This is a genomic window from Methanoculleus horonobensis, from assembly GCF_001602375.1.
GTDB classification, from domain to species: Archaea; Halobacteriota; Methanomicrobia; order Methanomicrobiales; family Methanoculleaceae; genus Methanoculleus; species Methanoculleus horonobensis.
Map to the genome: position 1 here is coordinate 55,378 of NZ_BCNY01000007.1, position 55,150 is coordinate 110,527.

The following is a 55,150-nucleotide window of genomic DNA, read 5'->3' on the forward strand; positions in this document are numbered from 1 at the left end:
CTCCTCACAAGGGTTACGACGGTCGCATCAACGCTGCAATCGCCTACTGTTACTATGCCCTCTCCCTCGCGAAGAACCAGAAGTCGAGGGTTCGCCCCGACGACCTGGAACTGCACGCCCGCGAGGAGATCCTGAACATCTCGCGTGTCCGCGCCCCGCTCAACCGTCTCGGGCTCTTCAATCGGAAAGACAGCCGGCTGAACACGATCTTCTGGTTCATGCTGGACCTGGCGTTCGGCTGGTTCCCGAGCGAGCCGGAGTTCTACCGCATGGGCATCACGAAAACGAAGGACGACGGCGAGATCGAGCGCCGCAACCTCCTCCTTACCCATGCAACGGAGCGCTTCTCGGATGACAGGTTCTTCCTTGCGGAGGCGTTCAACACCCATGTGGAGTTGCGCAACGGGAGCGGTGCCGCCGCCGTCGTCAAACAGATGATGCAGCAGTATCCCGACGATCTCGAACCGCTCTATTACGGGATGAAACTCGCGATCCTCGGAGCTCAGTCAAGGTCCTACGCGAGTTTCCGGAAACTGGCGATCTTAAAGGAGTTCCCCCGGTACCTGCTTCTGGCGCTCGATACCGTCTTCGAAGTCATGTGCAACCACAAATCGGAGAGTTACTTCTGCTTCGAGGAGGCAAAGAAGGCTTCTCCCGGGCGGGACTACTACATCATGACGCTGGAATACATCCTCCGTGACTTCATCGAAGGGGACGAAGAGCGGGCGAAACGCGCAAGGTCCACGCTCTTCACGTCCGTGGATCAGTACTGTATGCAGGTCCTGAAGATAAGGGGGTGATGGAGGATGGTTGTTATGCTGCAAAGTCTCTCTCCCCGGCGGGGGATCCTGTGTTCCGCATTCTGGTCGCGTATGGCTTCAAGCAGGCGCCGCTATGCTGGAGTTTCTCTGGATTATCGGTTAAATGACCCCTTTTCTAAAATAACGGGGAGAGACAGAACGATGCATATATCTATCTCAAAGGGCAAAATCTCCTGTGAGCGGCGCTTTCAGGCCCGAATAACCAGATATGCCGTGGAGGATCGGTTACGATGACGGGAAATAAGACAACCCGGGACGGCGCCCGTGAACCGCCGGACCTTGGAGCGAATACCTGCCTCTCGATCCTCCGTGAAATGCCGGACGGCCTCGTTCTGGTGGACGGTGAGGGCAGATGCCGGTACCTGAACCCGGCGTTCACCCGGATAACCGGGTATACCCTGGAAGATGTCCCGACACTCGCTCGATGGTTCGAGCGTGCCCACCCGAACCCGGCGTACCGTCAGAAGGTGCAGGGGCCGGGAGAGGAACTGTTTTCGGGCGGCCGGGAGATCCTGGTTGCCGGCGTGGTCTGCCGGGACGGTAGAGTGCGCGATATCGAACTCCGGCGGGCGGCGGTCGATGGCGGTTATGTCCTGATCGCCGTCCGGGACGTCACCGAGCGGGCCCTGAACGAGGAGAACCTCAGGCAGGCGACGTCTGAGTTGACCGCGGTGATCGAGGCGTTTCCCGATCTCTTCATCCGGTTGAATGCCGACGGAACGATCCTCGACGTCAGGGCGGGGAGGCTCGCGGAGGCCCCGTTCCTCTCCCGGGCGCACCTCGGGCGGCGGGTGCAGGATCTCCTCCCCGCCGGGGTGAGCGAGGCGCTTTCAGGTGCGCTGCAGGAGGCCGCCAGGTCGAATACCCCCGCACCGCCCCTGGAGTTCAGCCGCGCGGAAGCCGGAGAGATCCGGCACTTCGAAGCCCGCGTCATGCCGCTCCAGGAGATGCACCTGATGGTCATCATCAGGGAGATCACGAAGCGCAGGATGGCGGAAGAGGAGTTGCACCGCCACCGCGAGCACCTGGAGGAACTCGTTACCGAGCGGACCGCCGAACTCGAGCGTGCGAACAAGCAGCTCGAGCAGTTGCTGTACTACATCGAGATGACCGAGCGCAAAGCCGCGGAGGATTGGCTGGACTCTCCGGTCGAACTGGACGCTCCCGGGTCGGCCGAACCCAGGGAGGCGAGGATCACCACCGATGCCGCCGGAATGGTCGTCATCGTGGACATGGTGGCCGAACGCCTCACCGGCTACGCGGGGGACGAACTGGCCGGGAAGTCGGTCTGGTCGCTCTTTCCAGGCGCCGGGCTCCGGGAACTTCTCTCCGGGGAGGTGCTGGGAGAGGGCCGATCGGCGGAGTACGGAGAGGTCGCGGAACTCGTGAGAAAAGACGGGTCGAACGAGACCGTCCACGTCTCCGGCGACCCGATCGCCGATGGCTCCGGCACCGTGATCGGGATGGTCTGCACCTTTTACAGGGCGTGACCCTCAGAGCCGGAAACCGTAGGACTCCGGGTGCACCGCTCCCGGGTCCTGCGGCGCCACGGCGACCCCGACCTGGTCGGAGTAGAGCCCGAGCCCTTCGAGGGCGGAGAGGAGCACTTTTTCGGGCGTGTTGTTGATCTCGCTTACGTGGGCGAGCATCGCCATGTGGATGCGGTCGGCGAGCCTCTGCAGGCACCGGGCGGCGTCGGGGTTGGAGAGGTGCCCGCGTTTCGACCGTATCCGGCTCTTTAAGTAGGCGGGATACGGGCCGTTTTCGAGCATGTTCGGGCAGTGGTTGCTCTCGAGCAGGACGGCGTCGCATGATGCAAGCGTATCGAACATCGAGGTGGTGACGGTCCCGGTATCGGTGCAGCACCCGACACGGAGATCGCCTTCGGCGACAGAGAACCCGCAGGGTTCCCGGGCATCGTGGGAGGCGGCGAACGGCTCGATCGAGAAGTCGCCGACGGAGAAGGTCTCGCCGCACCGGCACCGCCGAACCTCCGCAGACGTCTTCCCGCATTTCGCATCGAATGCCTCGAGCGTTCCGCCGGTCGCGTAGACCGGCACCCCGAGCCTCCGTGCCAGGACGTCGACGCCCCGGATATGGTCGATGTGCTCGTGCGTGACGAGTATCGCCTCGACGAGCGTTGCGTCCCCGCCGGCGGCTTCGAGGCGCCGGAGGGTCTCGCGAGCGGAGAGCCCCGCGTCGATGAGCAGCGCACCCCGCTCCCCCCGGAGGTAGGTGCAGTTTCCTTTGCTCCCGCTGGCGAGGACTGTCAGTTGCATTGTAGAAATTGTGGGTTGTGCGGCTATTTAAGATCAGGGACGGCTGCGTGCAGAATGAAGACCGGGATCGGGGTTCCAATCCCCGGTGAGAGCGGGTGAGCACGACGGAGGAGTCCCGGCAGGGGGTCGTCGGCCGGATCGTCCCGGGTGAGGATGAGACCTCTCGTCGAGACCTACCCGCGCCCTGAACCCCGGTGGTTCACCCCGCGGACGACGTGAACCGACTCCGGCGCAAACGAGACCGAGACCCGGCTCCCCTCCCGGATCTCGAGGACGTCCACCGCCTTCCAGGAGAGGACGGATGAGAGCGGGACCCCGCAGTCGACCGTCACCCTGCTGAACGGCCCGCGCGGCACGATGGAGGTCACGGTGCCGGGGAGGCTGTTCCTGCCGGGTGTATCCATCGACGGCGCGGCGATCCGGAGATCCTCTGAGCGGATGCAGAGGGTGACCCGCTCTCCCGTCGATGCCGGCGAACGTGCCCGGACGCGGACACCCCCGGCATCGACGACGGCGGTGCCGTCTTCCCCCTCGACGACGCCGCCCTCGACGATGTTCTCGATCCCGACGAACCGGGCGACCTCCCGGCTTGCCGGGAGGGTGAAGACCTCCCGCGGCGTCCCCACCTGCGAGAAGACCCCGTCCATCAGCACCCCGATCCGGTGGGCGAGCCGCTGGCCCTGGTACATGTCGTGGGTCGAGAAGACGATCGTCGTCCCGAGGTCGCGGTTGATCCGCACCACCAGGTCCTCGATCATCGCCACCGAGACCGGGTCGAGGTTCGCGGTCGGCTCGTCGAGGAGGAGGATCTCGGGCTCGATCACCATCGCCCGGGCGAGCGCCACCCGCTGCATCTCCCCGCCCGAGAGCGTCCTGGCCCGCCGCTCCCCGTAACCGGAAAGACCGACCATATCGAGGGCTTCTCCGATCCGGGCATCGATCTCGCTCTTGCCCGTGCCCCGGAACCGGAGGCCGACGGCGATGTTCTCCGCGACCGTCGTGTTGAAGACGGCGGGTTTCTGAAAGACCATCCCCATCATTCTGCGGATGGAGAGGCTCTTTTCGCGCTCCGCGTGGATATCGGTGCCGCCGATTCGGATGGCCCCTCCTGTCGGGGCGTCGAGGAGGTCGATGAGGCGCAGCAGGGTCGACTTCCCGGCCCCGGAGGGGCCGATGACGGCGAAGATCTCGCCCCGGTTCACCTCGCCGGTGATGCCGTCGAGCACCCTGGTATCGCCGAAGTTTTTGGAGACGTTCTCGAGTTCGATCATGGTATCACCGGTGCTGCACCGTGGTTATGGCGAGATTCACGCCGAGGGCGATTGCAAGGAGGACGATCCCGAGCGCGATGGACTGAGAGATGTTCCCCATCGAGGTCTCGAGCGATATCGCGGTCGTCAGGACCCGGGTCGAACTCGCGAACGACGAAGCCGCGATGTTGCCGCCGACCAGGATCGCCGCCCCGACCTCGGATATCGCCCGCCCGAACCCGACCGCGACGGTCGCGAGGATCGCGAACCGGGCTTCTTTCAAGATGTTTGTCAGGAACTGGAGCCGGGTTGCCCCGAGCGAACGGAGGGTATCCCTGATCACCGGATCGATCCCCGAGAGCGCGGAGATCGTGAGGCCGGTCATGATCGGCAGGATGAGCACCGTCTGTGCGACGATCATCGCGGTCGGGGTGAAGAGCAGCCGCATGAACCCGAACGGCCCCACGCGGGAGATGAGCAGGAATATCAGCAGCCCGACGATGACCGTCGGGAGGGAGTAGAGCGTCTGGATCAGGTTGATGAGACTCCTTCTTCCCGGGAACGTCCCGAAGTTGATCGCGGCCCCGAGCGGGACGGCAAACAGCGTGGCGATGATCGTTGCGGTGAGCGATATGGCGATGCTTCGTGCGGCGATGGCCATCACATCGGGATCAAGCGTGATGATGAGCCTGACCGCCTCCAGGAATCCCTCGATGATCTCGTACATGCTCTGCACCTGACTATACTCTGCCGGAAGCAAAAAAAAGGTGGGATTTCGAGCCCGTTCAGGCGATCGGGTCCTTCACTTCAGCCTGGGGGACGCCGATCTTCTCCCAGTCGTCCTGGGCCGCGTAGAAGAGCGGCTGGCCGTACTGGTCGAGACCGAAGGAGGCGATCTCGCCCTGCACCTCGTCGGAGATCATGAAGTTGACCCAGTCCTTCGCGACGGTGGTGTTGATCTCGGGGTACTTCGCGGGGTTGATCTGCATCGCGCAGTAGACGTTGAGCAGGATATCGCCCTCGTCGACGAGCGTCACGAGGTCGAGGTCGCCCTTGTAGGCGAGATACGTCCCGATGTCGGAGAGGGTGTATGCCTGCTTCTCGTTCGTCATCTCAAGGGTCGCACCCATGCCCGTTCCGGCCTCCTGGTACCAGTCGCCGGAGCCCTGTACGTCGGTCGAGTAGTTGAATCCGGCTGCCTTCCAGATTGCCTTCTCCTTGGAGTGCGTGCCCGATGCATCGCCGCGCGAGACGAAGGTCACGCTCGCGTTGCCGGCCATGCCGGTCTCGCGGATGGCGGTGAACGCTTGCTCAGGAGTCATGCCGTTGATGCCTGCCGGATCGGCTTCGGGCCCGACGAGGACGAAGTAGTTGTAGGCGAAGACGCGCCGGTTGATGCCGTAGCCGTCGGCGAGGAAAGCGTCTTCACGCGCACGGTCGTGCACCATCAGGACGTCCACGTCACCCCGCTGGCCGTACTCGATCGCCTTGCCGGTCCCGGCGGAGACGATCAGCACCTCGGCGTTGTACTTCTCCTCGAAGATCGGTGTGAGGTGGTCGAGGAGCTTGGTGTCGTAGAGACTCGTCGTCGTGGCGATACGGAGTTGCTGCTTCTCTACGGGCGTCGGGTCGGTTGTCGTCCCGGTGCAGCCGCAGATCAGCATGAGGGCGACCATGACGGCCGCAACGGCAAAAATGGTTCGTCTATGCATAGTTATCAGACAGATGTATCGCAATACATGCATTTAAATAAATGTGTTTTGGGTTAATGTAAATCGGGTGTGGTTAATAAATTTTACATTTTGGGGTGATAAATGGGATATTGTTGATATCTCCCTCAGCCCGTCATGATGTCGCGGTAGGCATCCCCGTCCGCCTCGACGTAGAGGATCGCCCTCCCGCCGATGAACGCGGGCTTCGGGAACTTTCTGAGTGCGATGGTGCCTTCCCCGACCACCGCGCCGTCCCGGGTCATCACCCGGTCGACGCCGGAGGCGAGGATTGCGGCGACCGTCTGGGTTCCGCGGAGGTCGCGGGTCGTCCCCTTCTGGACGAACCGGCCGTCGTTCCCCGACGCCGCAAGCCCGACCCCGGCAAGCGCGCCGATCACGCCGTCTTCTGTGCCGCCGAGCCCTTTGAGGAGGATTCCGGCCTCATGGGCAAGCGAGCGCGCCTGATCCTGCGTCACGACGCTCGTCTTCGCGGAGAAGCCGAAGCGGGTGAGATCGCCGTTGATGTTCCGGTCGGCGGCGACGCAGATCCCGGGGTCGCTCCCCTCGATGAAGTCGGCGAGCATCAGTTCCTTTGCCGCCGCGAAGACGTCGGCCGCGATCCCGTTCCCGGCATCCTGGATGTGGATGACCGCGGAGCTGTTATGGGAGGTATAGGGAACAGCCGGATGGACAAAGAGCTGGTGGCGGGTTACCCCGGTCACCGTGTACGACCGGGCGAGTTCTGCTGCAATTGTGCGGGCGAGCCGCCCGGTTCCCCGGGACTCGCGTGTGTCGGTGTCGTCAATGCCAAGGTAGAGGGTCATGGAATCGCTCTGTACAAATCCGCACCGCGAGAAAATGAAGACTTCTCCGGGGTTAATGGAAAGTAGTTGACCCCGGAGGCCGTCAGGCCCTGATGATGGTACCGACCCGCTCCCCGTTGACGGCTTTCGTGATGTTGCCCGGGACGTGGGCGTTCACGATCTTGATCTCTTTCACGTGGAAGGCGTCCCGGAGGAGTTCGACGGCTTTGGGTTCGAGCACCATATCCTCCATCTCCATCTCGATGAGTTCGTCGGCCGTGATCTCAGGGATGAACTCGGCGTCGGGGTTCACGAACGGGTTCTCGGTAAAGAGGCCGTCCACATTCTTCCCGAGGATGCAGTTCTTCGCGCCGACCACCTCAGCCATCAAAAACGCCCCGGTGTCCGTCCGGTGCGGCGGGATGCTCCCGATCTTCGGCGGATGCTCATACAGCCCGTAGGGCGGGGTGCCCTGCACGACCGGCAGCATCCCGAGGGATATGAGCGAGGGGAGGTTTAAGAGATCGTCGGTGTGGATCCGGGTGCCGTTGTACTTCGAGAAGAGGAGCGAGATCATGATCGCGTTCTGCTCGCTGATCTTGCCCGCCAGCTCCGCAAGCACGCCCGTCGGCATCCCGAGGTCGATGCCGACGTCGAGGATGTGCCGCACCCGGACGCCGCCGCCGGTGGCGACCAGAACCTTGTTGTTGCGGGAGAGTTCCCCGATCTCCTCGACCAGGGGATAGATGACGTCCCGCCCGTAGTCGATGACCCCGTGGCCGCCGATCTTGATCACGTTCAGGTCGGGCATGATCCTGACCTGCCGCCCGGTTCGGGTCTCGCGGAGCAGGCCGCGCCGAACCAGACTCTCGCCGCGGAACTTTGATTCCATCTCAAACCGTTCTGCCATGATAACAACCTTACCTCATATATGATAGAAAAAGTTAAGTGTCTTTGGTGTATATCTGCTGATATACCAACTGGTATGGGATGGGAATACGATGAAGATCTATGTAAGAGAACGTCAGAAAGTCGGCACCGGCGTGAAGCAACCCCGCTTCCGCGTCGTCGCCGTCGTCGAAGAGCAGAGCGAATCGAAGCACCTGAAGGTGGAAGGGACGCATTTCCGGAAGGTAGAACTCGAACAGATTGCAAAGGACATCGGGGCGGAGATCGTCTACCTCGAAGAGATGCCCGACGAAGAGCGGGGCGAGATGAAGGCGGCGGAAGCGGCGTAACCAGACCGACCTCCTTTTTTGCGCCGGACGCGAGTACTGTTACGATCGGATGTCCACACACGAACACGACGACATAATCGATGCGGCCGTCCGGATCCTCCTCGAGGAGGACCGGTGTATCACCGTCGGCTTTTCCCCGGACGGCATCTCGCTGCGGTTCCCGACGACGCGGAAACTTGCCGAGCATCTCGGGATCCCGCACTACTACGTCCTTCCCCGGTTCGGGGAGATGGAGCGGGACGGGCTGATTCGCCGGGCCGAGCGGGTCGGCATCTCCACCACGGCCGCGGGAACCGAGCGTCTCCTCGCGGTCATGGCGGAGCGGCACGGCGAGCGCGCGGAAGAGGTCCTGGGTGCCGGGGTTCTGCGGGCGCTCGAGATCCGCGCCGCTCAGGCCTCTTCCTCTTCGCCCGAAGGATAGACATGGGCGGCTGAAGGCCGGAAGGCGAGGTGGACTGCGTCGCCGGGTGCGACGCCCGCCTCCTCGAATCCCTGGCGGGTCAGCGTCACCTTGAACCGAACTCCGGCGTCGACCGAGACCCGGACCAGCCCTCCGTTCGGCCGCACAGAATCCACGCGGCCGAAGACGACGTTTCTTCCGTTCTTTGACAGAGGTGTCTTTGAGAGCTGGATCTCCTCCGGCCGGATAGCAACGGAGACGGGGCCGGGTATACCGTTCTCCGCAGATATCCGGAGATCCCCCACCGCGACCGTTCCATCGGCCGAGCCTGTTCCGCGGAGAAGGTTCTCCACCCCGACAAATCCCGCGACGAAGTCGGAGTTCGGCCGCCGGAAGATCTCCTCCGGCGTCCCCACCTGGATCACGTCGCCGCCGCGCATGATCGCCACCCGGTCGGCGAGGTCGAAGACCTCCTCGAAGTTGTGGGTGATATGGACGATCGTCGTCCCGGTGGCCTCGTGGATCCGGGCGAGTTCCGCCCGCAGGCTCTCGCGCGTCTTCACGTCGAGCGCGGAGAGCGGCTCGTCGAGCAGCAGGGCTTCCGGCTCCATCACCAGCGCCCGGGCAATCGCCGCACGCTGCTGCTCGCCGCCCGAGAGCGTGCCCGGGTAGCGGTGGAGCAGGTGGCTGATGTTTAAGAGATCCGCGCTCTCCTGGATCTTCCCGCGGATGAACGCGGGATCGGCGCGGTGGGATCTCAGCCCGAAACCGATATTCGCTTCGACGGTCAGGTGCGGGAAGAGCATGTAGTCCTGGTAGACCATGCCGATATTCCTCTCCCGTGCGGGCACGTCTGTTATGTCCCGGCCGTTCAAGAAGATCCTGCCCGCATCGGGGGTGTAGATCCCGGCGATCGTCTCAAGAAGGATCGTCTTTCCTGCCCCCGTGGGGCCGAGGACGATGAAGTACTCCCCGTCTTCGACCGAGAGCGAGACGTTCGAGAGCGAAAACTCCCCGAGGCTCTTTGATACGGAATCAATGGTAAGCATGGACAAACCTCCTAGTAGACGTGTGTGGCTCCGCCGTAGCGCTCGAAGGCGTAGAGCGAGACGACCGAGATCATGATGAGGATCGTCGCCGCAGCGATAGCATACTCGAGTTTTCCGGTGGACATGTTCAGGAAGAGCGAGAGTGGGAGCGTCTCGGTCTTCATCCGGGTTGCGCCGGCAAGCATCAGCCCGGCACCGAACTCACCGATCCCCTTCGACCAGGTGATCACCGATCCGGCAAGGAGTCCGTTTGCGGACATCGGGAGCGTGACCCGCCAGAAGGCCTGCGCGTCGGTGCACCCGAGCGTCTTTGCCACGTGCTCGTAGCGGGGGTTGACGCCCTGGAATGTCGAACGGGTCACCCGGAGCATGTAAGGCAGGTTCACGAAGAACTGGGCCATGATGATCCCGAGCGGCGTAAAGACGAACGCAAGTCCTGCCGCGGCAAGCGACTTTCCTACCGGGGATACCCCGAAGAAGAGCAGGAGCCCCACGCCCGCTACGAGCGGCGGGAGCGCCATCGGGATATCCATCAGCATGTTCATCACCGTCTTGCCCGGGAACGTGTAGCGGGCGAGGGCATAGGCCACCGGCACGGCGACCAGGATGCAGAGGAGTGTCGAGATGACGGAGGTGATGATCGAGAGCCTGATGGCGAACTGGATCTCCTCGGAAAGGAGGCATTCAATCAGAACGGCCGGCGGGGAGTGGGTGACCACCCCGACGAGGACCATTATGATGAAGGCGGCGATGAGGAGAGCGACCGCAACGGTCGCCATCCGAAAATAGGAGGGGTTCCTCAGGTTCATGAAGACTCCTCATGCTCCCGGAGATCCTTTGGGGAGAAACTCTTGAGTTTCACCTCCTCGATGTGTTTTGCGTCGACCCAGCCGCTCCTGACGTCGTCGCGGTGATCGAACTGGCGAACGTAGGGCTTGATGTCGAGGAGCGGGGTGCCGTCCAACACGTCGATCCCTTGGACACGGACGGTGTTGCCCTCGACGGAGACGACCTCGACGAGGGAGATCCCGATCGGGTTCGGGCGGCTGAAATGGCGTATGGCAAAGATCCCGCGCTCTTTGCTGCCGTCGACGAACGGGCGCTGGCGCAGGCTAAAGCCGTTCGCCCGGTGGAAGTGGTAGAGGAGGATGATGTGGGAGAATCCCTCGACCCCTTCGAGTCCTTCGGCATACTCGGGAAAGACCTCGATCGTCCCCTCCGCTTTGGAGAAGATGCTCTGGATGGGCGTTGTATCCTGGTCGGTGAACGGTGAGCGAATGGTTCCGATGATCTGGTAGGTGACTTCCATGCGACTTCTCCCCCTTCCTGGTTTATCAGGGTTTGACATCCGCGTAGGTGTCGCTCGGGTAGGTGACGAAACCGTGCCGGGTGAAGATCTCCTTCCCTTCGTCGGAGATGACGAACGCGGTGAACTGCTCCGCCTCATCGGGGTGCTCGGAGGCTGTCAGTACGCCGATGGGAACGACCTTCACCAGGTTATTCGTGTTCGGGATGTAGATGATGTCCATCTTCTCCGGTACGTAGAGATCCTCCCAGATGATACCGACATCGGCCTGCCCCATGGAGAGGTAGACCAGCAGTTCGTTCACCGTGCCGCTGCGGGTCACGAGGTTCTTCTCCACGTCGGCAAGGAGGTCGTTCTTTTCGAGGAGTTTGTCGGTCAGCTGGCCGATGGCGGTGCCGGGATTCTCGCCGAGCGCCACCCGGACGCCGGGCTTTGCCATGTCCTCAAGGCAGGTGATGCCGGCAGGGTTGCCCTTCGGGACGGCGATGATTGGGACGTGGTAAACGGTCAGGTGCTCCTCCTCGACCAGCCCCTTCTCGCGGGCCGCGTCGAAGTAGGCGGTCGCGCCCGGCATGTAGACGTCGCCCATCTCCGTCAGTTCCATCTGGGTGAGCAGGGTGTTCGATCCGCCGAAGACGAAGTTGATCGGGACGCCGGTCTCGTTCGTGAAGGTCGCCGCGATCTCGTCCATCGGTTCGCGCATGCCCGCGCCGCAGTAGACGAGCAACTCGGGCTTTGTCGTGTCGGACGTTCCCGCCGTATCGGCGGTGGTTCCGGTACATCCGCATGCAAAGGCAGCAGTTGCCGCGACAAGCAGTGTAACAATGAGAAGCAGGTGTGCTTTCATAGAGATTATTACTCAAGAGGGCAAAATAAATGTTTATACATGAGGTCAAATCAACTCGTGTAATTTAACAGGTTTGCTTTTGGTGAAATGATAATATAGCCTCATAACCACGAACCGGTACGAACCGGATCGTCATCCGAAACCGAGAAATGGGGAAGAGACATACCGGGAGTTGCACAATGGCGGAGAGCACCGGGACAGAAGAGAGGGGCATCCGGATCACCCTTGAGGAGATCGCCGGAGCCGTCGGCGACTTCGGCACCATCTTTCCCATCCTGCTCGGCGTCGCCATCGTCTGCCCGGACGTGAACGTCAGCCACTTCTTCCTCTTCCTCGCCGCCTGGTACATCATCGCCGGGTTCTACTATCGCCTTCCCATGCCGATCGAACCGATGAAGGCGATCGGCGCCATCGCCATCGCCGAAGGGCTCTGTGCCGGCGAGATCGTGGCGTCAGGCCTTGTTGTCGGGGCGCTCTTCCTCGTCCTCGGCCTCGTCGGCGGCATGACCTGGATCGGGGAGCGGATCCCAAGAAGCGTCGTCCGGGGGGTGCAGGCAGGTCTCGCGCTCATCCTCCTCAGGACGTCGCTCGGCTACATCATTCCCGACGCTCTCTTTGCGGCCGTATCCATCGGGATCATCCTCATCTTCTTCGTCGCATCGCAACGCACCCGGATCCCGGACGTCTCCGCCCTGCTGGTGCTCGGCATCGGGCTCGCCGCCGGTATCGCAACGCAGGGAATGCCGCCGTTCCGCCTGATGTCCCTCCCCGCCCTCGTCATCCCGATGCCGGTAGACTTCATCACCGGAACCTGGGACCTCGCCCTCCCGCAGATACCGCTCACGCTCACGAACGCCATCCTCGCGACATCGCTCCTCACCTACGACCTCTTCCCGAAGAAGGGCGTGAACCCTGATAGGCTCTCGCGGACGATCGGGGCCATGAACCTGGTCTCGACGCCGCTCGGGGGGTTCCCCATGTGCCACGGCGCCGGGGGGCTCGCCGCGATGTACCGGTTCGGCGCACGGACCGGCGGGGCAAACATCATCGCCGGTATCTTCATCCTCGTCTTCGCCGTCGCTTTCGCCCCGCCGGAGGTGCTGACCCTCATCCCCTTCGGCGTCTTCGGGGCGCTCCTGGTCTTCGTGGCGCTCGAGCTCGGGAAGCACAGCGTGAAGACGGAGTCCTACCTGGTCACGGGGGTCATCGCCGTCCTCACCCTCGCGGTCGGCCTCACGGTCGCGTTCATCGCCGGGATGATCCTCGCCTATGCGCTCAAGCGGTGGGAGAAGGGGAGAGCGTCCCGGTCCTGACCCGACCAGGTTTATCACATCCGGCGTAAGAGCGGGGGGAGATGGACACCGTCACTGCACTCGGTCTTCTCGCCGGTTCGCTCACGACGCTCTCGTTCGCGCCGCAGGCCGTCCGGGCGTGGCTGCCACGCGCTCGACCACCGACCTCTCGCTCTCGATGCTCATCGTCCTTCTCGCGGGCGTTCTGCTCTGGCTCGCCTATGGGGTGGTGAGAGGGGATGTCGCCATCGTGGCGGCGAACGCCGCGACAGCCGGCCTTGTCGGCCTCACCCTCTCGCTCAAGAAAAAGAACGGATGACGTGGATCGCCGTCGCCTTCACGGAGAGGGCGACGGAGATTCCCGAAACGATGCCGAATTCCTGCACCGAGCGCCGGGTCAGAACCGCGGTGAGCGTGACCCCCGCGTCAACCCGCACCTCGGCGACGGGGCCGTTCTCCGCGACCGAGACGACCGTCCCGGCCAGCGTGTTCCGGGCGCTGGTGCGCCGCCCGTCCCCGACGGCGAGGACGACGTCGTCGGCCCGGATGCAGAGGCTGACCTCCTCGCCCGCTGCCGCCTCCGTCACCGCCTCGAAGGCCAGCCCTCCGGCAATCACCGTCGCGAGCCCGTCCTCGTTTGCCGTCACCGTTCCGTCCAGGATGTTCTCGATCCCGACGAACGACGCGACCTCGCGGCTCTTCGGGGCGTTCAGCACGACATCGGCCTTCCCCTCGTCGACGAGAGCTCCGTCGATGATCACCGCCATCCGGGTGGCGAGGAGATGCGCTTCGCGGCGGGAGTGGCTCACCTGCACGACGGTGAGCCCGTCCTCCCGGTGGAGCCGCCGGAGATCGTCGATGAACTTCTCCTGCGTGACGGGGTCGAGGGCCGAGAGCGGTTCGTCGAGGAGGAGGATGTCGGGTTTCACCGCGACGGCCCGGGCGAGCGCCACCCGCTGCTGCTCGCCGCCGGAGAGGGTCCCCGGGTAGCGGTCGGCCAGATGAGCGATCCCGAACCGTTCGAGGAGGGGGGCGACCTCGGCCCGGGCCTCCTTCTTCCCCATCCCCTGCACCCGGAGCCCATAGGAGATGTTGTCGATGACCCGCATGTTCGGGAAGAGTGAGTAGTCCTGGTAGACGAGAGCGACATTCCGCTTCTCCGGGGGGAGTGCGGTGATCTCTTCGCCCCGGAGGAGGACGCGGCCGCTGTCCGGCCGGTGGAGTCCGGCGATCGCTTCGAGGAGCACCGTCTTCCCCGCACCCGACGGCCCGACGATGAAGTAGTAGTCGCCCTTACTGATCGTCAGGCTGACGTCGTTTAAGCGGAACGAGCCGAGTGCGAGCGAGACACGGTCAAACTCTATCATCGTACCTCCCTAAGTACCGGGTCATTCTTCGCAGGAGGTAGAAGACCCCGAAACTGACCAGGATGACCGTGAATGCGATACTCCTGCTCGTGTGGATGCCGTCTGTCGTGAAGGAGTAGTAGATCAGCGTCGATATGATGAACGGGTAGTAGGCGATCATGATGACGCCGGCAAACTCCCCGATCGCCCTCCCCCAGGCGAGGATAGCCCCGCTGTACATGTGCCGGAGGCTTAAGGGGAGCGTGACCGTCCGGAACGCCGTAAAGGTTCCCGCCCCGAGCGTGCGGGCGACGTTCTCCAGGTGAACCGGCACCTTCTCGAACCCCTCCCGCATGCTGTTGACGTAGAACGGCGAGGCGACGAAGAGCATCGCGACGATCGTCCCCGGGAGCGCGTCCTCGAACGCAATCCCGATCTCCGAGAGCGGCGCGCCGAGCCAGCCCCGGCGCATGAAGAGGAGGTAGACGAGCAGGCCCGCCACGGTGTGCGGCAGGATGAGCGGGATATCGACGATGCTCTCGACGGCGCCCTTGAGCCGCGAGGGGCGGGATCGTGCGAGAACGTAGGCGAGCGGGGTTCCGAAGAGGATGAGGAGGAGGACGGCGCTCGCCCCCGCGCCGAACGTGAGGAGGATCGATCCGATCACCTCCGACGACGCCGCGACCTTCAAGAGGTGCGCCGGGTCGGCGAGTTCCGCCGAGGCGATGCTCGCGATGGCAAGCACCGTGATGCCGACGAGCAGCCCGCCCATGATGCAGAACCCGAGGGTGCACCAGTCGATATGCCGCCTCCAGCGCCCACTCCACCAGGAGGGAGGTGCTTCACCATCCCCCAGAAGGGGGTCGCCCGAGAGTGTTTCGGTCTTCATATCCGCACGTTCCTGAATAAGCGTTGTACGCGTCCGCTGATAACTGGTAGCATAAAGAAAAAGAGGGGTTCAGGCCTTCATCTCGACGAGCGATTGGAGAGCGTCGGGGATGCTGCCGTAGCCGCCCGCGGGCACGATCGGGGGCTGACCATCGGCAGTGAGGATCTCCTGGCCGGTGGCGCCGATCAGCATCTCGACAAACTCGATGCCGAGGTCAGGGTGCTCGGCGATCTTCGGGACGGTCACGCCGTAGACGATCGGCGAGCCCGCGTAGCTCGTAGTGCCGTCACCCTTCTTTGCCTCGGTCTGGACGGTCGCGTAGTTCTCCGCGAAGTCTATCGAGGAGAGGTCGATCTCCTCGGGGAGTTCGATGAACTCGAGGTCGTTCTGGACGGCGACGCTGCGGTACTCCCATGCGTAGTCAAGCCCTCCGGACTGAACCATCTGGACGAGTTCGACGCTCTTCGGGCGGATCGTCAGGGTGGTGCTGTCGGGCTTCGGGTCGGCGGCGTGGATCGTGTAGACGCCACCCTCTTCGGTGACGGTGATCGCGCTGTGCTCGCTGACGAGCGTCTCGAAGATCTGGTCGTTCTTGTAGTAGGCCTCGGCGAGCTGGATCACCATCGGGGTGCGGTAGCCGCAGGGATCGGAGTTCGGGTCGGAGAAGCCCCACCGGACGCCGTCACGGTCGAGGATCTCGTACCAGTTCTCGGCGGTGATCTCGTCTGCGTACTTGCTCTCGTTAGAGTAGGTCAGGACCATCCGGTTCTTCGCGAACGTGAGGTACCAGTCGGCGTGCTCCGGGATCATCATCTCCGGGATGAGATAGTAGTCAGCAGAGGCGACGACGTCGGCGGGCTTGCCGTTCTCGGTCACCTTCTTGATGCAGTCGACGCTGCCGGCTGGCTCGAGGAGCACGGTGACGCCGGCATGTTCTGCTTCGAATTCTGCTTTCACCTTCTCAAACGGTCCGGTCAGGCTCCCGGCATGGAAGACCTTCACCTGGACGTCTTCGGCGGCGGTCGCCGTCGGCGTGGGGGTCGTCGTCGGGTCTTCGGTCGTCCCCGTGCAGCCGGAGAACAGAACCGCGGCAGCGACGATGAGACAGATAAACGCACATAGGCGGGTTAGTTTCATGAAATACGTTTGGCGGTGGCCCAATGTTAAAAGTATTCATCTCGGCAAATGTTAATCAAATTGATTTACCTGGCATTCCCGGACGGATCAGATTCCGGAGGAAAGGGCTTTGATGGGGATTCAGGCCCCTTTCCGCGGGATGAGATGAACCGCCTTCGCCTGGAGAGAGACCCAGACCTCCATCCCCTCGTGAAGATCGAGGGTCTCCGCCCTCCTCGCGGTCACGAGCGCGACGAGATCGCACCCGCAGTGCACCGTCACGTTCACGAACGGTGCCGTGGGCTCGATGGCGGTGACCGTGGTCGGGAACCTGTTCTCCGCCTCCTCGTGCATGGGCTCCCTCCGGTGCAGGGAGATGTCTTCGCCCCGGACGATCATCTCGACCTCGTCGGCGGGCGGCGGGGTCGCCGAGAGGATCTCTTTACCTCTTGCCTCCACCACGGTGAACTCTCCTCTCCGCGCGACGACCCGGCCGGGGAGGATGTTCTGGACGCCCACGAACCGAGCGATCCGCCGATCTTTTGGCTCGCGGAAGATCTCGCGGGACGGCCCGGTCTGGGCGATCGTGCCCTCGATCATCACCCCGACCCGGTGGGCAAGGCGCTGGCCCTGCGCCAGATCGTGGGTGCTTATGAGGACGGTCATGTTGGCCTCGCGGTTCAGGCGGGTCACGATCGCCTCGATGGTGGCGGTCGATGTCGGGTCCAGGTTCGCCGTCGGCTCGTCGAGGAAGAGGATCTCGGGATCGGTCACGAGCACCCGTGAGAGGGCCACCCGCTGCTGCTCGCCGCCGGAGAGATCGAGCGCCCGGCTCTTGATATAGCGGGAGAGCCCGACGGCTTCGAGGGCCTCCTTCACCTTCCGGTCGATCTCGTCGGCGGGAGCACGCCGGTACCGGAGCCCCATTGCGACGTTGTCGTAGACGGATGAGTTGAAGACGATCGGCCGCTGAAAGAGCATCCCCATCCGGCGGCGGAGGTCGAGCCAGCTGCCGCGCTCCGCGACCGTGTCGATCCCGAAGACCGAGAGCTGCCCATCGTTTGCGGGCTCGATCAGGTCGAGGAGCCGCAGAAGCGTGCTCTTCCCCGACCCGCTCGGGCCGATGAGCGCGAGGATCTCGCCTTCGCTGACCGAGAGGTCGACGTCGTGCAGGACTTCAAGGGTGCCGTAGGATTTTCTGATATTGTGAGCCTCGATGACTGTCATGGTATCACCGCTGCTGGACGAGCGAGAGGGCGATGTTCACCCCGAGTGCCACCCCGAGGAGAATGATCCCGAGCGCGATCGAGAGGGAGTAGTTCGCCATCGAGGTGTTGAGCGCGATCGCGGTGGTGAGGACGCGGGTCGCGCCCCGGATGTTGCCGCCGACGATCATCACCGTCCCGACCTCGGCGATCGCCCGCCCGAACCCGAGGAGGACGCCGGCCATCACCGCGAACCGGGCCTCCGCGATGATCGTCATGACCGTCTGGAGCCTGCTCGCGCCGAGCGCGGTGATCGTGTAGCGCTTGTCCCGGTCGATCCCCGAGAGCGCCGAGACCGTCAGCCCCATCAGGAGCGGGATGATGAGGACGGTCTGGGCGACGATCATGCCGCCGGGTGTGTAGAGAAAGCGAAGGAACCCGAAGGGGCCGATGTTTGAGAGGAAGAGGAAGATGACCAGGCCCACGATGACTGTCGGGAGCGCATACAGCGTCTGCAGGGTGGAGACGACCGCGTGCTTGCCCCGGAACTCGTAGAAGTAGATCAGCGCCCCGAGCGGCAGGGCGATCAGAGCGGCAAAGAAGGTGGCGGTGAGGGAGACGTAGAGCGAGCGGATGGTGATCTCCACCACCTGCGGGTCGAGGGTGATGATGAGCTCGATAGCCTCGATGAATCCCTCGATGATCGGGTTTCCGTTCACCATGCTGCCTCAACCTCCGGAATCCCTGTCACCCTGCCGATCACCTTGTTACCACTCCATGTTTCAGGCAGTCACCGGCTCCGCGCAGGTGCAGTTGAACGGCGGCTCGTTGCACTCGGGTGCGTAGAGGGGCGTAAAGAGCGGTTTGCCGAACTCCTCGGCCCCGAACTCGCCGATCATCTGCTTCGTCTCGTTCGTGGTGAGCCAGTCGATGAAGTCCGCGGCTCCCTCTGCGTTCACTCCGGGGTGCTCTTCGGGGTTGACGGCGATCGCGCTGTAGCGGTTCATGAGCTCCGCACCCTCAGCGACGACCGGGACGAGGTCCAGCCTGTCTGCGAACGAGAGGTAGGTTCCCTCATCGGAGAGGGTGTATGCCTGCTGCTCGTTTGCAAGGATCAGGGTGTCGCCCATGCCCTTGCCGGCCTCGACGTACCAGGCCCCGGCGTCAAGGACATCGGCCTCGTAGTCGTAGCCCGCCTCCCCCCAGAGCACCTTCTCCTGAGCGTGCGTCCCGGAGTTGTCGCCGCGGGAGACGAAGGCGACACCCTGCGTGTCGTTCGTGCCGGCGAGATAGATCGTCCGGAAGGCCTCCACCGGGGTCATGTTCGCGATCCCCGCCGGGTCGGACTCCGGCCCGACGATGATGTAGTAGTTGTAGGCGATGCACCGGGGATTGATCCCGAAGCCATCGTCGATGAACTGCTGCTCGAGGTCCGGGGCGTGGACGAGGACGAGATCGACGTCGCCGCGCCTCCCGGAGTCGATCGACTGCCCGGTGCCCTGGGCGATGAACTGGAGATCCATCCCGGTCTCCCCCTCGTAGATCCGTTCGAGCTCCGCGAGCAGCCCGGTGTTCTCCAGGCTCGTCGTGGTGGCTATCCTGAGTATGTTCCCCCCGCCGGCGGGAGCGGTGGGCGTCGCGTTATCGTCGGGCGCTGTCCCGGTGCATCCCGCGCATGCGGCAAATGTGAGCAGGATCGCAACGATGCCTGCCGTTAGAAGAGTAGTATCTGTCTTCATAGCAGCGCGTTAGAGAGCCCTCCTCGGATATATAATTACCCTCCTCGGAAAGTTAATGTGCTCCGTTCCGGGGGAGGTTGCCAGCGGGGTCGAAACCTTAACGCTCCCGCCCGCCGATTCTTTTCCTCATGTGGCAGGCGCTGGATATCGAGACCTGGATTGCCGGACGGCGGTCGGAGATCGGCCGGGTGAAGGATCCGGTCTTTGAGATCATCGGGAGGGTGCGGGCGGAGGGCGACGCCGCCCTGCTCGACCTGACGAAGAGGTTCGATAAGATCGATCTCGAGGAGATCGCCGTCTCCGATGAGGAACTGGAGGCGGCTTACGACGAGGTGGACGCAGAGCTGGTCACGAACCTCGTGGAGGCGGAAGAGCGGATCAGCCGGTTCCACGAACTGCAGCGCGGACGCGACCTCTGGCTGCAGGAGATGGAGCCCGGGATCACCCTCGGCGTCAAGACGACTCCGCTCTCCCGTATCGGCGCCTACGTCCCCGGCGGGCGGGCGGCCTACCCCTCGACGGCGCTGATGTGCACGATCCCGGCGAAGGTCGCGGGGGTCGCGGAGATCTGCTGCTGCACCCCGCCGCCGATCAACCCGATCACCCTCGTCGCGCTCGATATCGCCGGGGTCGACGAGGTCTACCGGGTCGGGGGAGCCCAGGCGATCGCGGCGATGGCGCTCGGGACGGAGTCGATCCCGCGGGTGGAGAAGATCGTCGGCCCGGGGAACGTCTACGTCACCGCAGCGAAGATGCTGCTCCGTGACGAGGCCGAGATCGACTTCCCGGCGGGCCCGAGCGAGATCGCGATCCTCGCGGACGGCACGGCGAACCCGACCTTCGTCGCGGCCGATATCCTCGCCCAGGCTGAGCACGACCCGAACGCCGCCTGCGTCCTGGTGACCACCGACGCGGCCGTCGCGGATGCGGTCGGTGCCGAGGTGAAGCGGATGGCCGGGGAGGCGAAGCGCCGCGATATCGTCGCAAAAGCCCTCGAGCACTCCGGCTACATCGTCGCCGCAGACATCGACGAAGCGGTCGCGACCGTCGACGGCATCGCCCCCGAGCACCTCTCTGTCCAGGTGGCCGATCCGCTCGCCGTCCTCAACCGCATCCGGAGCGCCGGGTCGATCTTCGTCGGCCCCTACGCGGCAGTGGCCTGCGGCGACTACGCCTCGGGGACGAACCACGTCCTCCCGACGGCGGGCTACGCCCGGCTCTACTCCGGCCTCGACGTGAACCACTTCTGCCGCCGCTCGACCGTCCAGATGATCACGCGGGAGGGGCTTGACGCGATCGGCGACATTGTGGAGACGATCGCCGACGCGGAGGGGCTCCACGCCCACGCGGAGTCGGTGCGGGTCCGGAGAAGGGGATAAGCGAATAATTCATCTTATCGAGACTGTGCTATAGGAGAGCTGCTGGGAGGTCTGATTGCTTCTCGAACTCCAACATTCGGACCAGTCACAACCCCATGCACGGCTTTCCACTGGATATCGTCATTAGGGGGTGGGGCTGACGGGGAGTGCGACGTTCCGGAGAACGACTGTCCGCAGGATGCGATGGCCCGCAGGGCCGGAGCTTGAGAAACCCGAAGGGTTTCGGACAGGAGTTCGAGAAGCCGTCAGGCTTCGAGGAACGGAGCTCGACCACCGTCAGGTGGGAAGGGAGCATCCCCCCCTCAAAACTCTTCGAGTTTCTCATGCTCGCTGCGCTCGCACTCCCCGTTGTCCCCACAGCGAAACCCTTCGGGTTTCTCGAACTCCTGCCGTTCCGGCAGTCGTTCCCCCCTCCGTGGCGATATTCCCACAGTCCAGTGTACCGGAATTTTTCACAGCCACGACCGTCCTGTCAGCCATACAACAACTTATCATCGTCGTAACCTGCTTTATCCAACCCCACCGGCCCCTATACCTCGTCCAGAAACAGGAGTCCTCACTCCGGTCATCTCAAAAACAGAAAAGGTAAGATGAATTATCGAGATGTCGGCGCCGACGGCTCCGGAGCGGCCTCCCCACGGGCCATCCGGATGCTCTCGATCGCGTCCTCTGCGACGCTTCTCTCGTCCTGATCCCCGCTCCGGGCAAGAGCCTCGAGGGCGTCGATCGCCCGTGGGTTGCCGATGTACTTGAGCGCACCCGCTGCGTAGAGCCGGACGTTCCGGTCGGCATCCTTCGTCGCCGTGACGAGGGGCTCGACCGCGGCATCGCCCATCCGCATGAGGGCGCCCGCCGCCGCGCCCCGGACATCGTCGTCGCTGTCCCGGAGCGCCCCGATGAGGGGCTCGACCGCCGAGGAATCCCCGCTGTCCCCGAGGACGCCGGCCGCGAGGATCCGGGTGTCCGGGTTCTGATCGGCAAGCATCCGGCGAAGCGGCTCCGTCGCTCTCTCGCCGAACTTCGCTATCGCTCCCGAGGCCTGGCACCGGATGTCGTCGTTCTCGTCCCCGAGCGCCCGGGCGAGCGGTTCCACCGCGGCAGGATCGTCGATCTCGCCGAGGATGGCGGTCGCATAGACCCGCCGGATATCCCTCGCGGTATCAAGCTCCCAGGTTCGGCCGCCTGGCCCGGTCACGGTCGGCGGGCTCACGCCCTCCTCCTCCTCCCCGTACTTCCCCGACGCCTCCGGGTTCTCGAGGAGTTCGACCAGCGGCCCGACCGCCGGGCTCCCGAGCAGTGTGAGCGAGTCCGCCGCCGCCTCCCGCACCGCCGTCAGCGGATCGCCGAGCGCCCGGACGAGCGGCCCGACCGCCTCGGCACCGCCGAAGTCCCCGAGCGCCAGGGCGGCCCGCTGGCGGGTCAGGCCGTCGCTGCTGCGGAGCGCCTCGATCAGGCCGTCGACATCCTTCTCCGCTCTCAGCAGATCGATGTTGAACCGCTTCCCCATGTCTTGCTCCAACGCTTTCACCTCCGTCTCGTCACCGGATCGTCGGCGGGACGGGTGTGCCCATCCCACGCTTCTGCCGGAACCGCTCCATCCCGTCCTCGGCCGCCCTCCGGACGGCGGGGTCGGTGTCGGAGAGCGACCGGCCGAGCGCCCCTTCCGCCCGCGGATCGGCGATCTCGCCGAGGATGACGGCGGCGTAGGCCCTGCGCATTCCCGTGCCGGGCACGGCGCCTTCCGTCACGACGCCTGCCCTCCTCGCGCCGGGGAAGAGGGCCTCGTGCGCCTCTGCATCTCCCGGGCCGCCGAATAGGTCGTGCTGCGCGATTGCAGGGTGACGGAGGCTTTTCATCGTCCCGACGTCTCCGGGACCGCCGAGAAGATCGTGCTGGGTGATCTCCTCCTCCCCTTCGACCGCCCTTCGGGCTCCCCTTCTCCTGATATCCTCCGGGCCGCCGAAGGCGTCGTGCTGGGCGAGCCCCTCCTCCATGTCGCGGGCTCTTCCGCCTCCTGCCTCCCGGATATCCGCGGGTCCGCCGAAGGCATCGTGCTGCCTGATGCCTCCCCGGTGCCGGAGCGTCCTCTTCGTGGGCGGTATACCTTCGGGCCCGCCGAGGAGATCGACCTGTGTCAGCCCTTCCCCGGGTGCTTCCCGCGGAAGCCCGTACCCGGTCGCAGCATCACGACGTTCGAGGACGTCGATCAGCGGTTCGACCGCCGGCGTCCCGACCATGACGAGCGCGTTCGCCGCCCCTTCCCGGACGCCCTGTGCCGGGTCGGTGAGCGCCCGGATGAGGTGTTCCACCCCCCGCCACTCCCCGAGTGCCCCGAGGCTGAGGGCGGCCGTCCGGCGGGAGGCCGGATCGCCGCTCTGCAGCGCCTCGATCAGGCCGTCGATGTCCTGTCTCGATGCCAGGTGCCCGACATCGTACTGCTTCTCCCCTGCGGGAATATCCCTTCTCTGCATCACAATCACCTCAGGATGGGGCGATATAATCGTCCAGAAGTATAATAATATTGTGTATAAAAATCGCCATACGTTGTATTGAGAATCCGGCCTCTTCCAGGGTGGGGTGCGCGAAGACAGGCCGGTGAGAGCAGGTATTTTATCCGCGCAGAGCGAGGGGAGTATCATGCCGGAGGAGAAGAGAAAGGCGGAACTGAAGATCTCCGGGATGCACTGTGCGTCCTGTGCGCTCAACGTGGAACGCGCTCTCCAGGGCCGGGACGACGTCTACGACGCCCGGGTCAACCTCGCAAACGAGACCGCCGTCGTCGAGTACGACCCGGCGAAGACAACCCTCGCCGACCTTGAGAGGGCGGTCACTGACGCCGGCTACGAGGTCGTGAGGAACGAGGCCACCATCCGGATCGGCGGGATGGTCTGCGCCTCGTGCGCTCAGGTGATCGAGGCCTCGCTCGGCGACATCGACGGGGTCTACGATGCCCGGGTCAACCTCGCAAACGAGAACGCGCGGGTCGTCTACAACCCCGCGCTCGTTACGACATCGGATATCCGGGCCGCCGTCGAGGATGCCGGCTACCAGTATCTCGGGCTCGAAGAAGAGATCCCCGAGGATGTCGAGGCCCGGATGCGGGAAGAAGACCTCCGGGACAAGTTCCGGCGGTTTGTCGTCGGGTTCGCGGTGAGCATCCCGCTCTTCTTCTACATGCTCTTCGGGATGCCGGGGGCGGCCGCCCTTCCGGTCTCCATGAACCTCGTCATGCTCGTCGTCACCCTGCCGGTCTTCCTCTACGTCAGCGCCCCCATCTTCCGGGCAGCGGCCGCTGCGCTCCGGAACCGTGCGCTGACGATGGACGTCATGTACGCGATGGGGATCGGCGTCGCCTACGGCGCAAGCCTCCTCGGGACGTTTCAGATCGTCCTCACCCCGGACTTCAACTTCTACGAGACCGCGGTGATGCTCGCGGCGTTCCTGACCCTCGGGCGCTACCTCGAAGCCCGGGCGAAGGGGCGGACGTCCGAGGCCATCAAGAAACTGATAGGACTCCGCCCGAAGACCGCGACGGTGATCCGGGACGGCCGGGAGGTCGAGGTTCCGGTCGAGACCGTCGTCGTCGGCGACGTCATCCTGGTCAGGCCGGGCGAGAAGGTGCCGGTGGATGGGACGGTCGTCGGCGGCGAGAGTTCGGTGGACGAGTCGATGATCACCGGCGAACCCATCCCGGTCGATAAAGCAGAGGGCGACGAGGCCGTCGGCGGCACCCTGAACGTGAACGGCGTGCTTCAGGTCAGGGCCGAGAAGATCGGGAAGGATATGGTGCTCGCGCAGATCATCAGGCTCGTCCGGGACGCCCAGGGATCGAAGCCCCCGGTGGAGCGGATCGCCGATGTCGCGGTCTCCTACTTCATCCCGGTCGTCCTCGCGATCGCGGCCGGTGCCTTCCTGGTCTGGTACGTGGGGCTCAACTCCTCGCTCCTCTTTGCGCTCACGGTGCTGATCTCCATCCTGGTCGTCGCCTGCCCCTGTGCGCTCGGGCTCGCCACCCCGACCGCCGTGACCGTCGGGATCGGCCGGGGCGCCGAACTCGGGCTGCTGATAAGAAACGGCGAGGCGCTCGAGGTCTCGGAGAAGCTGACCGCGGTCGTCTTCGACAAGACCGGGACGCTCACGCGGGGGAAACCCGACGTCACCGATATCGTCGCGTTCGGGGTTCCGGAAGACCGGCTGCTGGCGGTCGCCGCGGCGGTCGAGAAGAACTCGCAGCACCCGCTCGCGGAGGCGGTCGTCCGGCGGGCGGAGAGTGCCGGGGTCAGCGTCCCGGCATCGGAGCGGTTCACGACCTTCGGCGGCCGGGGGGTCAGCGCCGTCGTGGAGGGGAAGGAGGTCCTTATCGGGAACCAGCCGTTCCTCATGGAGCGCGGCATCGCCGTCCCGCCGAAGGCCGGGATGCGGGTGGCCGCGTTTCAGGACGTGGGGAAGACCGCGGTCTTCGTCGCCATAGGCGGCGACCTCGCAGGCATCATCGCCATCGCCGATACCCTCAAGCCGACGACGCGGGTTGCCGTCGCGGAACTGAAACGGATGGGCCTCTCGGTGGTGATGATCACCGGCGACAACGAGCGGACGGCGAACGCCATCGCCCGCGAGGTCGGGATCACGGACGTCCATGCCGGGGTGCTGCCGCAGGAGAAGGCCGAGGAGGTCCGGGCCCTCCAGGTGCGGGGCGAGGTCGTGGCCTTCGTCGGCGACGGGATCAACGACGCCCCGGCGCTCGCCCAGGCGGACGTCGGGATCGCCATCGGGAGCGGAACCGACGTCGCCATCGAGAGCGGGGATATCGTCCTCATCCGCGACGATCTCGTCGACGCCGTCGCAGCCGTCGAACTCTCCCGGAAGGTGATGAGCCGGATCAAGCAGAACCTCTTCTGGGCGTTCGCCTACAACTCCGCCCTCATCCCCCTCGCGGCAGGCGTGCTCTACCCCTTCTTCGGCATCACCTTCCGGCCGGAGCTTGCGGCGCTCGCGATGGCCCTCTCGTCGGTGACGGTCGTATCGCTCTCCCTGCTGCTCAAGACTTATATACCTCCGGTGAAGAGAGGAATCCTGTCGGAGGTCGATACCTATGGCAGTTGATCCGGTATGCAAGATGGACGTCGACGAGGCGAGTGCGAAGTTCACGTCCGAGTATAAGGGGAAGACCTACTACTTCTGCGCCCCGGGCTGCAAGAAGCTCTTCGAGCGCGACCCCGAAGCGTACCTGAAGGGGTCGTAACATTTTTACCCCAAAAGGATCCCTGGATGGATCACAAAGCCCTTATACTCAAAGAATAATAGGATATTCTTGAATCCGGTCAAGGATTATTGTTATTTTTGATATAGCAGCATATGGTTTACGCCGCCGCGTGCCCACGGCATCTTTCAGAACCGGTAGACCGGCTGCCGCGTCCGTGCTCCCAGTCGTTCCTCTCCCGGATTAAGAGCGCTCGCGTCGTCGCAGACGCTCCGGAGGGTGGCGCTCGCGTTGTCGGCGAAGTGAACCGCCCAGGCCTCGGGTGTCCGGGGCTGAACCTCGCCGTGGGGGCCGTGGTGCGACATCACGATATGGAGGATGTGGCTAAATCGCGCGAGATCGACCCCGGCGGAGTACTTCATCAGCGCCGCCGCCCCGATCGCCGTATGCCCGACGAGCGTGTAGTCGGGGAGCGCGACGAACGAGAACCCCCGACGGCAGAAGCAGGATGCTTTGCCGACGTCGTGGAGGAGTGCTCCGGCGAGGAGGACGTCGGTATCCATCTGGGCCCGACAGACGCTGCCCGCGAGGTTCGCCGCAATTTCCGCGGTCTCGAGGGTGTGCTCCGCAAGGCCTCCCATATAGTCGTGGTGCCGGCGTTTGGCCGCGGGCACCTCGAAGAACCCGGGCGTATCGTTCATCACCCTCGAGACAAGGGAGAAGACGCCGGGATCTTCGATCTGGGCGGCCATACGCCCGAGTCCCCGGCGGACCGCGTCGTTGTCGGTGGGGGCATGGACAAACCAGGACGGATCGAGGAGGTCTCCCCGGATCGGGTCAGCCAGGTTCGCGATCCCGTCGTTCACGTTTACCTCGCAGGTGCCGTTGAACTCCTTCGCGTATCCCTGGATCCGGTAGACCTCGCCGGGCCGGATAGCACGGCAGAACGTCTCGATCTGCTCCACGCTGAGCTCGGGCGTCCCCCAGACCTTGCAGGTTCCCCGTCCGGTCTTATCGGAGATGGCAAGCTGGATGTACTTGCCGCCCCGCTTCTCCCGGAGTTCTGCAGCGTCCACCACGAAGGGCGCATCGACCTGCACGCCCCCATTGATCTCCTCCACGAATAGTGTCTTCTCAAACACCCTGATCAGTGCTCCTGCAAGAATCTGTTCGCCCGGAGAGCCTTAAAACCCGGCGGTTCGCTCTGGTGGGGAGAACCGTTCGGTCTCACGCAGAAAAAGAGAAATCCTTTCGGTAGTCTGGCACTCTCCTCACACCTATCGGTGTTCAAACGCCTGCCTGTAGGGCAGTCGCATTCCTGCGCCCCCGGATCCCCTCACCCGAACCGGAGGCGGATCATCCCGAGCAGCATCGCCTTCGCGTCCGAGGTCATCACCTTCGACTCGTCCCGGTTCTCCCAGGTGATCGGCACCTCCTCCACCCGGTAGCCGCTCCGGCGCAGCCGCCAGAGGAGTTCGACGTCGAACTCGAACCCGGTCGACCGGATTGAGGAGAGAACCTCTCTGAGTGCATCTTTCCGGAAGACTTTCGCGCCGCACTGGGTGTCGCGGTAACCGAGCCCGAAGAACGCCTTGACCATGAGGTTGAAGAGGCGGCTCTCGACCCGGCGCCGGAACCCCTGCCGCACGGGGAGAACCGAGCCCTCGACCCAGCGCGAGCCGATGGCGCCGTCGGCGGTTGCGAGACGGTCGAAGAGCCGCTCCATCTCGGATAGCGCGGTCGAGCCGTCCGCGTCCATGTAGCCGACGAAGGGTGTCTCCGCCGCCGCCATCCCGGCGACGACGCCTCCCCCTTTCCCGAGCCGGGCCGGAAACGCCAGGCACCGGATGGAGAGCGACGGGTGAGCCTCCGCGAACGTACCGACGATCTCTGCAGTGGCGTCGGTTCCGTCGCAGACGAAGACGAGTTTGCCTCGGAAACCCGAGACGTCCTCGAGGAGCGACCGGATCCGCCGCTCTTCGTTGTATGCGGGGATCACCAGGGTGCAGTCTGCCGGTCTCACGCCGCCGGCGCGTGTATCGTCTAGCATTCCAGTTTCGTGATGATGGTGTCGGCGAACTGTGCGGCGGCCTCGGGGCCGTTCGCGGTCACGACCTGCATATCGGCGACGACGGGGATCTCAAGGAGGTTTGCTCCCGCCTTCTTCATCTCCGCGACGGCCGCCGGGCTCCTGTATACCGTCGCATGACGCCCGGCGAGGATGCCCGCCCGTGCCAGCACGACCGGCGCGAGGCAGATGGCGGCGACGACCTTGCCCTGTTCGAAGAACGAGCGGACGAGATCCCGGAGCCGTTCGCTTCCCCAGAGATGCTCCTCGGAACCGCTGCCGCCCACGATCACGATCCCGACATAATCGTCGGGATCCGCGTCCTCAAACGTCATGGCCGCCTCCACGGTGCATCCCAGCATCCCCGTGCACGTGCCGGCGACAGTAGAGGCGAGATCGACGCCGATTCCCGCCTCTTCGAAGGTGTGTCTCGGGATCTCCAGTTCCTCGTCCCTGAACCGTTCAGGTGCAATCGCAAGCAAGAGTTTCATACGGGTCTTCTATCAAGGATTTGTTCATAAGCGTATTGATGGTTGTGGAGCGGGGTCGTGCCCCCGGAGAGAATGCCCGGGAACATCCGGGCCGTGTTTTGAAATAAGATTATTATAATAATTGCGCCATTGAAGTGCAGACCCCGCGCCGGCGTGAGACCTGAAGGCTCTGCCGGAGGTTCGGCCTTCGTTCGTATCGGGCCGTCCCCGGCACGGAGTAGAGGCCCGTTCCCGGGGTGGAGACAAGGAGAGGTAGACGATGCGACGCGGCACCTGTTTCTGGATCGTCCTGCTCTCGGCACTCGCGCTTGTCGTGGGTGCGGGGGCACAGACGGGAGATCCTGCGGTTATCTGGAACCGGACGTATGGAGGACCTGACACATACGACGCGGCCTACGCGGCCGTTCCCGACCCCGGCGGAACCGGGCTATTCCTTGCCGGGGAGACGGCGTCGTTCGGTGCGAAGACGGACGCCTGGGTGATCCGGCTCGCGCCGGACGGGGGCGAGGAGTGGAACAGAACATACGGCGGGGAGGAGGCCGACGCTGCGCATTCCATCATCAGAACCAATAGCAGCAACCTCCTCTTCGCCGGGAACCTCACCCTGGTCACGAACGGGACAGAGGCGGACACCGATGCCTGGCTCGTGGAGATAGACCCCTCCGGCGGCGAGGTCTGGAACCGGACGTACGGCGGCCCTGACGTCAACGCCACGGCCGCCGCGGTTATCGAGGCGGAGGACGGAGGCTACGTCTTCGTCGGCTCCATCACGCCGCGGGAAGGGAATGAATCATCGGCCTGGGCGGTCAGGGTAAACGAGGTGGGTGATGAGACCTGGAACCGGACGTTCGGCGGAGCCGGGGAGAATGCCGCGAACGCCGTCACCCGGATCCCCGGTGGGGACTTCGTCGTTGCCGGCAGCACCGGGTCCTCGGGAGCGGGCATGGCCGACGTCTGGGTGGTCCGGCTGGACGGATCCGGTAGCGAGGTCTGGAACAGGACGTTCGGCAGCCCCGACGACGATGCCGGTCGGGCGGTGATCAACACCTCTGAGGGCAACCTGCTCGTCGCCGGCACGTTCACGGAGCGGCCGGACAACACGACGGTCGATACCGACGCCCTCCTCATCAAGCTCACGCCCGACGGGGATATCGTCTGGAACTGGATCTACGGCGACTTCGGCGTGAACGAGACGGCGGCGGCCGTCATCGAGACTCCGGACGGCGGCTACCTCTTCGCCGGGGAGACGGCTTACCCCGGGGTGGACGATACCGACGCCTGGCTGGTCGCGACCGACGCCGACGGGGCGGTGGCGTGGAGCCGGACGTTCGGCGGTATAAACTCCGACGATGCGGCCGCATCGCTCATCGAGTCCGCACCGGGTGAGTTCGTCTTCGCAGGGATGTTCAACGCCACGGTGAGCGGAGGGACGGCGAATATGGATGCCTGGGCGGTGAAACTGGGGCCGGAGCCCACGCCGACGCCGACACCGACCGCTACCCCGACTGCTACCCCGACACCCGTGCCCACGGCGACACCTTCCAAGCCCTCGAAAGCACCGATAATCTCCCAGAAACCCCCGGTACCAACCGAAACGATGACTGCCGCCCCGTCACCGGCTATGACGGTTCCGACGGGAACCACCTCACCGTCTCCGACAGCGGCTCCTACGGCGCCCTCCTCGCCCGGACCCACCTGGACGACGACGCCCACGGCCGCGCCGACGGTGACGGGCGCACCGTCACCGACCATGACGGCCGGGCCGTCTCCGACCATGACGCCGGTCGGCAACGACGACGATGACGATGATGACAATGACGACGGCAATAACCAGACCGGCGGCGCGGCAAACGAATCGCTCTCGGGGACGGTCTGGTTCGACCTGAACGGTGACGGCGCCCGCGATCCCGGCGAGCCGGGTATCCCCGAGATCAGCGTGCGGCTGATCGGCCAGCGAACCATGATGGACTATACCACCACCGGCCCGGACGGGTCATACCGGTTTGGGGCCATCCCCTCCATCGGTTACGCCGGTGTTGAGTTCATTCTCCCGGACGGGTATTCCTGCACCGTCCCGGGCCTGGACAACCATGCCGCACCTCTCGGCACGGACGTGATATTCGCCGAAGGCGGGGTCGACAGGCAGACCCTGGATGCGGGGCTCGTCGGAGATCTCCTGCCCGGAACCCCGGCAGCGTCCTACGGGTGGGTGCTCGGGACGGTCTGGAGCGACGATAGCCGGGACGGTATCAACGACGAGGCCTACGGCCTGACGGACGTCGAGGTCCGCCTCCTGGACGCGGGCGGGAACGTGGCGGGATCGACCCGAACCAGGTATCACGACAGTCACTTCTCCATGTATCTCTTCGGCCCGCTCCCGCCCGGGGAATACTCCGTCGCGTTCACTGCGCCGGAAGGTTACGTCTTCACGAGTCCCGGCCGGGACAGCTACGCCGACCCCTCGACCGGGGCGACCGGCCCGTTTACGGTCGGCGGGGGGGAAGCGGTCGTCAGGGGTGCGGGGCTGTTCCTCTCCCCCGCCCCGATCCCCTCGCCCGGTGAGCCGGAGATTAAGCCCTCAGTTGAGAACGGGACGGACGATGAGCAGGAGCAGCGGGACGATGTGGCTGATGGCGAGGACTCTGAGCCGGGCGGGCCGGCCGTGACCGACGGCCCGGAGGCTCCGGTGAACGAGACCGCCGACGACGGCGATGCCGCCGGCGAGCGGGAACCCGTGTGGAAGATCGGTGACGATTGGGACGAGGTTAGAGACAACGACGACCGGAAAGAGATTAAAGACGATGACCGGGAGAAAGCGGATGAGGTGGGAGAGAGCGACCGGCGTGACGACGGCAGGGACGAGGATGATTGATCGGGAGGAGTAAAGCGGCGTTCGGCAGAGGCGGTGCGCGCTCATTCTATGGTTTTCTGACCGGCACGGCTTCCTGCTCACCATCGGTTCGGGTCATGGAGGTCCGGGCATTCTCTGTTTTCATGGCGATAACAGCGCGGATTGGTCGGCCGAACCCGGGGACGCCCGACGCATCTCTTCCGGATTAATAAAAATATTAATATAATATAATGCCTATCAGAGACCGAACCCCGGGGCCGGTAACGGATCGGAAAAAATCCCGACCCTGCAGGCTACCAGAAAGCGGTGCCGGGAGGCATTGCGACTGCATCACCGGGGTTACACGCCCGGAGCGTCCGGGCAGACGAGGTGAACCGAGTGAGATACATCAGCGTTCTTGCAGCAGTCATCGTATCAGCGTTCGTATTCGGTTCGATCGCAGGCGCCGTCGTCACGGCGGAGCCCGGATCGGGTGCAGTGTATGAGAGAACCGTCGGCACGATCGGGGGCACGATCTTTTTAGATGCCGACGCGAACGGCGTCCAGAACCCCGGCGAGTGGGGGCTGAGCGGCGTCGTCGTCCACCTCCTCGACGCCGCGGGGGAGCGGGTTGCAACGGCGGAGACGTTCGCCCACGCCTGTGAGGGGCTTTATATCTTCAGCGGCGTCACCCCGGGGAACTACACCGTCGAGGTCGTCCCGCCGGAGGGCTATGGTTTCACCGTCCCCGGCATGGGGGCTCCCGGGGAGACGGCGAGCACCGTCGATGCTGCGAACGGCACGACGACCGCCATCGACCTGACAGAAGAGATGGTTCAGATGATGGATCTCGTCGTCAGGGATGCCGGCCTGGTGCCGGCCGCTGCCTGACGGCGATCAAACATTTTTTTACTGGTGTTCCGCGACGTGTTTCCGGAGCATCGTTCCGGGTTTGTAGCGGTCGGCGATCTCGAGCGCCGTCTTCCGGAGAGCCGCGTGCTCCACGATGCACGACTCCGGCGGAGCCGCGTTCCGAAGGATCTGGGAGGTGTTCTCGGTTATCTGGATGAGCTCCGTTGCTATCAGGGCGTTGAGCCAGACGAGGTCGCGGAGCATCTCTTTCATTTCTTCGTCCTGGTGCATGGATACAAATGGGCGGTGCTTCCACATCAATCGTGCCGAACCGGCCGCGGCAGAACAGAAGGGTTGATTGACCCCGCCGGGAAATACTTCAGGAGATTATGGGTATGCAGTTTCTGGAGTTCGCTCAAGTCTGCGAGCACCTTGAAGGGACCCCCGGGCGCCTCGATATGATCGAGCAGGTCGCCGCCGTTCTTCCCCGGCTCGACGACGAGGAGCTCCCCGTCTTCGTCCGGTTCGTCATGGGCAGGGTCTTTCCCGACTGGAGCACCAAAAAACTCGGCGTGGGCCCGAACCTTCTCTACGACGCCGTGGCCTACGTCGTCGGGACGAAGCGGGAGACCGTCCGCGAGGCGATCAACACGACCGGGGACGTGGGTCTCGCCGTCGAGGGGCTCCTTGCACGGAAGGAGCAGACATCGTTCTTCATCCAGGAACTCGACCTCCTCGACGTCTACCGGGAACTCGAGCGGATGGCGGCCGCCGAAGGACAGCGGTCGCAGCGGGAGAAACTCCGCGTGGCGCAGGGCCTCTTCGGGAACGCCCGGCCGCTCGAGGGGCGATACCTCGCGCGGCTGATGCTCGAGGAGCTCCGGATCGGGATGGGGGAAGGGAACGTCCGCGACGCCGTCGCGAAGGCGTTCGAGCTTGACGTCCGCCTGGTCGAGCATGCCCACCAGGCGCTGAACGATCTCGGGGAGGTCGCCCTCCTTGCCCGGCGCGACCCCGACGCGCTCTCCGGTGTGACGATCGAGCCGTTCCGGCCGGTGAAGATGATGCTCGCGCAGGCGGGAACCATCGCCGCCCAGATTGAGGATCACGGCGAGGTGGCGGTCGAGTACAAGTACGACGGGAGCCGGTTCCAGTTCCACAAGGTGGGCGATGTCTGCCGGATCTACTCGCGGAGACTGGAGGACGTCACGGAGAGCCTCCCCGACATCGCGAACCTCCTCCTGGAGGCGACCGACCACGACGTCATTCTGGACGGGGAAGCGGTCGCCGTCCGCGACGGGAAGCCCATGCCGTTCCAGTACGTGATCCGGCGGTTCCGGCGCAAGCACGAGGTGGACTCGATGATGGAGAAGATCGAGCTCGTGCCGATGGTCTTCGATATCCTCTACCTGGACGGCGAGACGCTGATGGATCGCCCCCTCGCGGAGCGGCGGAAAGCCCTCGACGAAGTGCTCGGCGCACACGTCGCTCCGCAGTTCCCGGCCACCGACGCGGCCGCGGCGGAGGCGATCTACGCCGAAGCCCTCGACCTCGGGCACGAGGGCGTGATGGTGAAGGTTCTCGACTCGCCCTACACTCCCGGCGTCCGGGGCCGCCTCTGGGTGAAGGTCAAACCCGGCGTCGAGACGCTCGACCTCGTGGTCGTGGGGGCGGAGTGGGGCGAGGGCCGGAGGGCCGGGACGTTCGGCTCGTTCCTGCTCGCGGTGCAGGATCAGGGGCGGCTCCTCCCGGTCGGGAAGGTTGCGACCGGGATCACGGACGAGGTGCTGGCCGACCTTTACGCCCTCTTCAAGGATAAGGTGATTGCCCGCTCCGGAAAAGAGGTCACGCTCGAGCCGGAGGTGGTCTTCGAGGTGGGCTACTCCGAGATCCAGACGAGCCCGAACTACGAGAGCGGTTACGCGCTCCGGTTCCCGCGGTTCGTCAGGGTGCGCGAGGACAAGAGCGTCGACGAGGCCGAGACCCTTGAAGCGCTCGTCGAGCGCTACGCCCGGCAGAAGAATGGACTGGGGTCTCTTTAAAAATCGCTTTTGCTGCACCCTCTCCTGTTTATTCCAGATGGTCGCAGTCCTGAGGCACTCCGGGGCACGGCTTTCCACCGGCTTCGCACCTTCGGTGCTCTAGCTCCGGTTCTCGAAGACCTCCGGCCTTCTCGAACTCCTGTCCTAAGGACAGTCGTTCTCCGAACCATCGCTTATCGCCATGACTGCCCCCGCCCCTGGGGAGGGGTGCGACGGGTCGTAGAGTGCGACTGCCGGAACGGCAGGAGCATGAGCACCGAAGGTGCGGAGGAGGAGCGCGAAGTGCGGGCGGGGTGGGGTCGATGATATCTGCGATCCTGGCGAGTTGGAGACAGGGGAGGGGGAGACCCCCTTCCCACCTGACGGTGGTCGAGCTCTGCTCCTTCGGAGCATCGCACTCCCCGTCTGTCCCTCCCCCCATGGCGATATCCCCACGGTCCACTGCAAGGGACATGCTGAGAAAAGACCGATCCCGGGGGCAAGCGGAGTTCTGCACCCCCACCTCCAGGAAGGGGTGACTAGATTAAGGCTTCAGAAGGCCCTAAAACTCAAACAACGTCTTCTGCGTCGTGAGTTCCGGGATGAGCCTGCTGTGGGGCTGCCAGTGGGTGAACCCGATCCGCCGGGAGGCAACGTCGATTGCCTGGCGAAGATCGGCGCACGGGGTCTTCTCGCCCTGCATGGCGTTCCGCGTCGCCTCCCGCACGACCCAGGTGCCGAGCGGCGCCCAGTACTCGCCGGTGACGTTTCGAAGGACGAGCACCCGTGCCGAGCGGCGCACGCTCTCCAGATACTCCGCGACCGCGAGGCGCGCCGAGTAGTACGCCCCCGCGATCGGGGAGTAGCCGGACTTGGTGAGCCCTTCGCCGTCCACGGCGATCGTCTCGTTCCCGCCGCCCCAGAGCGACTGTTTTCCCCAGACCTCGATCATCTCGAACTTCCAGTCCCCGGGGACGAGGAGGCAGACGATCTGGTTGCCGTAGAGTCCGCCGGAGAAGACCTCTATCCCGGAGAGCGGAGGGTAGCGGACGATCTTCTTCTTCAGTTGCTTTGAGACGGTGTCGTCGACCGCCGTGATCGCCCACCGGGTGGGGACGACCCGCCGCTTCTTCTCGCTCCCGAGAAGCCCGGCGGTGAGGAGCTGGGTGATCCGGTAGACGTCGGTGCCCGAGGCGTTGAGGATCTCGCAGGCGTCGGTCGCGGAGAGATCGGTGTCCGACGTCGCCCGGTCGACCGCCCGGTCAACCCGGGCGTTCCCGAGGACGTCCATCTTTTTGATGGCGCCGGTGAGCCCGACCGGGGCGATCGTCCCGTCGAACCGGAGGTCGAAGGCGACGGGTTTCGTGAACCGGACTTCCACGTCGAGCGGCAGGCTCGAGAGCGCGATCTCCTGGATGTTCCCGGAGAGATTCTTCGCCTCGCCGGCACCGCGGATCGTCCGGGCCCGGAGCCCCACGATGTCCTCGATCCCGAGCCCCTGCGCCACCCAGTCCGGCGGATGGTCGGCGTCGTCGATCATCAGCGGGCCGCCCGCGACCTTCGGGTAGCCGTAACTCCCCACAAAGACCGACGGCGCTGCTCCCTGGTAATGGTCGCTCTGCCGGACCGGGAGTTGCGCATAGAACCTGCTCATGATAGGGCAGCGTTCGAGCCCGCAGAACCCCCTTCCCTTACACTCGGCGCATCGCATGCTCATCCTCCACGAAGGTCGAGGACGACCCGCACTCTCCCTGCGAGGACGCGGAGCGTCTCCTCGACCCACTCCTCCCATGAAGCGGTCTCGAGATCCCGGACGGCCGCAAGTTCCCGCCCGACGTCGTCGTCGCGGCCGTCCAGAACCTCGACCACTACCGACCCGGGCGCGTACCCGGGTGTCACGATGGCGTCGGCGTCCCCGTCGACCACGCCGAAGACCGGGATGCCGGAGTGCGAGCAGATGTGCCCGCAGACGGCCGTGGTATCGTCGCCGACGGCAAGGACGCCGGAGATATCCTCCCCGATCTCGCGGTAGAGGGTATGGCCGCAGTGGTCTATGACCGCGACCCGGCCCCCGCGGCGGGCGCGCTTGCCCTGCCGGGGCGAAACCTTCCGCACCGGCCCGCTCTTGCACCAGGCTTTCCGGATATCGGGAAGACCCGCGCGGAGGAGTTTCTCAAACCCGTGCGGTTTCGGATCGAGCCCCGAGACTGCCCGGAGCGTCCCGTTCTCGCTCGCGAGGACGACCGTCTCCGCCGTCGCGATTCCGATGACAAACCCGTTCACGAAGACCGCCTCCCCGGGCAGGCACCCACGAACCTCCCGCACGCCTTCCCGCCGGGCGGCGTCGCTCTCTATAGAGACGAGGGCGTAACCCGTCAGCCGTGCGATCTCCTCAGCGAGCGTGCTGTCCCCGCGGTTCCAGCAGTAGACGGTGCCGCTCGAGGTCTCGACGTGGACGAGCCCCGGGAGCCTGCCGGCGACAAGTTCGCCGAATATCCGCCCGGACTCCGGGGTCTTTCCCCGGTTGACCAGGCATGCACGCTCCGAGATGCCCCCGAGCACCACGCTCGGCCGCTCGTCCGTGCAGACGACCGGGAGCCCCGACTCCTCGGCGGCCGTCCGGGCCATCACCCCCGCGACCAGCACCCGCCGGGGCGAGAGCAGATCGATCAGCCGCCCGACGTCGCCGGCATCGAAGGCCTCGGGGCCGTGCACCACCATGACGATGTCCGCCGTCGGGGAGGTCATACCCTGATCTTAGGTCTTCGAGGACTATCAGGTTACCTCTGCGGGCTTGCGGATGATGGGTGAGAAGGCCCCGTCCATAAGGGTGGGATGGTGTTCAACTATCCCGACGAGTTCTGGATTGGGAGGTAGGGGATCAGGGAACTCGCGAGTTTCGCGATATCCATCGACTGCATGACGACCTTGCCCGGCCCGGTCAGCGTCGTCAGGAAGAGTCCTTCGCCGCCGAAGAAGACGGTCTTCACGCCGCCGGCAACCTGGATGCTGTAATCGACGGTGCTCTCGAACCCGACGACGAGGCCCGTCTCGACCTTGACCACCTCGCCCGGCGCAAGCGTCATCTCCATGATGTCGCCGCAGCAGTGAAGGAACGCCTTCCCGCTGCCGGAGAGCCTCTGGAGGATGAACCCCTCGCCGCCGAACACGCCCGACCGGAGTTTCTTCGTGAACGCGATGTCGAGGTCGATGCCCTGTTCGGAGCAGAGGAACGCGTCTTTCTGGGCGATGAACTCGTTCCCGTTCAGGTCGAGGGTGAAGATCTTTCCCGGGACGTTCCCGGCGAACGAGACGAACCCCTCTCCCCCCTGTGGGGTGAACTCGGTCATGAAGAGCCCTTCGCCGGTCATCATCCGCTTGAGCCCTTTGAAGAGCCCGCCCTTCATGTTGGTGGTCATCTGCATATTCCCGCTCATGTTGACCATGGCGCCGGCCTCGGCGCAGGCTTTCTCGCCGGGGGCGAGGCGGAGTTTCACCATCTGGAGGTTGTCTCCGGTGATCTCGTATTGCATACCGGAATATCTTCCGTTTTGGGTAATTGGTCTTTTCTCTTTGGTCACGGGACGCCTGCGGCAGTTTTTTGGGAACTACGGAGCGGACGGCTTAATAGCGATCGATGCCGTAACGATCGTTATGCGGAACGGATTGTCTATCATCCGCTTCATCGACGTTCCGGCCGGTGAGGTGGCAACATGAGGATGATCGCTACCATCCTGCTCATCTTTGCCGTTTTAGCTGCTGCCGCCGCCACGCCGCCCGACGCCGACGCACCGGGAAGCGTGCTCGAGACGCTCGAATCGATCCGGGAGGTTGTCGGGGAGCTCGCGCAGACCGGTGCCGACCTGCTCTCGTTCGCCCGCGACGTCCTCGGGTGGCTCGAAACGGGGATCGGGTATCTCGAACGCCTGATGAACCTGGCGGAGTCGGGGATGGGTTTCGTGAACGAGACCGTCGAACGGGTTGCATCTTCCCCCTGAGTTCCGGGCGGGGAATTCGTCTGCACCCTGCCGCCGGTGCAGGTTTTTCTTCTTTCTTGTGCTGTAGTCCGACGCAGAATCGCAAAGTATATCATCTGGAAAAATAATTTCTCCGCGTGACATCCGATCGCGGGACTCATGCCGCGGTGTACCCCGACGATGCGCCTATCGGGGATGCGTATCTCACGCACGAGGCCGTCCAGGCCATCCTCGAGCGGCAGAAGAATCTTTGCGCCGGGTGCAGCGTCTCGCTCGACGCCGGATCGACGCACTTCGATCTCTGGCGGCCGGCGATCTGCGGCGGGCCCCGTACGCTCGGGAACCTGGCAGCCCTCTGCCCCTCCTGCCACCGGAACCATATGCGCCGGATCCGGGAGGAGTTCGCCGACCATAAGAATAAGTAACTCTCAGAACCCATCACCGATTATCATGCCCTGCAGAAAGAGTGTACCGCAGACGGAATCATGGCGTTCGACGGCCATGCGGACGGCAAGCGATCTTGCAGAGCGGGTAGCGCTCCCCTCGTCGCCCCATCACGAATGGCGCTCCTGCACGATGCGGGTGGCGAGCGACGTCTTCACCCCCGGGACGGCAGCCAACTTCGCGGTCACGCTCGCGGTGACGACCCTGGTGATCCCCCGAATCCCGAGCCGGGCGCTCGCGATCGCCGCCGGGTTCGCCGTCAGTTCGGCCCTGCGCTGATACCCTTACCGTTTTTTCTTCCGTCTTGCCGGGACGAGGCATCCCCACGCGCTCCCGATGAGGTCTTCCCTCCCGGCGGCGCGGAGCCCTTCGCAGACGAGCCCGTAGTTCTCCGGGTCGCGGTAGTGCATGAGCGCCCGCTGAACCCTCTTCTCCCGGCCTTTCGGGACGTAGACCTCCTCGAGGGTGAAGGGGTCGAGCCCGGTGTGGTAGATGGTCGTCGAGATGCTCATCGGAGTCGGCGTGAAGTCCTGAACCTGCTCGGTGTAGAGGCCGGTGTCCCGGAGATACTCGGCGAGTTCGACCATATCGGCGATCCGGCAGCCGGGATGGCCGGACATCAGGTAGGGAACGAGATACTGCCGCTTCTTCTTTCCTTCCTGGAGGGCCTCGAACCGTTCGCGGAAGGCGTCAAAGGCCTCTCGTGAGGGCTTTCCCATAGAGGCGAGGACCCGTTTCGAGACGTGTTCGGGTGCGACCTTGAGGTGCCCGGAGACGTGGTGGGTAGAGACCTCCGAGAGGTACTCCCGGTCATCCGGACTGATTAAGTCGTAGCGGATGCCCGATGCGATGAAGACCCGTTTGACCCCCGGTATCTCCCGGATGCGCCGGAGCAGGCTGACCTGCTCCTCGTGGCTCCGGTCGAGTGCGGGGCAGTCGATGCAGCGGCGGTCGGGGCAGGTGCCGGCGGTCTCCCACCGGCTGCAGTGGATGCCGTACATGTTCGCAGTCGGCCCCCCGACGTCCTGGACGACCCCGGTGAACTCCGGCATCTTTGCCATCCGCTCCACCTCGCGGACGATCGAGTCCGCGCTCCGGCTCTGGATGATCCGGCCCTGGTGGTGGGTGAGGGCGCAGAACGAGCAGGCGCCGAAACACCCCCGGTGGGTGACGACCGAGAACCTGACGGGTTCGAGGGCGGGTATGGGTTCGGTGTAGGAGGGGTGGGCTCTCCGCGTGTAGGGGAGTTCGTAGACCCGGTCGAGTTCGTCGCCCGAGAGCGGCATCGCCGGCGGGTTCTGGACGACGACGGTCTTTGGGTGCGGCTGGGCCACGGGCCTGCCCCGGAGAGGATCCTGCTCGGCGTAGTGCATCGCGAACGCCTTTGCGTAAGCATACCGGTCATCTTTCACCTCTGGGTAGCCGGGGAGGACGACGTAGCCGGACTGATCCATCCCCCGCCAGACCTTCTTCTCGACGCGGTAGGCGGTGCCGGGGACCTCGGTGAGGGCTCTTGCGGTCTCTCCGGCCGCGAGGCGGTCGGCGATCGCGACCACCTGGCGCTCGCCCATCCCGAAGACCAGGAGGTCGGCGGGGGCGTCGGCGAGGATGGACTGCCGGACGGCGTCTGACCAGTAGTCGTAGTGGGCGAACCGCCGGAGGCTCGCCTCGATCCCGCCGATGACGATCGGTGTCTCCGGGAAGAGGGCGTGGATGCGGTCGGTATAGACCAGGGTCGCCCGGTCGGGCCGGAGAAGCCTCCCCCCCGGCGAGTAGACGTCCGAGTGCCGGCGCTTGAGGTTCGGCGTGAAGGCGTTCACCAGTGAGTCGACGTTTCCCGCCGAGACCGAGAAGAAGAGCCGGGGCTCGCCGAGACGTCGGAGGTCGTCGCCGCTCTTCCAGTCGGGCTGGGCGATGACGCCGACCGTGTAGCCGGCGTCGACGAGAACCCGGCCAAGGAGCGCTGTCCCAAAGGAGGGATGGTCGACGTAGGCGTCGCCGGTGACGAGGATGATGTCGAACCGGTCGATGCCGAGCCGTTCCGCCTCCGCGACCGTCATCGGGAGGTATTCCGGCTGCCCGGTCATGGGAGCGTCCGGTCGAAGACCGGGAGGTTGACGCCGGTCTTCTCGTCGGGGAGCCGTTTTGCGGTGATGCCGACGAACTCCGTGACGATCGCTTCGATCACCAGGTAGACCTCCGCCTTCTCCCGGAGGCACCCGGCAAGCGACCGTATCCCCTTCCCTGCCGCCGTATGGAGGTGGATGGACGGCCCGTCCTCCCCGGGGTAGATGGTCGCGAACCCGAGGAGTTCCCAGCCCCCGAATATCTCTTCGCCCCGCGGTGCCGGTGGGATGACCGGCTCTTTCGGCCCCGTCACGATCGTTGCCGACCGGACGGCGCCGAGGAACTGGATCGTGCCGCACCTGATGTTCATCGCCGTGACGAACCGCTGGATCTCCCGAAGAAAGTCCTCCCCGTCGTCGATCCGGACGGTGAAGACCCTGCCGACCTGTCCTTCCGAGTACTGCATGGACTCAACTCTCCTGATATGATGGTGTCGCCTGATATTATTAGTGCCTGACCCGCTGCGTATACGGGCAGTTATATACCCGGCCTGCGATGATCCAGTGTCCTGCGGGCGATAGAGAGGTGTGGCAGCGGTGGTCTGGTTCCGGGAGGTCGAGTACATGCGGGGGTTTGCCGCCCTCGCCGTGATCGCCGTCCATGTCTCGATGAACTACACCCGGATCCCCGCCGTGAACCCGCTCGCCCTCCTCGACGTCTTCATCTATATCGCCGCCCATTTTGCCGTGCCCGTCTTCATCTTCGTCTCCGGGTGGGTGCTCGCGGCGCGGTATGCGGGCGACTACTCGCCCGGTGAGTTCTACCGCCGCCGGGCGAAGACGATCCTTCCCCCCTACCTCTTCTTCACCGCGTTCTACCTCCTGGTCGCGGTCGAGGCGACGATTGGGTTCGCGGGGGTGCCTTCTCCGGAGAGGGTGGCAGAAGCCCTCCTCCTCGGGAACGCGGCCTACCACCTCTGGTTCTTCGTGCTGATCATCCAGCTCTACCTTCTCTTCCCGCTCATCGTGCGGGGCTACGACCGGATCGACCGGGTCGGTGCGGGGCTCTTCCTCCTCCTTGCCCTCTTCATCGTCCAGATCCTCTGGAACGCGGGCGCCCACCTCGCGGGAGCGTTCGCGGGTCCGGAGTGGTACACAGCCCTGATCCGCCTCTTTCCGTCGCACCTCCTCTACTTCGTCCTCGGCATCCACGCTGCCCGGCATACTGATGACTGCCGCTCGGCCCTCCGGTCGATCCCGCCGGGGTGGGTTCTCGCCGCGGCCGGTGCGGGCGCTCTCCTCCTCGGCGGGATCTGGATCGCGAGCGTGATCCATTACGGGAGCCTCGCGGGCACGACGCTCGCGGTCTTCTGCATCTACCGGATCCTGGAGCCGCTCTACTACGTCCCGGTCATCGCGGTGCTCGTCCTCGCGGCCTGGCGGCTGGAGGAGACGGCCGGCCGCCCGGCGGCTGCCACCCGGTCATTCGGGGAGCACTCCTACGGGATCTACCTCGTCCACCCGCTCGTCATCGCCGCCGCTGCGAGTCTCTGGGCCTCGCTTACGGGGCTCGCGTGGGCGGACTGGCCGACCTACCCGGTGGTCTTCATCGCGGCGGTGCTCGGGAGTTATGCGGGCGTGCGGCTCCTCTCCGGCGTTCCGTACGCGGGGTGGCTGCTCGGGGAGTCGCGGGTGCGGCGAGAACCGCTGCAATGAAGAGTGTGCCGTTAATCCGACACCGTCGGGACGGCCGATAATCTATAAACAAGATGAAGCCCCCCAGGGGGTGCAAAAGGAGATGAACAGAATGGCACAGGAACTCCAGAAGAGCGAAGAGCCGGCCCGGGAAGAGCGGAACCCCACCCGGATCACGGCGGAGCCCGGAAAGCAGGATATGTTCGTCGTCCGGGAGTTCGACGCCCCGCGAGAACTGGTCTTCCGGGCCCACACCGATCCGGAACTCTTCAAGCAGTGGATCGGCCCGCGGGGTCTCACTACGAGGATAGAGACGTTCGAGCCGCGGAACGGGGGCCGCTGGAGGTACGTCCAGACGGACGAGGAGGGGAACGAGTACGGGTTCCATGGGGTGAACCACGATCTGACGCCGCCCGAGCGGATCATCCAGACCTTCGAGTTCGAGGGGCTCCCGGAGTCCGGGCACGTCGCCCTGGATGTGGCGAAGTTCGAGGAACTGCCCGGCAACCGGACGAAGTTTACCGGCCAGTCGGTCTTCCTCTCGGTTGAAGACCGCGACGGGATGATGGAGTCCGATATGGAGGCAGGCATGAAGGATTCCTATTCACGGCTGGACGAACTCCTGGAGAGGCTGCAGAAGTAGGGTTGTCGGGTGCGACGGGGATGAACGGCAGGAGGTACACCTGCGGTCCGCTCACCCTTCCCGGTACGGGTTGACGACTGTGATTCCGGGGATGCGCTGGAGGTGCGCGTCTTCGGTGATTATCGTGCCGATCCGGGACTCGATCATCGTTGCGACGAGGAGCGCATCCCAGAAGTGGACGTTGTGCCTGTCACGGATCTCGTGGGCGGAGAGGATGGTTTCGCTGCTGTAGGCGACAACGTTCCAGCCTTCGAAGTCCTGGATGTCCCGGATGAATCGTTGCACGTCTTCCGTCGGCATCGGGTTCTCGACCTTCTCGGTCACGACCACCGAGAACTCCGCGAGGTTCTGTACCGAGACCGAGTAGCGCATCTCCGACTCCCAGCACGCCGTAACGAGATCCTTCGATATGGGCCGCTTCTCAGGTGCGTCCGCGTCGAAGAGGTAGACGAGGATGTTCGTGTCGATGAGCGGCGGGCTACCGGTCATACAGGTCCTTCCTCGACGTATACTTCCGTGCCCCAAGATGGTACGCCTTTTTGGTCAGTTCGAGAGCGTCCTGTGCAACCTCCTCCTGCGTCTTCTCCCGGATCCAGATCTTCATCGCTTCGGTCGCCGCTTCGCCGAGCGCTCCCTTCCGCTTCCCGAGGATCTTCTCGACCAGCCTCCGGAAGTCCTGCTCCGTTCCGTCATCGATGCTCAGGGTGATCGTGCCCATGGATATACGTAGATGGTTGAAATATTTAAATGTTTGAGGGATGTATGTGGATATGCTGGCCGGGGGATGAATCTGGTGTTGCATGCCAGATGAATTAGTCCCAGGAGTGAGTGCTTATGCTATTCGTTGACATCTATTCTGATTTTGTTTGCTTATAGTAAAATGGAATATTCACTCAAAAAGTTCAGGTGTCTATTTTTATATACTCGAATGGGTTATTGCTCATTGTCTGGTGGAATAATTATGGCAAAGGAAAGGATTAACAACCCAAAAACACATGCAGATTTCCGCATTCGGCAAAGGACTACCAATAAGGGAAAAAAAGGGCAGATTATGGGTAGATACCATAAGGACTAGGTGTTGGCATGGCTACTCGAAGGAAAAAGGATCCCTTTGACTTAGAACCAATTAAGTTACCTAAACTCACCTTGCCGAAAACTCCGAAGATTAAAGAGCCGGTGTTGCCAAAGATCACCTGGGAGGGCTTGGGTTTTACAGGATTAAACACCATTGATCAATTCGATGAGAAGAAAAAACGCGTACCTATCCCTCAAAGTATTAAAACGGAAATTCTGCTTAGGTGCAAGGGGAAATGTGAGAAATGCCATACCTCTTTGAAGGGTCTGAAACCCGACATTCACCATAAAAATCGGGATCCGGCAGATAATCGAAAAGTGAATCTACTTGTTGTATGCCCCAACTGCCATAGAAAACTGCACACGAAATAACATTCTTTTAATACCCTTTTTGGAACATCGAGGGTGCGAGTAGATCCCTTGCCTTCTGGCTAAGTGGCTCAGGCTGTCATCATATTTAGCCCGTGCTACAATATCACCAGCGAACCAGGATGTCTGTATTCCGGTGCGAGTGTCCGGACACCCCATGGGGCAAGGGCAGAGGTGATATTATGAAGAGTAAATCGAAAAATAAACGCGATAGCCTGATATTGCACATCACAATCTCACGGGAAGTATACGATTGCCTGCATGAAAACGCGAGAAACATCTCCCGATTCATCGATAGCCTCGTCCGGAATATCCTCTCCGGAAAGAACCTTATAGAAGCAAAGTTTCGCAAAAACGGTGATGGGCTCGCTGAGATTCGAACTCAGGACCTCCGCCATGTCAAGGCGACGTCATAACCAGCTAGACCACGAGCCCGTGTCTGCCCGACGATCCATAAGGTTGGTGCTCCGGGTATAAAATTATTGCCACGCGCCGAAAACCGCCCCGTCCCGGCTCCGCCGCATCGGGGGCCGGCACGCGGCAAAAAGGGGGGTGGGGGTGATCGGACGGATCAGATCTCGGCGTGCTTTGCCGTGTGGATGCCGTCGATCTTCTTGATCTCGTCCATCGCGTCGGCCGGCACCGCAGAATCGACGGTGAGAACCATCAGGGCCTCTTCGCCGGGCTTGTGGCGGCCGACCTGCATCCCCGCGATGTTCACGTTCGCGCGGCCGAGGATCGTCGCGGCCTTGCCGATGACGCCCGGCTTGTCGGTGTGGCGGGAGATGACCACGTGGCCGGTCGGGGTCAGGTCGGTCATGTAGCCGCCGATGCTCACGATCCGCGCGCGGTTCGGGCCCGAGACGCTCCCGCTTACCGTCTCCGTCATCGTATCGGTCTTCGCGATGATGGTGATGATGTTCTTGAACCCCTGCGCCTCCTCGGTCGTCGTCTCGCTCATCCGGATGCCGCGCTCCTTCGCGACGAACTCCGCGTTCACGATGTTGACCGGCACCTGGAGGATCGGGTCGAGCATGCCTTTTAAGATCACGCGGGTGACGAACTTGGTATTCGGCAGTTGAGCAGCCTCGCCGCCGTAGGTGACCTCGATCGACTCGAGCCGCCCTTCGGTGAGCTGGATGAGGAGCCTGCCCATCTTCTGCGCGAGCATTGCGTAGGGCTCGACCAGCGCCTGCTGCTCCGCCGGGATCATCGGTGCGTTCACCACGTACTTCGCCGCGCCGCCGGAGAGGACGCTGATGCACTGGTTCGCGACCGAGATCGCGACGTTCTTCTGCGCCTCGACCGTGCTCGCCCCGAGGTGCGGGGTGACGATCACCTTATCGAGCCCGAGGAGCGGTGAGTCCGTCGGCGGCTCGTTCTCGAAGACGTCCAGCGCCGCACCGGCGACCTTTCCGCTCGCGACCGCGTCTGCGAGGGCCGCTTCGTCGATGATCCCGCCGCGGGCGCAGTTGATCAGCCGGACACCGTCCTTCATCGTCGCGATCGTCTCGGTGTTAATAACGTGGCGCGTCTCCTTGATCAGCGGCGTGTGGACGGTGATGACGTCGGCTCTCCGGAAGAGTTCGTCGAGCGGCACCATCTCCACGCCGAGGCTTGCCGCCTTCTCCTTCGTGATGAACGGGTCGTAGGCGATGCACTTCATCGCCATCGCCTGTGCCCGCTTCGCCACCTCGTGCCCGATACGCCCGAATCCCACGATACCGAGAACCTTGTCGTTCAGCTCGACGCCCATGAACTTCGAGCGTTTCCACTCGCCCTTTTTGAGGGACGCCGTCGCCTGGGGAATATTGCGCGCGAGCGAGAGCATCATCGCCATCGTGTGCTCCGTGGCCGCGAGGGTGTTTCCTTCGGGGGCGTTCGCAACGATGATGCCTCTCCTCGTCGCCGCATCCGTATCGATATTGTCGACCCCGGCGCCGGCACGGCCGATGAACTTGAGTTTTGCTCCCGCGTCGATGACCTGCGCCGTCACTTCTGTTCCCGAGCGCACCAGCAGACCATCGTAGTCTCCGATAATAGCAACAAGCTGATCCTCGGTCAGCCCGGTGTTGACATCCACATCGCAGAATTCTTTCAGGATGTCGATCCCTTCCTCTGCCAGCGGGTCGCTGACCAGCACTCTATATTTCACGGTTCAACCCATACTAATTCAACATCATATGTATTGATGCTTTTTCCTCCGAAATCTTTTATGTAATGGTGAGAAGTATATGTGTGGTGCGAGCATGAAGGAAATGCCCAACGTTCTGTGGCTCGAAGAAATAAAAAAGGAAGATATCATTTCTGTAGGTGGAAAGGGGGCCTCATTGGGCGAGATGACGGCCATCGGCCTGCCTGTGCCGAAGGCGTTTGTGGTGACCGCCCAGGCGTTCCGAAGGTTTCTTATCGAGACCGGGATCGAAGAAGAACTCTTCCGCAAACTGGAGCGTCTGGACGTAGACGACAACGGAGCGCTCGAATCGGTCTCCCGGGAGGTGCAGGATATCGTCCTCGGCGTCGAGATGGCCGACCAGATCCGGCAGGATATCGTCGAAGCATACGATCGGATGGGGGCGAACGGAACGGTCGTCGCCGTCCGTTCGAGCGCTACCGCCGAAGATCTGCCTGATGCCAGTTTTGCCGGCCAGCAGGAGACGTTCCTCAATATCCTCGGGGAGACCGACCTCCTCGACGCTGTCCAGCGGTGCTGGGCCTCGCTGTACGGCGCGCGCGCCATCTACTACCGGGCGAAACAGGGATTCGACGACCGGAGCGTGAACATCGCCGTCGTCGTCCAGGAACTCATCGGCTCGGAGAAGTCCGGCGTCATGTTCACCTCCCATCCCGTCACCGGCGAACCCCTGACGATCGTCGAGGGTTCCTGGGGTCTCGGGGAAGCCGTCGTCTCGGGGAGCGTCTCTCCCGACAACTACGTCTTTGACCTGCGCTCCGAGCGGGTCGTCGACCGCCTGATCGCCGAGAAGGAGATCATGATCGTGCCGGAGGGCAGGCACGGGACGAAGACCGTCAAACTCTCCGCGAAACAGCGCACTGCCCCGGTCCTCTCCGACGCGGAGGTGGCGCGCCTCGCAACGCTCGGTAAGATTGCCGAAGACCACTACGGCGTCCCGCAGGACGTCGAGTGGGCGATCGTCGGCGACGAATTCTTCATCCTCCAGTCCCGGCCGATAACGACGATAAAGCGCCCCGAGATCCCGCATGGCGGGGCCGCAGGGCAGCAGAAAGGCCCCCTCGGCGTGGTGCTGGTCGAAGGCCAGGGCGCATCCCCCGGCGTCGTGAGCGGCCGTGTCGTCATCGTGCGCGACGTCAAGGACACGAGCGGCGTCAAGGACGGCGACATCCTGGTCACCAAGATGACCAACCCCGACATGGTGCCGGCGATGCGCCGGGTCAGCGCCATCGTCACCGACGAAGGCGGCATGACCTGCCACGCGGCCATCGTGAGCCGCGAGCTCGGGACTCCCGCGGTCGTCGGAACCAAGAAGGCGACCAAGTTGCTCAAGGACGGCCAGATCGTCACCGTCGACGGCGAGAAGGGCATCATCTACGAGGGAGCCGTCGCAGCCCCGGCAGCAGCGGCCCCGGCAGCCGCACCGGCGGCGGCAGCGGCCGCCCCGGTCATCACCGGCACCCTCGTCAAGGTGAACGTTTCCCTCCCTGAGGCCGCACAGCGTGCCGCCGCCACCGGCGCGGACGGCGTCGGCCTCCTGCGGATCGAGCACCTCATCCTCGGCCTGAACAAGACCCCCGGCTGGTACATCGCGAACAACGCAGAGGAAGATTTCATCGCCGAACTCTACGGCGGCATCAAGACGGTGCTCGACGCCTTCCCGGGTAAGCCCGTCTGGGTCAGGACGCTCGACGCCCCGACCGACGAGTTCCGCAACATGGTGGGCGGAGAGACCGAACCGATCGAGCACAACCCGATGCTCGGCTGGCGCGGCATCCGCCGTGATCTCCAGACCCCCGACCAGTTCCGCCTGCAGATAGAGGCGTTCAAGCGGCTCTGGGCGGCGGGCTACGACAACCTCGGCGTGATGTTCCCGATGGTCAACCACCCGAACGAGTTCGTCAGAGCCCGGGCGCTGATGAAGGAGTGGGGCGTCGACGTGGAGAACGCGACCCTCGGCGTCATGATCGAGGTTCCGAGCAGCGCCATCCTGGTCGAGGACTTCATCCGGGCCGGGATCCGGTTCGCCTCGTTCGGGACGAACGACCTCATCCAGTACACGCTCGCAATCGACCGGAACAACGAGCACGTCGCCGATATGTACCAGCCCAAGCACCCCGCCGTGCTCCGGCTGATCGACTACGCGATCAGCGTCTGCCGGGAGAACGGCGTCGAGTGCTCCATCTGCGGCCAGGCCGGCTCCGACCCCGAGATGGTCACATGGCTCGTCGAGCACGGCATCTCCAGCGTCTCGGCGAACATCGATGCGGTCCCCCGCATCCGCGAGGCCGTAGCGCGGAAAGAGCAGCAGATTCTCCTTGATGCGGCGAGAAGAAATGCGTGAAGTGGGTTGCCCTGAGGAAGACCTTTTCTCCTTCCTCTCGTCGAAACGGCGGGAGGATCTCGGCTACCGGAATATCTTAAGTTCGATGTGCACCCCGCCCCACCCGGTCGCGGCGCGGGCGCACGCCATGTTCCTCGAGACCAACCTCGGCGACCCCGGGCTCTTCCCGGGGACGGCCGCGCTCGAGGATCTCCTCGTCCGGAGGCTCGGTACCCTGATGCACCATGCGGACGCCGGAGGGTACGCGACCTCCGGGGGAACCGAGTCGAACATCCAGGCGCTCCGGATAGCAAAGAAGCAAAAGCCGGTGAAGTCCCCGAACATCGTCATTCCGGCGTCGAGCCACTTTTCGTTCATGAAGGCCTGCGACATGCTGGGGCTTGAGATGCGGACGGTGCCGCTTGACGCCGGGTTCCGGATGGACGCAGAGGCGGTCGACGGCTTCATAGACCGGAATACGATCGCGATCGTCGGTGTCGTCGGGACGACGGAGTACGGCATGGTCGACCCCATCGCCCGGCTCTCGGAGATCGCCCTCGACCGTGACGTCTTCCTCCACGTCGACGCCGCGTTCGGCGGGATGGTCGTCCCGTTCATCGACCGCCCCGTCCCGTTCGACTTCAGCCTCCCCGGCGTCTCCTCCATCTCCGTCGACCCCCACAAGATGGGGATGAGCACCATCCCGGCGGGCTGTCTCCTCACGCGGAACCCGGAATGGTTCGCGTGCCTCAACGTCGATACCCCTTACCTGACGGTGAAGCGGGAGTGCACCCTCGCCGGAACCCGGCCGGGAGCGTCGGTGGCCGCGGCAGTCGCCGTCCTCGAGTACCTGGGGATGGACGGCATGCGGGCGGTGGTCGCCGGGTGCATGGAGAACACCCGAAGGCTGATCGAGGGGATGGAGACGCTCGGCTACCAAAGAGCCGTGACCCCGGACGTCAACGTGGCGACGTTCTCCTGCGACCGTGTGCCTGCCGGCTGGCGGGTCTCGACGACCCGGAACAGCCATATGCGGATCGTCTGCATGCCGCACGTCACCCGCGACGTCGTCGAGCAGTTCCTTGTAGATATGGGTGATATAGATGCTTGAACGCCTGATTCATTCGCTGGAAACCTCCCCCGTCATGAAGCGGGGAGAGTACAACTACTTCATCAACCCGATCACCGACGGGGTGCCGCTCCTCGAGCCCGCGCTCCTCCGCGAGATCGGGTGCGCCATGGTGCGGAACCTCGACCTCAAAGACATCGACAAGATCGTCGTCTGCGAGGCGATGGGCATCCACATCGGCGTAGCCTTCTCGATGATGACCGACATCCCTCTCGTGGTCGTCCGGAAACGCCCCTACGGCCTCCCCGGCGAGGTCGCGGTGCACCAGGCAACCGGCTACTCGAAAGGCGAGCTCTACTTGAACGGCGTCGCTCCGGGCGACCGGGTCGTGATCATCGACGACGTCTGCAGCACCGGCGGGACGCTCCGCGCCCTCATCAGCGCGATCGAACAGACGGGTGCCGAGATCGCCGACATCTGTGTCGTCATCTCCCGCGGCGACGAGGATATCGGCCGGCCGCTCAAGACCCTGGTGAAGATCGAGGTCTCCGAGACGCAGGTGCGTGTCGTTGATACCTGTCTCTGATCTCATAGGAAGACTCCGCGAGCGCGGGGTGCGGTCGGTCGCCCTCCAGTTCCCCGCCGGGCTCGCCCGGCAGGCGCCGGGGACGGCCGCCGCCCTCCGCGACGCGGGGTTCGAGGTGATCGTCAGCGGCGACCCCTGCTACGGGGCATGCGACCTCGCGCTCGACGCACTCCGATATGCGGAGGTCCTGGTGCACTTCGGCCACGCTCCGGTCGAGGAGCGGCCGAACGTGCTCTACGAACCCGTCCGGTTCGACTTCGACGTAACCGTGCTTGAAAAGGCCCTTCCTCTTCTCACCGGCCGCCGCATCGGTCTCGTCACCACCGTCCAGCACGTCCACCTGCTCGGCGCGATGACGGCCTATCTGGCCGACCACGGCATCGAGGCGGTCGTCGCCCCCGGCGACGGCCGGACGCCGATCCCGGGGCAGGTGCTCGGGTGCAACTTCGCCGCCGCCCGGGCGACGGGAGCGGACGAGATCCTCTTCGTCGGGACAGGGGTCTTCCACCCTATCGGGATCCGGCTCGCGACCCGGGCCCGCGTCGTCGCGCTCGACCCCTACACCGGCGAGGGAGAGGAGGTGGACGCCGACCGCCTGGTTCGCCGCCGCGCCGCGGTGATGGAGAAGGCGCGGGACGCCGCGAACTACGGGATCCTTGTCAGCACCAAGAGCGGGCAGCAGCGGATGAACCTCGCGCGAAGGCTCGCCGGCCTCTCTGACCGGGCGTTCCTGGTCGCGATGCGGGAGGTCTCGCCCGGCGAGATGCTCGACCTTGGATTCGGGGCTTACGTGAACACCGCCTGCCCCCGGCTCGCCTACGACGACCAGGTCAGGTTCCCCGTCCCGGTGCTGACGCCGCCGGAGTTCGAGATCCTCTGCGGCGCCCGGGACTGGGACGATTATGCCATCGACGAGTACCTTGCGCCATGAACCTGCGGCAACTTGAGATGCGGCTTGAGGGCCTCGCGGGGTTCGAGCGGCCGACCGCCCGGCTCGAGCAGTACCAGACCCCGGCGCCGGTGGCGGCCCGCCTCCTTCACCATGCCGCGATGCAAGGGGCGATCGAGGGAAGAGTGGTCTCTGATCTCGGGTGCGGGACGGGAATCCTCGCCTGCGGCGCGGCGCTCCTCGGCGCCTCGACCGTGACCGGAATCGAGATCGACCCGGCGGCGATCGAGGTCGCCCGGCGGAACGCGGAGACACTCGGCGTCTCCGTCGAGTTCCTGGTCGCCGACGTCCGCGATCCCGGCGTCGACTGGGACGCGCTCGCCTGCGACACCGTCGTGATGAATCCGCCGTTCGGGGCACAGAAGGCGCACGCCGACCGGCCGTTCATCGACCGGGCGCTCGAACTCGCGGGGGAGGTCTACGGCATCTTCAACGAAGGCTCGACCCCGTTCGTCGCCGCCTACACGGAAGGCCGTGCGGCGATCGAGGAGGTTATCCGGTGCGCGTTCCCGATGAAGCGGACGTTTGCGCACCACCGCAAAGACCGAGTGGATATTACCGTTGAGGTCATACACTTAAGGCGGATCTAATACCGTGACCTCCAATACCAAATCCGTCTGGGGGCTCTCCGCCGCCCACCTGGTGACCGACCTCTACTCGCCCGTCCTCCCCGCAATCCTGCCGCTCCTCATCGCGGACCAGGGCTACTCGTTCTTCCTCGCCGGGCTGATCGTCACGGTCTACAACCTTACGTCGTCGTTCGTGCAGCCGCTCGTGGGCTGGGTCTTCGACACCCGGGGATTTGCCGTCCACATCGGCACGAGCGTCGCCATAAGCGCGATCTTCATCTCCATCGTCGGGCTGCTCGACAACTACTATCTCGTGCTCGCGTCCGTAGCCGTCGCGGCGCTCGGGCACGCCTTCTTCCACCCGAGCGCGCTCGGCACCGTCAGCCGCCTGACCGGTGATGCAAAACGGGGCCGGATCACCTCCTACTTTGTCATCGGCGGCAACCTGGGCTACGCCATCGGCCCCATCTGCGCGGGCGTCGCCGTCGGCCTCATGGGCCTGCCCGGCCTCGCTGTACTTGCCGTTCCCGGCCTCGTGGTGGCTGTGGTGCTCCGGCGCATCCTGCCCGCCCCCGACCGTCGCTCTGTTCCGGCACCCGTCGCTCCCGTCACCAGGCCCTCCTACCGGGCAATCGCCCTCCTGGTCGCGGCATCCGGCCTCCGGGCCTGGGCCATATTCGGCTCGGTCGCTTTCCTCCCCACCATCCTCACCATGCGGGGGTTCGACCTCGTGACCGCGAACATCCTGGTCTCGGGCACGCTCATCGCCGGGGTCGTGGGGCAGGTCGTCGGCGGTGTGCTTTCCGACCGCTACGGCCGCAAGGAGTACACGATCATCGGGCTCGTCACCGCCATCCCGCCGTTCATCGTATTCCTCACGACCGGCGGCATTCTCTCGCTCGTCGCGCTGATGATCTTCGGGTTCATCCTGTGGTCGACCTTCGCCGTCACCGTCGCCATGGCGCACGAGATTGCTCCGGGCAATGTCGGGGTGGTCTCCGGCCTGATGCTCGGGCTCGCGGTCGGCGTGGGCGGGCTGGGGGTCTCGGTTACCGGCTGGATCGCCGATATGACGACGCTGACGCTCGGCCTCGCCACGATCCCGGTCGCGATCGTCCTCGCCGTGCCGCTCTTCCTCCTCGTCCCTTACCCCTGGAAGTCCCTCCTGCGGGGTCGGCTCCCCGCCCGGGGATGACCCGCCCCATCCCTTAAGTACCGGGAGTGCGGATTCATCCCCGATGGTCACCCGGTTCCAGCGCTACCGGCAGATCGCCGATGTGCTGGTCAAATACGGTTTCGGGATCCTCGTCGACGGGGTCGTTCCCGGAGGGGAACGGCTGCGAGGGATCGGGAGAGCCCAGAAAGACGGCCGGTCGGTGTACGAGCGGATCCGGCTCGCCATCGAGGAACTGGGGCCCACCTACGTCAAGTTCGGCCAGATCATGAGCACCCGCCGGGAACTCCTCCCCCCGGAGCTGGTCGAGGAACTGCAGAGGCTGCAGGACCGGGTCGCCCCGCTCCCCTACGACGAGATCCGGCCGGTGATCGCGCGGCATTGCAAGAATCTCGAGGAATGCTTCGACATCATCGAGGCGGAGCCGGTCGCGTCGGCCTCGCTCTCGCAGGTGCACCGCGCCGTGACGAGGGACGGCCGGGTTCTCGCCCTCAAGGTGCAGCGCCCGGGGATCGTCGAGTTGATCGAGACCGATCTTACGATCCTGCGCTCGCTTGCCAAGCGGGCGAACTCGCTCTTCCCCGACCTCCGGGTCTACGACCCGGAGGGGATGGTGGACGAGTTCGCGACCCAGATCCGGCGCGAACTCGATTTCACCCAGGACGGGATGAACGCGGAGCGCCTCAAGCGGAACCTCGCGGAGATGCCGTGCGTGAAGATCCCCCGCATCCACTGGGATCTCTCCGGCCCTTCCCTGCTTGCGATGGACTACGTGGAAGGTGTCCGCATCGACGACGTCGAGGCGCTCCGGTCGCTCGGCCTCTTCCCCGAGGAGGTCGCCGCGACAGGGTTTGAGGCCTACATCAAGCAGATCTTCGTCGACGGGTTCTTTCACGGCGACCCGCACCCGGGCAACCTTCTCGTGACCTGCGAAGGGGAGATCGTCTTTCTCGACTACGGCCTCGTCGGCGTCCTCCGCCCGGAGCGGCGGCGGGTCTTCGTGGATCTCCTCCTCGCCATGAGCCTGACGGACGTTGCCGGGGTGATCTCGGCGCTCAAGAAACTCGACGTCCGGATCGACCCGGCGGTGCTCGATGCGGTGAAAGACGATCTCTACGTGGTTCTGCTCGACTACCGGGAGACGAAGATCGAGCAGGTGAACTTCGGGACGGCGATCCGGGGCCTGACCGAGACCCTCCGGAGGTACCGTATCCGGGTGCCGCCGACCCTGATGATCATGATGAAGGTGATCGTCATGGTGATGGATATCGGCACCCGGCTCGATCCCTCCTTCAACTTCGATCAGAGGATCCGGCCGTACCTCCTCGAGATCGCTACGGCGCAACGGCTCTCCCCCGATAACGTGACGGGTGCGGTGCAGTCGGTCATCGGTGCGGCCGAAAGCCTCCTCGCCATCCCCGGGAACGTGAACGAGACCTTAAAGACCCTCTCCGAAGGGACGGTCAAGATCGAGCTCGAAGACCACGATCTCACCGAGATCGTCAACGTCATCGATCGGACGAGCGACAAGATCATCGTCGCGGTGGTCGTCGGCGCTATCGTCGCGGGCTCGTCGCTGGTCTTGAGGATGGACCAGGTTCCGATCCCCGAGTACCTCACGCTCCTCGCCACGCTGGGCTATGCCGCCGCGGTCGTCGTCGGGTTCTATGCGGTCTACAGCGCTCTCAGGCACGGAAGGACGTTTAAGAGATGAGCGACCTCCCCGATGGGGCCGGATCTTGAGCACCAAAGGTGCGAAGGGGAATGAGTCCGCCCACATCAGGCCTCACGCACGCTTCCCCCGTCGAACAGCGTACAGATAACCCCGAACGGGCTTCACAACGCCAAAAAAAAGTTATTCGCCCTTCTTGAAGAACAGCCGGCA

55 protein-coding genes and 1 tRNA gene (2 of these 56 running past the window's edge) are annotated in these 55,150 nt (G+C 64.3%); 24 read left to right on the top strand and 32 right to left on the bottom strand.

From position 1 onward, the window contains the following. Together MCUHO_RS00825 and MCUHO_RS00830 are read left to right on the top strand one after the other, a co-directional pair. Positions 1–800: the 3' portion of a hypothetical protein gene (locus tag MCUHO_RS00825; protein WP_067072380.1), read on the top strand. 376 nt of this gene lie to the left of the window's left edge; only the last 800 of its 1,176 coding nucleotides appear in the window; the start codon falls outside the window, past its left edge; the stop codon is at positions 798–800. A gap of 251 nt (positions 801–1,051) precedes the next feature. Then, positions 1,052–2,311 carry a PAS domain S-box protein gene (locus MCUHO_RS00830; protein ID WP_067072382.1) on the top strand — a complete coding sequence of 420 codons (1,260 nt, stop codon included), beginning with the start codon at positions 1,052–1,054 and terminating at the stop codon, positions 2,309–2,311. 3 nt (positions 2,312–2,314) lie between these two features. Here MCUHO_RS00830 and MCUHO_RS00835 read toward each other — a convergent pair whose 3' ends face one another. The 6 genes from MCUHO_RS00835 to MCUHO_RS00860 all read right to left on the bottom strand — a co-directional run bounded on the left by MCUHO_RS00835 (position 2,315) and on the right by MCUHO_RS00860 (position 7,775). Beyond that, positions 2,315–3,100, bottom strand: coding sequence for an MBL fold metallo-hydrolase (locus MCUHO_RS00835; RefSeq protein WP_067072383.1), 786 nt, complete (start codon positions 3,098–3,100; stop codon positions 2,315–2,317). Between the two features lie 173 nt (positions 3,101–3,273). Next, positions 3,274–4,371 carry an ABC transporter ATP-binding protein gene (locus MCUHO_RS00840; protein ID WP_067072384.1) on the bottom strand — a complete coding sequence of 366 codons (1,098 nt, stop codon included), beginning with the start codon at positions 4,369–4,371 and terminating at the stop codon, positions 3,274–3,276. 4 nt (positions 4,372–4,375) lie between these two features. Further along, complete coding sequence (locus MCUHO_RS00845; protein WP_067072385.1) at positions 4,376–5,077, bottom strand: ABC transporter permease; 702 nt, start codon at positions 5,075–5,077, stop codon at positions 4,376–4,378. 58 nt (positions 5,078–5,135) lie between these two features. Then, on the bottom strand, positions 5,136–6,062 hold the full coding sequence (locus MCUHO_RS00850) for a substrate-binding domain-containing protein (RefSeq protein WP_067072386.1): 927 nt from the start codon (positions 6,060–6,062) through the stop codon (positions 5,136–5,138). A 125-nt stretch (positions 6,063–6,187) separates the two neighbouring features. Further along, positions 6,188–6,886, bottom strand: a complete 699-nt coding sequence (locus MCUHO_RS00855; protein WP_067072388.1) for an ABC transporter substrate-binding protein — start codon at positions 6,884–6,886, stop codon at positions 6,188–6,190. A gap of 82 nt (positions 6,887–6,968) precedes the next feature. Next, positions 6,969–7,775, bottom strand: a complete 807-nt coding sequence (locus MCUHO_RS00860; RefSeq protein ID WP_067072390.1) for an amino acid kinase family protein — start codon at positions 7,773–7,775, stop codon at positions 6,969–6,971. Between the two features lie 91 nt (positions 7,776–7,866). Here MCUHO_RS00860 and MCUHO_RS00865 point away from each other — a divergent pair, with 91 nt between their 5' ends. Together MCUHO_RS00865 and MCUHO_RS00870 are read left to right on the top strand one after the other, a co-directional pair. Then, positions 7,867–8,103, top strand: coding sequence for a hypothetical protein (locus MCUHO_RS00865; protein ID WP_067072393.1), 237 nt, complete (start codon positions 7,867–7,869; stop codon positions 8,101–8,103). Between the two features lie 49 nt (positions 8,104–8,152). After that, on the top strand, positions 8,153–8,524 hold the full coding sequence (locus tag MCUHO_RS00870) for a hypothetical protein (RefSeq protein WP_067072394.1): 372 nt from the start codon (positions 8,153–8,155) through the stop codon (positions 8,522–8,524). Here MCUHO_RS00870 and MCUHO_RS00875 read toward each other — a convergent pair. The 4 genes from MCUHO_RS00875 to modA are packed head-to-tail and all read right to left on the bottom strand — an operon-like array spanning position 8,494 to position 11,705. Next, a complete protein-coding gene (locus tag MCUHO_RS00875; RefSeq protein ID WP_067072395.1) occupies positions 8,494–9,552 on the bottom strand; it encodes an ATP-binding cassette domain-containing protein in 1,059 nt (352 codons plus the stop codon). The two genes, MCUHO_RS00870 and MCUHO_RS00875, sit on opposite strands and share 31 nt — an antisense overlap. A gap of 11 nt (positions 9,553–9,563) precedes the next feature. Continuing rightward, complete coding sequence (locus MCUHO_RS00880; protein ID WP_067072397.1) at positions 9,564–10,361, bottom strand: ABC transporter permease; 798 nt, start codon at positions 10,359–10,361, stop codon at positions 9,564–9,566. Further along, positions 10,358–10,861 (bottom strand): tRNA (N6-threonylcarbamoyladenosine(37)-N6)-methyltransferase TrmO, encoded by a 504-nt coding sequence (gene tsaA, locus MCUHO_RS00885; RefSeq protein WP_084385847.1) that lies wholly within the window; start codon positions 10,859–10,861, stop codon positions 10,358–10,360. Before tsaA ends, MCUHO_RS00880 begins: the two co-directional genes overlap by 4 nt. Before the next feature lie 25 nt (positions 10,862–10,886). After that, positions 10,887–11,705, bottom strand: a complete 819-nt coding sequence (gene modA, locus MCUHO_RS00890; RefSeq protein ID WP_067072402.1) for a molybdate ABC transporter substrate-binding protein — start codon at positions 11,703–11,705, stop codon at positions 10,887–10,889. A 179-nt stretch (positions 11,706–11,884) separates the two neighbouring features. Here modA and MCUHO_RS00895 point away from each other — a divergent pair, with 179 nt between their 5' ends. Both MCUHO_RS00895 and MCUHO_RS00900 read left to right on the top strand, forming a co-directional pair. Continuing rightward, a complete protein-coding gene (locus MCUHO_RS00895; RefSeq protein ID WP_067072404.1) occupies positions 11,885–13,018 on the top strand; it encodes a putative sulfate/molybdate transporter in 1,134 nt (377 codons plus the stop codon). A gap of 118 nt (positions 13,019–13,136) precedes the next feature. After that, the gene (locus MCUHO_RS00900; protein WP_235808105.1) at positions 13,137–13,316 is read left to right on the top strand and encodes a SemiSWEET family transporter; all 180 of its coding nucleotides are present in this window, start codon (positions 13,137–13,139) and stop codon (positions 13,314–13,316) included. On the opposite strand, the gene MCUHO_RS00905 is transcribed toward MCUHO_RS00900, so the two are convergent. The 6 genes from MCUHO_RS00905 to MCUHO_RS00930 form a co-directional block, all read right to left on the bottom strand. Then, positions 13,297–14,364, bottom strand: a complete 1,068-nt coding sequence (locus MCUHO_RS00905; RefSeq protein WP_067072406.1) for an ABC transporter ATP-binding protein — start codon at positions 14,362–14,364, stop codon at positions 13,297–13,299. The genes MCUHO_RS00900 and MCUHO_RS00905 overlap by 20 nt on opposite strands. Next, a complete protein-coding gene (locus MCUHO_RS00910) occupies positions 14,351–15,232 on the bottom strand; it encodes an ABC transporter permease (RefSeq protein WP_235808106.1) in 882 nt (293 codons plus the stop codon). Before MCUHO_RS00910 ends, MCUHO_RS00905 begins: the two co-directional genes overlap by 14 nt. Positions 15,233–15,301: 69 nt before the next feature. Then, a complete protein-coding gene (gene wtpA, locus MCUHO_RS00915) occupies positions 15,302–16,369 on the bottom strand; it encodes a tungstate ABC transporter substrate-binding protein WtpA (protein ID WP_067072407.1) in 1,068 nt (355 codons plus the stop codon). Positions 16,370–16,489: 120 nt separating this feature from the next. Further along, positions 16,490–17,575 (bottom strand): ABC transporter ATP-binding protein, encoded by a 1,086-nt coding sequence (locus MCUHO_RS00920; RefSeq protein WP_067072409.1) that lies wholly within the window; start codon positions 17,573–17,575, stop codon positions 16,490–16,492. 4 nt (positions 17,576–17,579) lie between these two features. After that, the gene (locus MCUHO_RS00925; RefSeq protein WP_067072410.1) at positions 17,580–18,275 is read right to left on the bottom strand and encodes an ABC transporter permease; all 696 of its coding nucleotides are present in this window, start codon (positions 18,273–18,275) and stop codon (positions 17,580–17,582) included. 60 nt (positions 18,276–18,335) lie between these two features. Further along, positions 18,336–19,292 carry a substrate-binding domain-containing protein gene (locus MCUHO_RS00930; RefSeq protein WP_067072411.1) on the bottom strand — a complete coding sequence of 319 codons (957 nt, stop codon included), beginning with the start codon at positions 19,290–19,292 and terminating at the stop codon, positions 18,336–18,338. 128 nt (positions 19,293–19,420) lie between these two features. Here MCUHO_RS00930 and hisD point away from each other — a divergent pair, with 128 nt between their 5' ends. Then, on the top strand, positions 19,421–20,671 hold the full coding sequence (hisD, locus tag MCUHO_RS00935; RefSeq protein ID WP_067072412.1) for a histidinol dehydrogenase: 1,251 nt from the start codon (positions 19,421–19,423) through the stop codon (positions 20,669–20,671). A gap of 595 nt (positions 20,672–21,266) precedes the next feature. On the opposite strand, the gene MCUHO_RS00940 is transcribed toward hisD, so the two are convergent. Together MCUHO_RS00940 and MCUHO_RS00945 are read right to left on the bottom strand one after the other, a co-directional pair. Continuing rightward, positions 21,267–22,190 carry a HEAT repeat domain-containing protein gene (locus tag MCUHO_RS00940; RefSeq protein ID WP_235808107.1) on the bottom strand — a complete coding sequence of 308 codons (924 nt, stop codon included), beginning with the start codon at positions 22,188–22,190 and terminating at the stop codon, positions 21,267–21,269. Positions 22,191–22,209: 19 nt separating this feature from the next. Continuing rightward, entirely contained in the window at positions 22,210–23,142 is a 933-nt protein-coding gene (locus MCUHO_RS00945; RefSeq protein WP_067072418.1) for a HEAT repeat domain-containing protein, read from the bottom strand. Between the two features lie 166 nt (positions 23,143–23,308). Between MCUHO_RS00945 and MCUHO_RS00950 the strand changes: the two genes are divergently transcribed. After that, positions 23,309–25,774, top strand: a complete 2,466-nt coding sequence (locus MCUHO_RS00950; RefSeq protein ID WP_067072420.1) for a heavy metal translocating P-type ATPase — start codon at positions 23,309–23,311, stop codon at positions 25,772–25,774. Next, on the top strand, positions 25,764–25,913 hold the full coding sequence (locus MCUHO_RS12180) for a YHS domain-containing protein (protein WP_084385848.1): 150 nt from the start codon (positions 25,764–25,766) through the stop codon (positions 25,911–25,913). The genes MCUHO_RS00950 and MCUHO_RS12180 overlap by 11 nt, the downstream gene beginning before the upstream one ends. Before the next feature lie 146 nt (positions 25,914–26,059). Here MCUHO_RS12180 and MCUHO_RS00955 read toward each other — a convergent pair whose 3' ends face one another. The 3 genes from MCUHO_RS00955 to MCUHO_RS00965 all read right to left on the bottom strand — a co-directional run bounded on the left by MCUHO_RS00955 (position 26,060) and on the right by MCUHO_RS00965 (position 28,430). Then, on the bottom strand, positions 26,060–27,013 hold the full coding sequence (locus MCUHO_RS00955) for an HD domain-containing protein (RefSeq protein ID WP_067072423.1): 954 nt from the start codon (positions 27,011–27,013) through the stop codon (positions 26,060–26,062). A 194-nt stretch (positions 27,014–27,207) separates the two neighbouring features. Beyond that, positions 27,208–27,921 carry a dolichyl-phosphate beta-glucosyltransferase gene (locus tag MCUHO_RS00960; protein WP_067072425.1) on the bottom strand — a complete coding sequence of 238 codons (714 nt, stop codon included), beginning with the start codon at positions 27,919–27,921 and terminating at the stop codon, positions 27,208–27,210. Then, positions 27,915–28,430 (bottom strand): DJ-1/PfpI/YhbO family deglycase/protease, encoded by a 516-nt coding sequence (locus MCUHO_RS00965; RefSeq protein WP_011844704.1) that lies wholly within the window; start codon positions 28,428–28,430, stop codon positions 27,915–27,917. Before MCUHO_RS00965 ends, MCUHO_RS00960 begins: the two co-directional genes overlap by 7 nt. Positions 28,431–28,689: 259 nt before the next feature. On the opposite strand from MCUHO_RS00965, the gene MCUHO_RS00970 reads away from it, so the two are divergent. After that, on the top strand, positions 28,690–31,302 hold the full coding sequence (locus MCUHO_RS00970; RefSeq protein ID WP_067072427.1) for an SdrD B-like domain-containing protein: 2,613 nt from the start codon (positions 28,690–28,692) through the stop codon (positions 31,300–31,302). 357 nt (positions 31,303–31,659) lie between these two features. Continuing rightward, entirely contained in the window at positions 31,660–32,151 is a 492-nt protein-coding gene (locus MCUHO_RS00975) for an SdrD B-like domain-containing protein (RefSeq protein ID WP_084385849.1), read from the top strand. Between the two features lie 18 nt (positions 32,152–32,169). On the opposite strand, the gene MCUHO_RS00980 is transcribed toward MCUHO_RS00975, so the two are convergent. Then, a complete protein-coding gene (locus MCUHO_RS00980) occupies positions 32,170–32,385 on the bottom strand; it encodes a hypothetical protein (protein WP_084385851.1) in 216 nt (71 codons plus the stop codon). 122 nt (positions 32,386–32,507) lie between these two features. On the opposite strand from MCUHO_RS00980, the gene MCUHO_RS00985 reads away from it, so the two are divergent. Continuing rightward, positions 32,508–34,154: an ATP-dependent DNA ligase gene (locus MCUHO_RS00985; protein WP_067072430.1), complete on the top strand. Its 1,647-nt coding sequence runs from the start codon at positions 32,508–32,510 to the stop codon at positions 34,152–34,154. A 541-nt stretch (positions 34,155–34,695) separates the two neighbouring features. Here the strand turns inward: MCUHO_RS00985 and MCUHO_RS00990 are convergent. The 3 genes from MCUHO_RS00990 to MCUHO_RS01000 form a co-directional block, all read right to left on the bottom strand. Continuing rightward, positions 34,696–35,844 (bottom strand): Nre family DNA repair protein, encoded by a 1,149-nt coding sequence (locus tag MCUHO_RS00990; protein WP_067072484.1) that lies wholly within the window; start codon positions 35,842–35,844, stop codon positions 34,696–34,698. Positions 35,845–35,846: 2 nt separating this feature from the next. Then, a complete protein-coding gene (locus MCUHO_RS00995; protein ID WP_011844697.1) occupies positions 35,847–36,881 on the bottom strand; it encodes a DUF2117 domain-containing protein in 1,035 nt (344 codons plus the stop codon). 98 nt (positions 36,882–36,979) lie between these two features. Continuing rightward, the gene (locus tag MCUHO_RS01000) at positions 36,980–37,666 is read right to left on the bottom strand and encodes a TIGR00266 family protein (protein ID WP_011844696.1); all 687 of its coding nucleotides are present in this window, start codon (positions 37,664–37,666) and stop codon (positions 36,980–36,982) included. A gap of 180 nt (positions 37,667–37,846) precedes the next feature. On the opposite strand from MCUHO_RS01000, the gene MCUHO_RS01005 reads away from it, so the two are divergent. From MCUHO_RS01005 to MCUHO_RS01015, 3 genes are all read left to right on the top strand, one after another. After that, positions 37,847–38,131 carry a hypothetical protein gene (locus MCUHO_RS01005; RefSeq protein WP_011844695.1) on the top strand — a complete coding sequence of 95 codons (285 nt, stop codon included), beginning with the start codon at positions 37,847–37,849 and terminating at the stop codon, positions 38,129–38,131. Positions 38,132–38,247: 116 nt separating this feature from the next. After that, a complete protein-coding gene (locus MCUHO_RS01010; protein ID WP_235808108.1) occupies positions 38,248–38,535 on the top strand; it encodes an HNH endonuclease in 288 nt (95 codons plus the stop codon). A 25-nt stretch (positions 38,536–38,560) separates the two neighbouring features. After that, positions 38,561–38,833: a hypothetical protein gene (locus tag MCUHO_RS01015; protein WP_143706375.1), complete on the top strand. Its 273-nt coding sequence runs from the start codon at positions 38,561–38,563 to the stop codon at positions 38,831–38,833. Between the two features lie 5 nt (positions 38,834–38,838). On the opposite strand, the gene MCUHO_RS01020 is transcribed toward MCUHO_RS01015, so the two are convergent. Both MCUHO_RS01020 and MCUHO_RS01025 read right to left on the bottom strand, forming a co-directional pair. Continuing rightward, positions 38,839–40,641 carry a YgiQ family radical SAM protein gene (locus tag MCUHO_RS01020; RefSeq protein ID WP_067072431.1) on the bottom strand — a complete coding sequence of 601 codons (1,803 nt, stop codon included), beginning with the start codon at positions 40,639–40,641 and terminating at the stop codon, positions 38,839–38,841. Further along, positions 40,638–41,087 carry a PPC domain-containing DNA-binding protein gene (locus MCUHO_RS01025; protein WP_067072432.1) on the bottom strand — a complete coding sequence of 150 codons (450 nt, stop codon included), beginning with the start codon at positions 41,085–41,087 and terminating at the stop codon, positions 40,638–40,640. Before MCUHO_RS01025 ends, MCUHO_RS01020 begins: the two co-directional genes overlap by 4 nt. A 121-nt stretch (positions 41,088–41,208) precedes the next feature. Between MCUHO_RS01025 and MCUHO_RS01030 the strand changes: the two genes are divergently transcribed. Further along, positions 41,209–42,336 (top strand): acyltransferase, encoded by a 1,128-nt coding sequence (locus MCUHO_RS01030; RefSeq protein ID WP_235808109.1) that lies wholly within the window; start codon positions 41,209–41,211, stop codon positions 42,334–42,336. Between the two features lie 82 nt (positions 42,337–42,418). Beyond that, positions 42,419–42,958, top strand: coding sequence for an SRPBCC family protein (locus MCUHO_RS01035; protein WP_235808110.1), 540 nt, complete (start codon positions 42,419–42,421; stop codon positions 42,956–42,958). Between the two features lie 51 nt (positions 42,959–43,009). On the opposite strand, the gene MCUHO_RS01040 is transcribed toward MCUHO_RS01035, so the two are convergent. The 4 genes from MCUHO_RS01040 to serA form a co-directional block, all read right to left on the bottom strand. Continuing rightward, the gene (locus MCUHO_RS01040; RefSeq protein ID WP_067072438.1) at positions 43,010–43,447 is read right to left on the bottom strand and encodes a PIN domain-containing protein; all 438 of its coding nucleotides are present in this window, start codon (positions 43,445–43,447) and stop codon (positions 43,010–43,012) included. Further along, positions 43,437–43,676 carry a hypothetical protein gene (locus MCUHO_RS01045; protein WP_067072440.1) on the bottom strand — a complete coding sequence of 80 codons (240 nt, stop codon included), beginning with the start codon at positions 43,674–43,676 and terminating at the stop codon, positions 43,437–43,439. The genes MCUHO_RS01040 and MCUHO_RS01045 overlap by 11 nt, the downstream gene beginning before the upstream one ends. A 1,086-nt stretch (positions 43,677–44,762) precedes the next feature. Beyond that, positions 44,763–44,836: transfer RNA gene (locus MCUHO_RS01050), tRNA-Val, on the bottom strand. A 136-nt stretch (positions 44,837–44,972) separates the two neighbouring features. Then, positions 44,973–46,556, bottom strand: a complete 1,584-nt coding sequence (serA, locus tag MCUHO_RS01055; protein ID WP_067072442.1) for a phosphoglycerate dehydrogenase — start codon at positions 46,554–46,556, stop codon at positions 44,973–44,975. Positions 46,557–46,650: 94 nt separating this feature from the next. Here serA and ppsA point away from each other — a divergent pair, with 94 nt between their 5' ends. From ppsA to MCUHO_RS01090, 7 genes are read left to right on the top strand one after another with little or no spacing between them, the layout of a single operon-like run. Continuing rightward, positions 46,651–48,939 carry a phosphoenolpyruvate synthase gene (gene ppsA / locus MCUHO_RS01060; RefSeq protein ID WP_067072488.1) on the top strand — a complete coding sequence of 763 codons (2,289 nt, stop codon included), beginning with the start codon at positions 46,651–46,653 and terminating at the stop codon, positions 48,937–48,939. Then, positions 48,932–50,029: a tyrosine decarboxylase MfnA gene (mfnA, locus tag MCUHO_RS01065; RefSeq protein WP_067072444.1), complete on the top strand. Its 1,098-nt coding sequence runs from the start codon at positions 48,932–48,934 to the stop codon at positions 50,027–50,029. Before ppsA ends, mfnA begins: the two co-directional genes overlap by 8 nt. Further along, entirely contained in the window at positions 50,022–50,573 is a 552-nt protein-coding gene (gene hpt / locus MCUHO_RS01070) for a hypoxanthine/guanine phosphoribosyltransferase (protein WP_067072486.1), read from the top strand. The genes mfnA and hpt overlap by 8 nt, the downstream gene beginning before the upstream one ends. Then, entirely contained in the window at positions 50,551–51,504 is a 954-nt protein-coding gene (gene dph2 / locus MCUHO_RS01075; RefSeq protein ID WP_067072446.1) for a diphthamide biosynthesis enzyme Dph2, read from the top strand. Before hpt ends, dph2 begins: the two co-directional genes overlap by 23 nt. Beyond that, a complete protein-coding gene (locus MCUHO_RS01080; RefSeq protein ID WP_067072448.1) occupies positions 51,501–52,112 on the top strand; it encodes an METTL5 family protein in 612 nt (203 codons plus the stop codon). The genes dph2 and MCUHO_RS01080 overlap by 4 nt, the downstream gene beginning before the upstream one ends. Positions 52,113–52,116: 4 nt before the next feature. Next, entirely contained in the window at positions 52,117–53,286 is a 1,170-nt protein-coding gene (locus tag MCUHO_RS01085; protein ID WP_067072450.1) for an MFS transporter, read from the top strand. Positions 53,287–53,329: 43 nt separating this feature from the next. Then, a complete protein-coding gene (locus MCUHO_RS01090; protein ID WP_067072452.1) occupies positions 53,330–54,979 on the top strand; it encodes an ABC1 kinase family protein in 1,650 nt (549 codons plus the stop codon). A 141-nt stretch (positions 54,980–55,120) separates the two neighbouring features. On the opposite strand, the gene MCUHO_RS01095 is transcribed toward MCUHO_RS01090, so the two are convergent. Next, positions 55,121–55,150 carry the 3' portion of a ferredoxin-thioredoxin reductase catalytic domain-containing protein gene (locus MCUHO_RS01095; protein WP_067072454.1) on the bottom strand. 249 nt of this gene lie beyond the right edge of the window, so only the last 30 of its 279 coding nucleotides appear in the window; its start codon lies beyond the right edge, outside the window — the gene reads right to left on this strand; the stop codon is at positions 55,121–55,123.

Excerpts from the sequence above, each read along its gene's own strand:
- MCUHO_RS00830 (WP_067072382.1), top strand. The coding sequence starts at position 1,052 with ATGACGGGAAATAAGACAACCCGGGACGGCGCCCGTGAACCGCCGGAC.
- MCUHO_RS00835 (WP_067072383.1), bottom strand. The coding sequence starts at position 3,100 with ATGCAACTGACAGTCCTCGCCAGCGGGAGCAAAGGAAACTGCACCTAC.
- MCUHO_RS00840 (WP_067072384.1), bottom strand. The coding sequence starts at position 4,371 with ATGATCGAACTCGAGAACGTCTCCAAAAACTTCGGCGATACCAGGGTG.
- MCUHO_RS00845 (WP_067072385.1), bottom strand. The coding sequence starts at position 5,077 with ATGTACGAGATCATCGAGGGATTCCTGGAGGCGGTCAGGCTCATCATC.
- MCUHO_RS00850 (WP_067072386.1), bottom strand. The coding sequence starts at position 6,062 with ATGCATAGACGAACCATTTTTGCCGTTGCGGCCGTCATGGTCGCCCTC.
- MCUHO_RS00855 (WP_067072388.1), bottom strand. The coding sequence starts at position 6,886 with ATGACCCTCTACCTTGGCATTGACGACACCGACACACGCGAGTCCCGG.
- MCUHO_RS00860 (WP_067072390.1), bottom strand. The coding sequence starts at position 7,775 with ATGGCAGAACGGTTTGAGATGGAATCAAAGTTCCGCGGCGAGAGTCTG.
- MCUHO_RS00865 (WP_067072393.1), top strand. The coding sequence starts at position 7,867 with ATGAAGATCTATGTAAGAGAACGTCAGAAAGTCGGCACCGGCGTGAAG.
- MCUHO_RS00870 (WP_067072394.1), top strand. The coding sequence starts at position 8,153 with ATGTCCACACACGAACACGACGACATAATCGATGCGGCCGTCCGGATC.
- MCUHO_RS00875 (WP_067072395.1), bottom strand. The coding sequence starts at position 9,552 with ATGCTTACCATTGATTCCGTATCAAAGAGCCTCGGGGAGTTTTCGCTC.
- MCUHO_RS00880 (WP_067072397.1), bottom strand. The coding sequence starts at position 10,361 with ATGAACCTGAGGAACCCCTCCTATTTTCGGATGGCGACCGTTGCGGTC.
- tsaA (WP_084385847.1), bottom strand. The coding sequence starts at position 10,861 with ATGGAAGTCACCTACCAGATCATCGGAACCATTCGCTCACCGTTCACC.
- modA (WP_067072402.1), bottom strand. The coding sequence starts at position 11,705 with ATGAAAGCACACCTGCTTCTCATTGTTACACTGCTTGTCGCGGCAACT.
- MCUHO_RS00895 (WP_067072404.1), top strand. The coding sequence starts at position 11,885 with ATGGCGGAGAGCACCGGGACAGAAGAGAGGGGCATCCGGATCACCCTT.
- MCUHO_RS00905 (WP_067072406.1), bottom strand. The coding sequence starts at position 14,364 with ATGATAGAGTTTGACCGTGTCTCGCTCGCACTCGGCTCGTTCCGCTTA.
- MCUHO_RS00910 (WP_235808106.1), bottom strand. The coding sequence starts at position 15,232 with ATGAAGACCGAAACACTCTCGGGCGACCCCCTTCTGGGGGATGGTGAA.
- wtpA (WP_067072407.1), bottom strand. The coding sequence starts at position 16,369 with ATGAAACTAACCCGCCTATGTGCGTTTATCTGTCTCATCGTCGCTGCC.
- MCUHO_RS00920 (WP_067072409.1), bottom strand. The coding sequence starts at position 17,575 with ATGACAGTCATCGAGGCTCACAATATCAGAAAATCCTACGGCACCCTT.
- MCUHO_RS00925 (WP_067072410.1), bottom strand. The coding sequence starts at position 18,275 with ATGGTGAACGGAAACCCGATCATCGAGGGATTCATCGAGGCTATCGAG.
- MCUHO_RS00930 (WP_067072411.1), bottom strand. The coding sequence starts at position 19,292 with ATGAAGACAGATACTACTCTTCTAACGGCAGGCATCGTTGCGATCCTG.
- hisD (WP_067072412.1), top strand. The coding sequence starts at position 19,421 with ATGTGGCAGGCGCTGGATATCGAGACCTGGATTGCCGGACGGCGGTCG.
- MCUHO_RS00945 (WP_067072418.1), bottom strand. The coding sequence starts at position 23,142 with ATGCAGAGAAGGGATATTCCCGCAGGGGAGAAGCAGTACGATGTCGGG.
- MCUHO_RS00950 (WP_067072420.1), top strand. The coding sequence starts at position 23,309 with ATGCCGGAGGAGAAGAGAAAGGCGGAACTGAAGATCTCCGGGATGCAC.
- MCUHO_RS12180 (WP_084385848.1), top strand. The coding sequence starts at position 25,764 with ATGGCAGTTGATCCGGTATGCAAGATGGACGTCGACGAGGCGAGTGCG.
- MCUHO_RS00960 (WP_067072425.1), bottom strand. The coding sequence starts at position 27,921 with ATGCTAGACGATACACGCGCCGGCGGCGTGAGACCGGCAGACTGCACC.
- MCUHO_RS00965 (WP_011844704.1), bottom strand. The coding sequence starts at position 28,430 with ATGAAACTCTTGCTTGCGATTGCACCTGAACGGTTCAGGGACGAGGAA.
- MCUHO_RS00970 (WP_067072427.1), top strand. The coding sequence starts at position 28,690 with ATGCGACGCGGCACCTGTTTCTGGATCGTCCTGCTCTCGGCACTCGCG.
- MCUHO_RS00980 (WP_084385851.1), bottom strand. The coding sequence starts at position 32,385 with ATGAAAGAGATGCTCCGCGACCTCGTCTGGCTCAACGCCCTGATAGCA.
- MCUHO_RS00985 (WP_067072430.1), top strand. The coding sequence starts at position 32,508 with ATGCAGTTTCTGGAGTTCGCTCAAGTCTGCGAGCACCTTGAAGGGACC.
- MCUHO_RS00990 (WP_067072484.1), bottom strand. The coding sequence starts at position 35,844 with ATGCGATGCGCCGAGTGTAAGGGAAGGGGGTTCTGCGGGCTCGAACGC.
- MCUHO_RS00995 (WP_011844697.1), bottom strand. The coding sequence starts at position 36,881 with ATGACCTCCCCGACGGCGGACATCGTCATGGTGGTGCACGGCCCCGAG.
- MCUHO_RS01000 (WP_011844696.1), bottom strand. The coding sequence starts at position 37,666 with ATGCAATACGAGATCACCGGAGACAACCTCCAGATGGTGAAACTCCGC.
- MCUHO_RS01005 (WP_011844695.1), top strand. The coding sequence starts at position 37,847 with ATGAGGATGATCGCTACCATCCTGCTCATCTTTGCCGTTTTAGCTGCT.
- MCUHO_RS01015 (WP_143706375.1), top strand. The coding sequence starts at position 38,561 with ATGCCCTGCAGAAAGAGTGTACCGCAGACGGAATCATGGCGTTCGACG.
- MCUHO_RS01020 (WP_067072431.1), bottom strand. The coding sequence starts at position 40,641 with ATGACCGGGCAGCCGGAATACCTCCCGATGACGGTCGCGGAGGCGGAA.
- MCUHO_RS01025 (WP_067072432.1), bottom strand. The coding sequence starts at position 41,087 with ATGCAGTACTCGGAAGGACAGGTCGGCAGGGTCTTCACCGTCCGGATC.
- MCUHO_RS01035 (WP_235808110.1), top strand. The coding sequence starts at position 42,419 with ATGAACAGAATGGCACAGGAACTCCAGAAGAGCGAAGAGCCGGCCCGG.
- MCUHO_RS01040 (WP_067072438.1), bottom strand. The coding sequence starts at position 43,447 with ATGACCGGTAGCCCGCCGCTCATCGACACGAACATCCTCGTCTACCTC.
- MCUHO_RS01045 (WP_067072440.1), bottom strand. The coding sequence starts at position 43,676 with ATGGGCACGATCACCCTGAGCATCGATGACGGAACGGAGCAGGACTTC.
- ppsA (WP_067072488.1), top strand. The coding sequence starts at position 46,651 with ATGAAGGAAATGCCCAACGTTCTGTGGCTCGAAGAAATAAAAAAGGAA.
- mfnA (WP_067072444.1), top strand. The coding sequence starts at position 48,932 with ATGCGTGAAGTGGGTTGCCCTGAGGAAGACCTTTTCTCCTTCCTCTCG.
- hpt (WP_067072486.1), top strand. The coding sequence starts at position 50,022 with ATGCTTGAACGCCTGATTCATTCGCTGGAAACCTCCCCCGTCATGAAG.
- MCUHO_RS01080 (WP_067072448.1), top strand. The coding sequence starts at position 51,501 with ATGAACCTGCGGCAACTTGAGATGCGGCTTGAGGGCCTCGCGGGGTTC.
- MCUHO_RS01090 (WP_067072452.1), top strand. The coding sequence starts at position 53,330 with ATGGTCACCCGGTTCCAGCGCTACCGGCAGATCGCCGATGTGCTGGTC.